This is a genomic window from Vallitalea okinawensis, from assembly GCF_002964605.1.
GTDB lineage: Bacteria > Bacillota > Clostridia > Lachnospirales > PQDH01 > Vallitalea_A > Vallitalea_A okinawensis.
The window spans coordinates 1-57,671 of sequence record NZ_PQDH01000008.1; the positions used below are offsets into that span (position 1 = coordinate 1).

At 33.6% G+C, this 57,671-nt stretch carries 53 protein-coding genes and 1 riboswitch; of the genes, 6 read left to right on the forward strand and 47 right to left on the reverse strand.

Going from position 1 to position 57,671, the window contains the following annotated elements:
* Positions 1-168 precede the first annotated feature (168 nt).
* The 5 genes from C1Y58_RS18915 to C1Y58_RS18935 all read left to right on the forward strand — a co-directional run bounded on the left by C1Y58_RS18915 (position 169) and on the right by C1Y58_RS18935 (position 5,742).
* Entirely contained in the window at positions 169-1,326 is a 1,158-nt protein-coding gene (locus C1Y58_RS18915; protein ID WP_105617861.1) for a tyrosine-type recombinase/integrase, read from the forward strand.
* 272 nt (positions 1,327-1,598) lie between these two features.
* On the forward strand, positions 1,599-2,315 hold the full coding sequence (locus tag C1Y58_RS18920) for a DUF5058 family protein (RefSeq protein WP_105617863.1): 717 nt from the start codon (positions 1,599-1,601) through the stop codon (positions 2,313-2,315).
* Positions 2,316-2,327: 12 nt separating this feature from the next.
* On the forward strand, positions 2,328-3,017 hold the full coding sequence (locus tag C1Y58_RS18925; RefSeq protein ID WP_105617864.1) for a hypothetical protein: 690 nt from the start codon (positions 2,328-2,330) through the stop codon (positions 3,015-3,017).
* Positions 3,018-3,044: 27 nt separating this feature from the next.
* Positions 3,045-4,388: a CapA family protein gene (locus C1Y58_RS18930; RefSeq protein ID WP_105617866.1), complete on the forward strand. Its 1,344-nt coding sequence runs from the start codon at positions 3,045-3,047 to the stop codon at positions 4,386-4,388.
* A 16-nt stretch (positions 4,389-4,404) separates the two neighbouring features.
* Complete coding sequence (locus C1Y58_RS18935; RefSeq protein WP_105617867.1) at positions 4,405-5,742, forward strand: M20/M25/M40 family metallo-hydrolase; 1,338 nt, start codon at positions 4,405-4,407, stop codon at positions 5,740-5,742.
* Between the two features lie 17 nt (positions 5,743-5,759).
* Here C1Y58_RS18935 and C1Y58_RS18940 read toward each other — a convergent pair whose 3' ends face one another.
* The 38 genes from C1Y58_RS18940 to C1Y58_RS19120 form a co-directional block, all read right to left on the reverse strand.
* Positions 5,760-6,683, reverse strand: coding sequence for an ABC transporter permease (locus C1Y58_RS18940; protein ID WP_242985438.1), 924 nt, complete (start codon positions 6,681-6,683; stop codon positions 5,760-5,762).
* Complete coding sequence (locus C1Y58_RS18945) at positions 6,684-7,748, reverse strand: ABC transporter permease (protein WP_105617869.1); 1,065 nt, start codon at positions 7,746-7,748, stop codon at positions 6,684-6,686.
* Complete coding sequence (locus C1Y58_RS18950; protein WP_105617870.1) at positions 7,742-9,268, reverse strand: ABC transporter ATP-binding protein; 1,527 nt, start codon at positions 9,266-9,268, stop codon at positions 7,742-7,744. The genes C1Y58_RS18945 and C1Y58_RS18950 overlap by 7 nt, the downstream gene beginning before the upstream one ends.
* A 16-nt stretch (positions 9,269-9,284) precedes the next feature.
* Entirely contained in the window at positions 9,285-10,355 is a 1,071-nt protein-coding gene (locus C1Y58_RS18955) for a BMP family ABC transporter substrate-binding protein (protein WP_105617872.1), read from the reverse strand.
* 45 nt (positions 10,356-10,400) lie between these two features.
* Positions 10,401-10,970 (reverse strand): xanthine phosphoribosyltransferase, encoded by a 570-nt coding sequence (locus C1Y58_RS18960; protein ID WP_105617873.1) that lies wholly within the window; start codon positions 10,968-10,970, stop codon positions 10,401-10,403.
* Between the two features lie 228 nt (positions 10,971-11,198).
* A riboswitch (purine riboswitch) is annotated at positions 11,199-11,299 on the reverse strand.
* A gap of 107 nt (positions 11,300-11,406) precedes the next feature.
* A complete protein-coding gene (locus C1Y58_RS18965) occupies positions 11,407-11,901 on the reverse strand; it encodes a GNAT family N-acetyltransferase (RefSeq protein WP_105617875.1) in 495 nt (164 codons plus the stop codon).
* A 6-nt stretch (positions 11,902-11,907) separates the two neighbouring features.
* Positions 11,908-12,768 carry a transglutaminase-like domain-containing protein gene (locus C1Y58_RS18970; protein ID WP_105617876.1) on the reverse strand — a complete coding sequence of 287 codons (861 nt, stop codon included), beginning with the start codon at positions 12,766-12,768 and terminating at the stop codon, positions 11,908-11,910.
* Between the two features lie 111 nt (positions 12,769-12,879).
* The gene (locus C1Y58_RS18975; protein ID WP_105617877.1) at positions 12,880-13,110 is read right to left on the reverse strand and encodes a DUF2164 domain-containing protein; all 231 of its coding nucleotides are present in this window, start codon (positions 13,108-13,110) and stop codon (positions 12,880-12,882) included.
* A gap of 35 nt (positions 13,111-13,145) precedes the next feature.
* Positions 13,146-13,922 (reverse strand): YdcF family protein, encoded by a 777-nt coding sequence (locus tag C1Y58_RS18980; RefSeq protein ID WP_170311635.1) that lies wholly within the window; start codon positions 13,920-13,922, stop codon positions 13,146-13,148.
* Positions 13,923-13,999: 77 nt separating this feature from the next.
* Positions 14,000-14,758, reverse strand: coding sequence for a glutamate racemase (gene murI / locus C1Y58_RS18985; RefSeq protein WP_105618171.1), 759 nt, complete (start codon positions 14,756-14,758; stop codon positions 14,000-14,002).
* Between the two features lie 137 nt (positions 14,759-14,895).
* Positions 14,896-15,066, reverse strand: coding sequence for a hypothetical protein (locus C1Y58_RS26550; protein WP_157950204.1), 171 nt, complete (start codon positions 15,064-15,066; stop codon positions 14,896-14,898).
* A gap of 154 nt (positions 15,067-15,220) precedes the next feature.
* A complete protein-coding gene (locus tag C1Y58_RS18990; RefSeq protein ID WP_105617880.1) occupies positions 15,221-16,540 on the reverse strand; it encodes an ABC transporter permease subunit in 1,320 nt (439 codons plus the stop codon).
* Between the two features lies 1 nt (position 16,541).
* Positions 16,542-17,585, reverse strand: coding sequence for an ABC transporter permease subunit (locus C1Y58_RS18995; RefSeq protein ID WP_105617882.1), 1,044 nt, complete (start codon positions 17,583-17,585; stop codon positions 16,542-16,544).
* Between the two features lies 1 nt (position 17,586).
* A complete protein-coding gene (locus C1Y58_RS19000) occupies positions 17,587-19,158 on the reverse strand; it encodes a sugar ABC transporter ATP-binding protein (protein WP_334293842.1) in 1,572 nt (523 codons plus the stop codon).
* Positions 19,159-19,287: 129 nt separating this feature from the next.
* Entirely contained in the window at positions 19,288-20,445 is a 1,158-nt protein-coding gene (locus C1Y58_RS19005; RefSeq protein ID WP_105617885.1) for a DUF3798 domain-containing protein, read from the reverse strand.
* Positions 20,446-20,759: 314 nt separating this feature from the next.
* A complete protein-coding gene (gene alr / locus C1Y58_RS19010; RefSeq protein ID WP_105617887.1) occupies positions 20,760-21,941 on the reverse strand; it encodes an alanine racemase in 1,182 nt (393 codons plus the stop codon).
* Between the two features lie 136 nt (positions 21,942-22,077).
* Entirely contained in the window at positions 22,078-23,142 is a 1,065-nt protein-coding gene (gene orr / locus C1Y58_RS19015) for an ornithine racemase Orr (RefSeq protein WP_105617888.1), read from the reverse strand.
* 37 nt (positions 23,143-23,179) lie between these two features.
* Entirely contained in the window at positions 23,180-24,544 is a 1,365-nt protein-coding gene (locus C1Y58_RS19020; RefSeq protein ID WP_105617890.1) for a GlmL-related ornithine degradation protein, read from the reverse strand.
* Positions 24,534-26,747, reverse strand: coding sequence for a D-ornithine 4,5-aminomutase subunit OraE (oraE, locus tag C1Y58_RS19025; protein WP_105617892.1), 2,214 nt, complete (start codon positions 26,745-26,747; stop codon positions 24,534-24,536). The genes C1Y58_RS19020 and oraE overlap by 11 nt, the downstream gene beginning before the upstream one ends.
* Complete coding sequence (locus tag C1Y58_RS19030) at positions 26,731-27,123, reverse strand: ornithine aminomutase subunit alpha (RefSeq protein WP_105617893.1); 393 nt, start codon at positions 27,121-27,123, stop codon at positions 26,731-26,733. The genes oraE and C1Y58_RS19030 overlap by 17 nt, the downstream gene beginning before the upstream one ends.
* 32 nt (positions 27,124-27,155) lie before the next feature.
* On the reverse strand, positions 27,156-28,571 hold the full coding sequence (gene ortB, locus C1Y58_RS19035) for a 2-amino-4-oxopentanoate thiolase subunit OrtB (RefSeq protein ID WP_105617895.1): 1,416 nt from the start codon (positions 28,569-28,571) through the stop codon (positions 27,156-27,158).
* Positions 28,564-28,878: a 2-amino-4-oxopentanoate thiolase subunit OrtA gene (ortA, locus tag C1Y58_RS19040; RefSeq protein ID WP_105617897.1), complete on the reverse strand. Its 315-nt coding sequence runs from the start codon at positions 28,876-28,878 to the stop codon at positions 28,564-28,566. The genes ortB and ortA overlap by 8 nt, the downstream gene beginning before the upstream one ends.
* A 12-nt stretch (positions 28,879-28,890) precedes the next feature.
* Complete coding sequence (gene ord / locus C1Y58_RS19045; RefSeq protein ID WP_105617898.1) at positions 28,891-29,940, reverse strand: 2,4-diaminopentanoate dehydrogenase; 1,050 nt, start codon at positions 29,938-29,940, stop codon at positions 28,891-28,893.
* An 81-nt stretch (positions 29,941-30,021) separates the two neighbouring features.
* Entirely contained in the window at positions 30,022-30,960 is a 939-nt protein-coding gene (gene arcC, locus C1Y58_RS19050) for a carbamate kinase (protein ID WP_105617900.1), read from the reverse strand.
* A gap of 46 nt (positions 30,961-31,006) precedes the next feature.
* Positions 31,007-31,993, reverse strand: a complete 987-nt coding sequence (gene argF / locus C1Y58_RS19055) for an ornithine carbamoyltransferase (RefSeq protein WP_105617902.1) — start codon at positions 31,991-31,993, stop codon at positions 31,007-31,009.
* Positions 31,994-32,113: 120 nt separating this feature from the next.
* Positions 32,114-33,340, reverse strand: coding sequence for an arginine deiminase (arcA, locus tag C1Y58_RS19060; RefSeq protein ID WP_105617904.1), 1,227 nt, complete (start codon positions 33,338-33,340; stop codon positions 32,114-32,116).
* Between the two features lie 263 nt (positions 33,341-33,603).
* Positions 33,604-34,380, reverse strand: coding sequence for an IclR family transcriptional regulator (locus C1Y58_RS19065; RefSeq protein WP_170311637.1), 777 nt, complete (start codon positions 34,378-34,380; stop codon positions 33,604-33,606).
* A gap of 135 nt (positions 34,381-34,515) precedes the next feature.
* Positions 34,516-34,716, reverse strand: a complete 201-nt coding sequence (locus C1Y58_RS19070) for a hypothetical protein (RefSeq protein WP_105617907.1) — start codon at positions 34,714-34,716, stop codon at positions 34,516-34,518.
* An 84-nt stretch (positions 34,717-34,800) separates the two neighbouring features.
* Complete coding sequence (locus tag C1Y58_RS19075; protein WP_105617909.1) at positions 34,801-35,754, reverse strand: hypothetical protein; 954 nt, start codon at positions 35,752-35,754, stop codon at positions 34,801-34,803.
* Positions 35,741-36,274 carry a hypothetical protein gene (locus C1Y58_RS19080; RefSeq protein WP_105617911.1) on the reverse strand — a complete coding sequence of 178 codons (534 nt, stop codon included), beginning with the start codon at positions 36,272-36,274 and terminating at the stop codon, positions 35,741-35,743. The genes C1Y58_RS19075 and C1Y58_RS19080 overlap by 14 nt, the downstream gene beginning before the upstream one ends.
* A 15-nt stretch (positions 36,275-36,289) precedes the next feature.
* Entirely contained in the window at positions 36,290-36,667 is a 378-nt protein-coding gene (locus C1Y58_RS19085) for a hypothetical protein (protein ID WP_170311638.1), read from the reverse strand.
* Positions 36,668-36,731: 64 nt separating this feature from the next.
* Positions 36,732-37,175: a hypothetical protein gene (locus tag C1Y58_RS19090; RefSeq protein ID WP_105617915.1), complete on the reverse strand. Its 444-nt coding sequence runs from the start codon at positions 37,173-37,175 to the stop codon at positions 36,732-36,734.
* Positions 37,176-37,187: 12 nt separating this feature from the next.
* Positions 37,188-39,203 (reverse strand): hypothetical protein, encoded by a 2,016-nt coding sequence (locus C1Y58_RS19095; RefSeq protein WP_105617917.1) that lies wholly within the window; start codon positions 39,201-39,203, stop codon positions 37,188-37,190.
* Positions 39,187-41,061, reverse strand: a complete 1,875-nt coding sequence (locus C1Y58_RS19100; protein WP_207655786.1) for an ATPase, T2SS/T4P/T4SS family — start codon at positions 41,059-41,061, stop codon at positions 39,187-39,189. Before C1Y58_RS19100 ends, C1Y58_RS19095 begins: the two co-directional genes overlap by 17 nt.
* Positions 41,061-41,873, reverse strand: coding sequence for a ParA family protein (locus tag C1Y58_RS19105; RefSeq protein WP_157950205.1), 813 nt, complete (start codon positions 41,871-41,873; stop codon positions 41,061-41,063). The genes C1Y58_RS19100 and C1Y58_RS19105 overlap by 1 nt, the downstream gene beginning before the upstream one ends.
* Before the next feature lie 2 nt (positions 41,874-41,875).
* On the reverse strand, positions 41,876-42,556 hold the full coding sequence (locus C1Y58_RS19110; RefSeq protein ID WP_105617921.1) for a hypothetical protein: 681 nt from the start codon (positions 42,554-42,556) through the stop codon (positions 41,876-41,878).
* Entirely contained in the window at positions 42,537-43,511 is a 975-nt protein-coding gene (locus C1Y58_RS19115) for a hypothetical protein (RefSeq protein WP_105617922.1), read from the reverse strand. The genes C1Y58_RS19110 and C1Y58_RS19115 overlap by 20 nt, the downstream gene beginning before the upstream one ends.
* A gap of 12 nt (positions 43,512-43,523) precedes the next feature.
* Positions 43,524-44,570, reverse strand: a complete 1,047-nt coding sequence (locus C1Y58_RS19120) for a hypothetical protein (RefSeq protein ID WP_105617924.1) — start codon at positions 44,568-44,570, stop codon at positions 43,524-43,526.
* A 294-nt stretch (positions 44,571-44,864) separates the two neighbouring features.
* Here C1Y58_RS19120 and C1Y58_RS19125 point away from each other — a divergent pair, with 294 nt between their 5' ends.
* The gene (locus C1Y58_RS19125; RefSeq protein WP_105617926.1) at positions 44,865-45,932 is read left to right on the forward strand and encodes a tyrosine-type recombinase/integrase; all 1,068 of its coding nucleotides are present in this window, start codon (positions 44,865-44,867) and stop codon (positions 45,930-45,932) included.
* 100 nt (positions 45,933-46,032) lie between these two features.
* Here the strand turns inward: C1Y58_RS19125 and C1Y58_RS19130 are convergent, their stop codons facing one another.
* From C1Y58_RS19130 to C1Y58_RS19165, 9 genes are all read right to left on the reverse strand, one after another.
* Positions 46,033-46,473: a hypothetical protein gene (locus tag C1Y58_RS19130; RefSeq protein ID WP_105617928.1), complete on the reverse strand. Its 441-nt coding sequence runs from the start codon at positions 46,471-46,473 to the stop codon at positions 46,033-46,035.
* Positions 46,466-52,090 (reverse strand): DNRLRE domain-containing protein, encoded by a 5,625-nt coding sequence (locus tag C1Y58_RS19135; RefSeq protein ID WP_105617929.1) that lies wholly within the window; start codon positions 52,088-52,090, stop codon positions 46,466-46,468. The genes C1Y58_RS19130 and C1Y58_RS19135 overlap by 8 nt, the downstream gene beginning before the upstream one ends.
* Before the next feature lie 107 nt (positions 52,091-52,197).
* Complete coding sequence (locus C1Y58_RS19140; protein WP_105617931.1) at positions 52,198-52,968, reverse strand: hypothetical protein; 771 nt, start codon at positions 52,966-52,968, stop codon at positions 52,198-52,200.
* A gap of 508 nt (positions 52,969-53,476) precedes the next feature.
* The gene (locus tag C1Y58_RS27285; protein ID WP_408646605.1) at positions 53,477-53,593 is read right to left on the reverse strand and encodes an Imm53 family immunity protein; all 117 of its coding nucleotides are present in this window, start codon (positions 53,591-53,593) and stop codon (positions 53,477-53,479) included.
* 10 nt (positions 53,594-53,603) lie between these two features.
* On the reverse strand, positions 53,604-53,786 hold the full coding sequence (locus C1Y58_RS27290; RefSeq protein WP_408646606.1) for an Imm53 family immunity protein: 183 nt from the start codon (positions 53,784-53,786) through the stop codon (positions 53,604-53,606).
* A 27-nt stretch (positions 53,787-53,813) separates the two neighbouring features.
* Positions 53,814-54,452, reverse strand: a complete 639-nt coding sequence (locus C1Y58_RS19150; protein ID WP_105617933.1) for a hypothetical protein — start codon at positions 54,450-54,452, stop codon at positions 53,814-53,816.
* Between the two features lie 26 nt (positions 54,453-54,478).
* Positions 54,479-55,933: a pre-peptidase C-terminal domain-containing protein gene (locus C1Y58_RS19155; RefSeq protein ID WP_105617935.1), complete on the reverse strand. Its 1,455-nt coding sequence runs from the start codon at positions 55,931-55,933 to the stop codon at positions 54,479-54,481.
* Positions 55,934-56,944: 1,011 nt separating this feature from the next.
* Complete coding sequence (locus C1Y58_RS19160) at positions 56,945-57,178, reverse strand: hypothetical protein (protein ID WP_105617936.1); 234 nt, start codon at positions 57,176-57,178, stop codon at positions 56,945-56,947.
* A gap of 11 nt (positions 57,179-57,189) precedes the next feature.
* Positions 57,190-57,444, reverse strand: a complete 255-nt coding sequence (locus C1Y58_RS19165) for a hypothetical protein (protein WP_105617938.1) — start codon at positions 57,442-57,444, stop codon at positions 57,190-57,192.
* Between the last annotated feature and the right edge of the window lie 227 nt (positions 57,445-57,671).

Genomic DNA, 57,671 nt, shown 5'->3' on the forward strand with positions numbered 1-57,671 from the left:
ATTTTTATTATATTATTCCAATTATATTATTTGCGTTATTAATTTTATAATTTTATATAACTAATTGATATATATACACTATTATGCTATAATTAAGTATGAACGTTGGTACAATAAAGTTTAAGTTTTTTGTACCAAGTTATTTTCATCTAAGGAGATTATATAATTATGGATAATATTGAATTATATGATAAATTAAATAATATTAGTAATCTAAAACAAGATAATGATACAAATAATGGTATATATAGTAATTATAATTCACTTCATACTGATAACAGTATTTATGGTTTAAATAATTCAGTCAGTAGTTTTAAGGTATCTTCCACTAATAAATATGATGATAGTGATATTATATATAATAATTCAAATAACAATGATATTATATTAAATAATTCTATTTCTAATGATGATATGCTTATTGAGTTATTTTTACTTGAAAGAGCTGAATCTTCTAGAAAAGTATATTATAGGGTAATTGGTGAATTTAAAAAAAGTGTGAAAGAGACAAATAATGTAAATCACTTGAATGAAGTCACTATTGTTCATGTTTCAGAGTATAAACAACGATTATTGACTTATCGTAAAAAGGATGGTAAACCATTATCATTGGCTACAGTAAGTCAACGCTTGAATATTATAAGCGGTTTATTCACTTTCGCAAAAGATGTTGGTTATCTTCAATATAATCCAGTCAAAGCAATAAAAAAGCCTAAATATGATAATAGAAATGAGCATAAATTTTTAACAGAACAAGATACTACTCTGCTTCTTAAATCCCTTAAGCAAAGTAGCCAAGACTCCACTATTAGTGATAGAAACTTCCTCATTGGAGCCATTCTGTTGTATACCGGATTACGTATATCTGAACTATGTTCTTTGTCTTGGTGCGATTTTTATTTAGATCCTAGAAATAGAATAGGTATAAAAGTTAAGGGTAAAGGAAGCAAGTGGCGTAATATTAAAATTAGAAAAGAATTATGGTTTTATATTAGTATGTATAGAAGAAAATGTGGTAAAAGCGATGAGTTTGATATAGAAGACACCTCTCCCCTCTTCTATAACCGTTATGATGAAAGGTTATCTCAATGGGGTGTTAGAAAAATGTTATCAAAAGCTTGCGAACAAGTAGGACTTTCAAAGAAGGTAACGCCACACTGGTTCAGACATACCTCAGCCAGTATGGCACTCGCTAATGGAGCGGATATCAAGAAAGTAATGACTCAATTTGGGTGGTCATCACTGGTCACCCCTCAACGTTATCTACATGATATCAGTGGTTTTGATGACGCTGCTACTGATTATGTGAATGTTCAACTTGATTAATTCGCATTTAGCCTTTGAAGAATCCAATAGCATGCCAATTGCATAATTGAATATCTTAATTTTACTTCCAATTAATCATCACTAATTTTATTATTTAGTGATGATTTTCATTTTTCACCATAATATTCTAATATGCGTTTACACTAAATTCATATAATGTTAAAATAAATATGTAAATTTTTTATATTAAAAGTTGTAAATAGTAGATTTTCAGAATTTCTATTACTTGTTTCTGTAAATCGCTAGAAATCATTTAGAAGGGGGAATAATAAATGGGGGATTACTTAAATATTGCAAACAGTAATATCTTTTACATATGTGGTGCTATTATCTTATTAATCGTTGTTTTGCAATCCTATTTATTCATTAAGTTAGCCTTTAAAAAAGGCAAAGAACAAGGTTTAAGTAAAGAAAAAATGTTTAAAGCACTCCGAACAGGAGCCATATCAAGCGTTGTACCATCAATAGCGATCATTGTTGCTTTAATGACCATGGTTCCAGTATTAGGGGTTCCTATACCTTGGATGCGCCTTTCCGTTATCGGTTCTGCACCTTATGAATTGATGGCAGCTGGTATAGGTTCTAAATCTATGGGGATTGACCAACTAGGAGGACCTGGTTATACAAAAGAAGTCTTCGCTTCATCAATCTGGGTAATGTGCTTTGGCTCTATTTGGGCTGTTGGATTAATCATCTTATTTCTTAAAAGTATTAAAAAGCAATATTCAAAGACTGTTGATAAAGACCCTCAATGGAAAACCGTTTTGATAAATGCAGCCTTTTTAGGTGTATTTTGCATTTTTATTGCTGACCCCGTTACTACTGGTGGCCTTCCACTCTATACGCTACTATCCGGTGGCGTCATTATGACAATTCTAGCCCTGCTGATAGTAAAATTCAAAGTAACTTGGTTGAGAGAATTTGCACTCACTTTCAGTATGATTGGTGCAATGTTATGTTCCATTCTTTTTTCAAATTTAGGATTATAAGGAGTGAGTTAGATGTCTTTTATCAAAAAACGTACAAGTCACAATTATGATATTTATGAATCCAGAGGACATATAATAGGAAGAATCACATTACTTACAGGATTAATTTTTACTTTCTTACCACCATTATTTTTATGGCTGGTATATGGTATCATGCCACCATCAAAAGAATTAATCAATGGGATTATTAGTATTTCATCTGTTATGTTGCCTGTTTCAATAGTTGAGATATTAGCTTTTTCCCCTATGCTAGGTACGAATGCTATGTATATGTCTTATTTAACGGGTAATATAGCGAATATCAAACTTCCTAGTGCAGCTATTGCTTTGGAAGTTGCTGAAGTAAAACCCTCAACAGAAGAAGGGGATATTATCGCAACCATAGCCATTGGTGGGTCAGTTATAGCCAGTGAAATTGTTATACTTATCGGTATGCTTCTAATCGTTCCACTTTCAACGAAATTAAACAATCCAGTTATCCAACCTGTTTTTCAACAGATTTTACCAGCTTTATTTGGGTCAATTGGTGCCTACTACATCCTTAAAGAATGGAAATTAGCTATTGCTCCTTTAAGTGTGGCTATTTTACTAAATCTTGTAGGGGACTTACCAACAGCCGTAACCATACCTCTTTGTATACTTTCATCCATTTTAACTGCAAGATTGTTATATAAGAAAAAATTAATCAAAGTAACGGATTAGATTGCATCACGGAACAGGAGGATTTGAATGAGAATTAAACTGATACTTATTAAAGCTTTATTACATATCATTGGTTTTTTCAAAGGGAGTCGCTACAAATATTCTCAAGAATATGAAGATAATTTTTTATACATGGATCTGGGTGAAAAATTATGGTGGGCTTATAAAGCTGTCATTAAGCAGATTGAAAATGCTGAAAAGGGCAAAAATATTGAAAGTTATTTTGCTAATCAAAATTTAGATTTTAGTCCTAATGATTCATTCAAGGTAGATCAACAAGTGACTTTAACAGCAGGTGGTGACTTAAATTGCTCAGATATTATATACCCAGAAAGTACCGAACACCTTTGGGATGATATTGAAGACTTCTATTTTTCTGGAGATATCGTCTGCGCTAACTTAGAATCGCCACTTGACCCCTCAAAACCTTTAGGCGTCGTCCCAAGTATGTGCCTAACAGCTCCCAATCTCAACACCAGTCCAGAAATGTTTGAGCGCTATGCCCGGGATGGAAAAGGGATTAATTTCTTCTCGACTGCTAATAATCACAGCTTAGACCAAGGTGAATCAAGCCTTATTGCTACACTGGACTTTCTTGATTCCAAGGGTTATCCCCATGTTGGTACATCAAGAACCCCAGAAGAGCAAAAAGATATTCCCATCATTGAACAAGGTGGCATTCGTATTGCGTTTCTTTCCTACACTTATTGTTTAAACGGATTCGAACCCATTCCTGGTAAAGAATACATGACAAACGTTATTAGGTTGAATAAACCGGATACAGATATCTCTCTCATTAAAGAGCATATTAAAATTGCACATGAGAAAAAGGCTGATATTATTGTAGCCATGCTTCATTGGAGTATTGAGTTTGAAACCTATCCTATTGAAAACATTATAAACATGGGTCACCGCATTATGGAATGTGGTGTAGATATTATTTTAGGTGGACATCCCCATGTATTACAGCCTATGGAGAAATATAGCTTTGTGGACCCCTACTCCAAGCATAAGAAAGAAGGTTTTATCATTTATTCTTTAGGAGAGTTAGTGTCTTACAATGCCTTTAGTAAAAATTCTAGATTAACAGCCATCCTTAAACTTCAAATTTCCAAAGGGATGCAAAATGATGCTAGTATTACTAAAATTACAAATCTAAAGATATTACCAACCTATACATGGGCTCGTCCTTTTATAGCTGGTAAGTCTGATTATCGCTTACTTAACTTTAGATCCATGATGAAACAATTAGAAATGGGTGAAAATCCTCACGGTTTTACTAACAAAGAAATTAAAGAATTGGAACGTTTAGAAGCATTACTGTATAATAAATTCTTACCCCAAAATGCTGATTCAATAATATCTGACTAGAAAGGAGATATTTAGAATGACTAACTATAGCAAAGACGTGTTCATTTACAAAAACCCAGCCAAGCTTTTACAGAATCTTATTCGTTTTAATACCACAAATCCTCCTGGGAATGAAACAGAGAGCATCATGTATATAATGGATCTACTTGAAAAAGCGCATATTGAAGTGAAAACCTTCGGAAGAAAAACTGAACGCCAAAACCTTTATGCAAGAATAAAGGGTAATGGTTCAGCCCCTCCCTTTCTCATGTACGGTCATATTGATGTGGTAACTACCGAAAATCAGAACTGGCAGGTCCCACCTTTTGAAGGGAGAATTAAGGATGGTTGTGTTTGGGGACGTGGTGCTTTAGATATGAAAGGCGCCCTGGCTATGATGATAGCTGCATTTCTTCGTATAAAAGTTGAAGCATTAACACCATCTGGTGATATTATATTATGTATTGTTACAGATGAAGAAGATGAAGGTTATTATGGGGCAAGATACATGGTAGAAGAACACCCTGAACTGTTTGAAGATGTTCAATTTGCTATTGGCGAAATTGGCGGCTTTACACTTCACATGGATCATAAAAGGTTTTATCCTATTATGATTTCAGAGAAGCAAAAATGTGCTTTAAAAACTATTATAAAAGGTCCAGGTGGTCACGGTTCAATGCCCATACGAGATGGTGCTATGGCAAAGCTTGCTTACGTACTTGAACGCCTGAATACCAAACGACTACCTGTACATATTACACCACCTGTTAAACAGATGATTGAAGCCCTCTCATCAAATATGTCATTTCCAGCAAATAAAGTCCTAAGGCAATTATTAAATACTGGAATGAGCAATAAGGTCTTAAATCTTTTAGGTTCAAATGGCTATTTATTTGATCCTCTACTACATAATACGGTTAATGCCACTATCGTCAAGGGTGGTAACAAAATTAATGTAATCCCTAGTGAAATTACTTTAGAATTTGATGGGCGTTTATTACCAGGTTATAAACCCGACGATTTAGTAAGTGAATTAAACGCACTCCTGGGTTCAGAACATGAATTTGAAGTGACTTTTTATTATCCTGGACCTGATTCTGTTAACATGGATCTATTTAATACCCTATCAAGTGTACTTTGTGATTTTGATTCTGAAGCAATTCCCATACCCTTTGTAGGATGCGGTGTTACCGACGCCCGTTATTTTTCGAAACTTGGTATCCAAACTTATGGCTTTACCCCAATGATATTGCCAGAAGAGATTAACTTCTCAAAACTTATACACAGTGCTGATGAGCGTATACCTGTTGAAGCCATGGAATTTGGTTCAGAAACTATTTATGAATTATTAAAAAGGCTGTCTCTATTTGATTAGAGACAGCCTTCCATAATCTATCGCTCTTCTCGAAAATAAGCATTACCAAGATTAGCTGGTGGTGATTGTTTACTGGAATTTCGCATAGAGCTGACTACCAGTATAATGATAGTGGCTAAATAGGGTAAGGCATCTAAAAGGCTTTGTGAGATATTCAAATGTTGAATTCTAAAACCTAGTATATTTAGACCACCAAAAACAAATGCTGCAAGAATTGCTTTATAGGGGTTCCATCCACTAAAAATTACAAGTGCAATGGCAATCCATCCCCTCCCTGCTGTTATACCTTCAGTCCATTGAGGCACGTCTACTATAGATAAGTAGGCACCACCAAGCCCACATAACGCTCCTCCCAATAGGACATGAACATATTTATACAAATCAACATGAATCCCTACAGTATCTGCAACACTAGGATTTTCTCCGATTGATCGAAGATTGAGACCAAATCTCGTTCTATAAAGATAAAATCCTAAGATTAATGTTATCACATAACCCATGTAGATAAATACATCTTGACTAAATAATATGGGACCTACTACAGGAATCTCACTTAATAAAGGAATCTTTATAGGTGTAAAGAAAGTGATAATCCTATCAGGCATTTTCTCCCCAATAAAACTCTGGCCTAAAAAGCTTGACAATCCAGTACCAAAAATCGTTAAAGTTAGACCTGTAACAACTTGATTTGTTTTTAATGTAATGGTTAAAAAACCATAAATCAATGCACCTAAAGCTCCTACTAAAGCTGCTGCTAATAAAGCTATTAAAGGATTACTCGTATAAAAACCAGCTCCAAATCCAGCAACAGCCCCCATAAGCATCATACCTTCAACACCAAGGTTGAGATGACCTGAACGTTCCGTCATAATCTCACCTAAGGTAGCAAAGAGTAATGGCATTCCAGCTACAACAGCAGCTGTAAAAAAGGATATATCCACTTAATACACCTCCTTTTTAGCTTTTCTTCTCTCAATACGATAACGAATGAATAGTTCACTACCTAAAACAAAGAAGAGAATCATACTCTGAAGTATTTCAGCGGCTGATTGAGGAATCATAAAAGAGATCTGTATAAAAGAACTTCCTTTAGTAAGAGCTGCAAAAAGAACGCAAACTGGAATGATCACAGCTGAGTTTAAACCTGATAACCATGTTGTTATGATAGCCGTATAACCGTATCCAGAAGTGATATCAACAGAAAGTGTTCCATCTACTCCTGATGCCTGAATCATGCCAACAATACCGCATAATCCTCCACTGATAAACAATGCTTTAAGTATGATTTGTTTGACATTGATGCCACCATATCTTGCAGTGTCTTGACTTTCACCTACTACCGATACCTCGTAACCCATCTTCGTATGATGTATAAATAAATAAACGATAATAACAAGAGCGATAGCAATAATCCATCCTATGTGTATACCAAAGACTTCTGGTAGTAAAGCATTATCAGTGAAATCGGCTATCTTTGGAAATCCCATTGAATCTGGATCTTTCCAAGGACCATATTGAAGATAAGTAACCCATTTTATAGCAATATAATTAAGCATCAACGTTATAATAGTCTCATTCGTACCAAATCGAACTTTTAAGTAAGCCGGAATAAGTGCCCATAATCCTCCACCAATAATCCCTCCAAAGAACATGATTAATAGCAATAATGGTTTTGGAAGATGATTGAAGGAAAGAGCAAAGTAACTGGCCAAAAAAGCTCCCATGCAAATCTGTCCTTCAGCACCAATATTCCAAAACTTCATCTTAAAAGCAATCAATATTCCTAGGGAGGTAATAATCAAAGGTATAGCTATGGTAATAGTATCCTGAATTCTATACCAACTGCCAAAAGCTCCATCAATAAGAGCAATATAAACCTCTAATGGGTTATGACCCAGCAAGAGTATAAAACATGCGGATATAATGAGTGCAAGAAAAACTGCAGAGGCTCTGATGATAAAAGCCCTTTTAGTATTCATATCACTTCTTTTGACTAGCTTTAACATGGTGAATCCTCTCTTTCTGTCTTCTTACCTGCCATCATTAAACCTATTTCTTCTTTCGTCGCTTCATCTGCTGAAACGATACCAGTTATTTCTCCATCACATAAGACCATGATGCGATCACATAATTCTAAAAGAACATCAATATCTTCACCAATGTACAACACACCTACACCTTTAGATTTTTGATGGTTGAGCAAGTCATATATTAAATGAGAAGATCCAACATCTAAACCTCTTGTAGCATAAGCAGTTACTAAAAAATGTGGATTGGATTTAATTTCTCTTCCAAGAAGCACTTTTTGTATGTTCCCTCCTGATAACTGACGTATAGGAGTGTGTATATTAGGGGTTTTGATAGCTAATTCTTCAACCATCTTTTCGCACTGGTGAGCAGATGGTTTTCTCGTTATAAAGAGTCCTTGTTGTTTATAATAATTCTTCAGAAGATAGTTATCCACCATATCCATAGATGCTACTAGACCCATTCCCAGTCTATCCTCAGGGATAAAACTCATACTAATCCCCTTATCATTAATTTGACGAGGTGATAAGCCTACAATATTAACACCATTATAAAGAATTTGACCTGTTGATACAGGATATAGCCCAGCTATTGTTTCGCATAGCTCTTTTTGTCCACTACCAGCAACACCAGCCACACCTAATATTTCTCCACCACATAGATCAAAGGTAATTTCTTTTAGTACACTTACTCCATCTACATCTTTAGCTGAAAGATTCATGATTTCTAGTTTCTCGCTAGTAGGAGATTTTTCTCCTCTGAGAATTTCTAAATCCACAGATTCTCCCACCATCAAATCTGTTAATGCTTTTGGTGTCGTCTCAGATGTTTTAACTGTACCTACATTTTTACCTTTTCTAAGTACAGTTACTCGATCACTTATAGCCATTACTTCGTTTAGCTTATGCGTGATTATGATAACGGCACAACCTTTTTCTTTCATTTTATGAATGATATGAAAAAGCATCTCTGTTTCTTGTGGCGTTAATACTGCTGTCGGTTCATCAAGAATCAGAATATCTGCCCCTCCATATAACACTTTGATAATTTCAACTGTTTGCTTTTCACTTATGGACATGTCTTTAATACGTTTATTAGGATCAATTTGCAAACCATATTTCTTTGAAATATCAGCTATTTCTTTTTCTATTTTTCTTTGATTAACAAATAGTTGCCGACCTTTACCCAAGGAAATATTCTCTGCAGCACTCATCACTTCGATTAATTTATAGTGCTGATGAATCATACCTATTTTGTTTCTAATGGCATCTTTTGGTGAATTGAGATAAACCTCTTTTTCGTGTATAAAAATAGAACCGCTATCAGGAGCATAAAGCCCTGATAGCATGTTCATCAATGTGCTTTTTCCAGCACCATTTTCACCAAGTAATGCATGTACTTCTCCTACTTTAATGTCCAGATCTACGTCTGTATTAGCTACTACAGAACCAAATGACTTAGAGATTTTTTTCATTTCTACTGCAATCGTTGGCATCATCTATTTAACCTCTCAATTATTCAACTTTCCCAATTACACCTTCAACAAACCAATTCATACCTAGTAATTCTTCGTCAGTTAAAGTTACTCCTTCTTCAACTCTTAATTCGCCGCTATTGTCTTTCAATGGTCCTTCAAAAATCGTAAGAGAACCATCTTTAATACTCTCTGTTGCTTCTGTTATTATATCTTTTGCTTCAGTTGGAGCTAATTCTGTAAGTTCAGCTAGTTCTACTACGCCTTCATTCATACCACCCCAATAAGCATGTGATTCAAAAGTTCCTTCTTGTACTGCTTTTACTTGTTCCACATAATATGGGCCCCAGTTCCAAACAGGCGCTGTCATGTAAGCTTCTGGTGCCATAGCACTCATGTCAGTGTTATAACCAATTGAAAAAGCACCTCTTTCTTCTGCAGCTTGTTGAGGACCAGCAGTATCTTGATGCTGCGCAATAACATCTGAACCATTGTCTAATAAGGCTACTGCGGCTTCTTTTTCACTAGCTGGATCATACCAAGTTGACGTCCAGACAACTTCTACTTCTGCTTCAGGATTAACTGACTGTACACCTAAAGTAAAAGCATTTATACCACGAATAACTTCAGGAATTGGAAAAGCTGCTACATAACCAATTTTATTTGTCTCAGTTTTTAAACCAGCTACCTTACCAGATAAATATCTAGGTTCATACATTCTTCCAAAATAGTTTGCCATATTTTCTGCTGACTCATAACCTGAACAATGGAAGAACGTTACCTCTGGATATTCTGTAGCCATATCCTTGACATAATTCATATAACCGAAACTAGTAGCAAAAATAATACTTGCACCTTGATCAACCATATCTTTAATAACTTGTTCAACCTCTTGATTCTCAGGAACAGATTCTACGTAAATGGTTTTGACACCTAACTCTTGCTCTAAATACTGGCGACCTTGATCATGAGCGTATGACCAGCCACCATCACCAATTGGACCAACATATATAAAACCTACAGTCGTTTCTTCCGCTTGCCCTGTTGTATTACAACCTACAAGACTTACGAGTAATGTTAATGTTAGAATAATGCAAATAAATTTCTTCATTCTTAATGTACCCTCCTAGATTTTCTATAAAAAATATTATTAATATTACTTAAATCTTATTTGCTTTTCTTCAAATGATTGAAGTATTGCTAGAGATTCCAGTTGAATGTTCTTAGCACGTATAAGATTACCACCTTGCTGAAATCCTTTTTCAATGACTATACCAATTCCCTCTACAACTGCTTTAGATTGATTTACAAGATCGATTAAGCCTAAAGCAGCTTGTCCATTAGCTAAGAAATCATCAAGTATCAGAACATGATCTTCTTCATTTAAATAACGTTTGGATATTTTAATACTGTATGTAATACCTTTCGTGAATGAATGAACTTGACTTTCATAAGTGTCATTATCTAAATTTCTTGATTCTGTTTTCTTAGCAAATACAACAGGAACATTAAAATATTGAGCTGCTAAGGTAGCGATGGCAATGCCAGAAGCCTCAATTGTAATAATTTTCGTAATTTTCTTATTATTAAACCTGTTTTTAAATTCTTTTCCTATCTCTTTTAGCAACTCTACATCAATTTGATGATTAAGGAAGGAATCTACCTTTAAAATATCTTCCCCAACTACCCGACCCTCTTCAAGGATCTTATCCTTTAATAATTTCACCGCTGATCCCTCTCCCTATCTCTTCATGAAAGAACCCGATTTAATATGTAATCCTACACACAAAACAAAAGCAGTTACGTTACAACCTTTCTTTTGGTTGTTAAAATAAAAAAATCCTGCCACCGGCAGGATTCTATCGCAAATTAGATGAAAGTGAGAACATCACACTTCTATTTAAATCAGTAAAGCAAAATACATCTCTTAGCGTACTTCACTATGCCAATCTCCATTCAACGAAATATCCCCCGTAGCCTGTAACTGTTTATGGCAGTTTGTAGAAACATCGGACCCTATTACCGATTTATACGAGAATATCATTATTTTATTAACTTTTAGTTAATTCTTGTTCATTTATAGATTGTATTGTAATATATCTCTTTATAAAAAGCAAGCACTTTTTCAATTTATATGCAATAATTTTGTTGGAAATCCATGACTAAGAAGATTTTTTCTCAAAAAAACCAAGTTGCTTATAAAGATTTACAGCTCCCCAATTTTTGTCATAAACATCTATAGTAACTTCTCGATATGTGGTTTCTATTAAGTCATTCAAGCAACAACCTAATAGATCCCTCCCAATACCATTACGACGATATTCTTTAAATACGACTAACGAATATATATGAAATAAGCGATTATCTTCATGATCATTTAACCCAACTAACACTCCTACGGATTGATCAATATCCAAAGCCTCATAAATTCGAATACTCTTCTTATCTCCCAGATGTCCTGATAGAATACGGGAAATAAATTTATCAGGCGAATTGTTCATCATTACTGGGTCATCACTATCAACTCTTCCTCGATCTAGTCGATCAAATAGAAATTGATAAAGATTATCTGGTTGTTTATCATGATTGATTATTATGTAACTACTGTTAACTGCAATTTTCTCATCACTTATGGTTCTAAATAGTTTCAATCTCATGGTAGCTCACACATTCCAGAAACAAAGTTCGTTATTAGTGTAATTCACCCTTTTCATTCTTTTCTTATGCACCTTAAATAAGTCCTTCAATCTATCATTATTCATTTCATTCACGATTATTTGTCGATGTTTTATATTTTGCCTAGTAAATCGGTTACCATCAAAATCTTTTGCTATTAAACGAATGAGATGATTATTAGTGATATTTTCACACCCATACCCTGTTGTTTGATAGGTTTCAAATTGAAAGAGGTTTTTTGCCATATAGGTCTTGTATTCATCATGATCAAGAGGTGCACCATTTTCATTTAAATCTGCATTAACAATGATCAGATCATCATTCATAACCGCTTTTCGAAACTCCATTAAAGACATTGGTATTTTATTCTGATTCAATACATAACCATTAAAAGATGGATCCACCATCACCCATTTATTTAGATCATCAATGTACACATGAACAACAACATGACAATCACCATCTTTATAATTAAAAGGTAAACATCTTACAAACCTGGCTTTAAAGCCTATTGCTAAAAGAAATTCTGCCATCATTACTGATAGCAACCAACAGTTCGTACCATTTTTGACTCCCAATTCAGCTATCGTTCTTGCATTTTTTCTATTAGGAATATCCATAGTACTTCCATCCCAGATAAAGGTATCACTGACCCACTTAAGCATATTCTTAACTTGCTCCCATTGATTGCCTTCAGCAATTACTGAAAGTAAATTAAACTCGTCAATTAACGTTCGTAAATTACCATCGTAAACGTATTCAAACTCCAAGTCACAATCATCATGGTCAAATTTACTATAGCACTTCAATAAGTGTCTATATTTATCTTTAGCATTCAAATAAGACAACACTCGCTCCCCCTAACAATGGTTTGTAGTTGTTCAATCATTAACAACATTTTACACCATATATTAACAATTGTCTACCGAACAGGGGGTTAAGACTTTCTAATAACATAATTATTTATATAAACTATAAAAATCTGATTCCATGTTCTCCATTTGATGGCTAAACCATGTCTTAGCATCATCTAACCCTTTATTATAGATTTTATCACCTAATTCTTCTAAAAAGAAATCAAGAACAGTACTAGCTGCTATTATGCCTATTTCTTCGTCTCTTTCTTCATCAAAAAATTGAATAATATCTTCCATTAATTTATCCTTTTGCTCTTTTGTTAACTGTAACATAACTTTCTCCTCCTGAGTTAAATATTATCTACGTTTCATGCTATTAAACTTAATTTCAGCCAATCTTTAATGACTACAAAATACTCTCTTAGCATATAGTTAACCCTAATCATGGCTGGACTATGGCTTGGTGCTGTAACCACATCTAAACCAATTTTCTTAGAGATATAAGATGCTCTATAGGTATGATAATCACTAGTTACTATAATAATTGATTTATCAATCAGTTTAGCATCTAAAATTTCTTTTGAGAATAAAAGATTCTCATAAGTTGATGTTGATAATTCCTCAACTAAGATATGCGTTGGATCTACACCTTCATTGATAAGATAACTTTTCATTGCATGAGCTTCTGTTACCTTTTCATCAGGACCTTGTCCACCTGAAACAAGAACTTCTAATTCTGGATTGTTGTCAATGAGTTCAAGGGCTTTATCCAATCTAGATTTTAATCGATTAGTAACCTGATCTCCATTCAAACCGGCTCCTAGAACTACAATGATATCATGCTCAGTTGCGTCTACTTGGGAATGCATATTACTAATGATAAGACTTTCTACTATTATAAAACTTAACGCAAATATTATAATTAAGCTTAGATATACACTTCTTATCAATCTTAAAACCTTAGAATCACATCTCTTAATCCAGTAATCTAGAACGTATTTCATTATGTAAAGAAGGTTTAAAAATGTAAAAAAGATAACACCAAATGTTGGTCCTAAAATAACAAACATGAAAAGGTTAAGGACACTTAATAGACTAATTAAACCCCTAGATAAAGAGTCTTTACTCTTTCTTATTTTTAACAAAAATCCTTTCCTCACCTTCATCTATATTCTAATCTCTTTTATGTAGGTGAATACATCCACCTTCAATCATAGTACTTTTAATCTTCTAATATTTGAAGATAACGCCTTAATACATCACCTTTTTCATCCAATATACCATCGTAAAAAAACTTCACACTACCTTTATTCTCAATGTCTGTATACTTATCCTTCACTAAGTTAAATAAATGTTTGGTGGTTCCCTGATTACCATCAATAATCTTCATATGCTCAGGCACTATCTTTCGTATAGCCTGCTTAAAGTAAATGAAATGAGTGCAACCAAGAACCATGTACTCATACTCATTGAAGTTAATATTTTTAAAGATCTCTTCTAAATAACCCAACACTTCAGAAGTATGAATTTGCCCCTTCTCAGCAAATTCAACCAATCTTGGAGCTGGTATCCCTGTGATTCTCTCATTAGCTCCCATTGATGAGACCAATTCTTTAAACTTAGCCTGCTTTAACGTCAATTCAGTTGCTAGTACAAGAACTTTCTTGGTATTGCCCTCTCTTATGGCAGGCTTAATAGCAGGTTCCATTCCAATAATCGGAATATTATATTTATTCCTTAAATCCCTAACTGCAATACTTGTTGCAGTATTACAAGCTATTACAAGAGCTTCAATGTCCCTCGCCATAAGAAAACTTACCACATCATCAACATAACCTTTAACTTGCTCTGATGATTTTGTACCATAGGGTACATTTAATGTGTCTGCATAATATATAAAGTCCGCCATGGGTAATTTTTCAATAGCTTGTTTTAATACCGTTATACCGCCAATTCCTGAATCAAAAATTCCAATCTTCATCTTTACCACCATTCATTTTACCACCATAGCATTAACGAGCTATGGTTATCATATTGCTAAAAAAAACTAAAATAATTCCATACTTAACTATAGATTATATCATATAATTGGCAGTAAAATCAAAAATGTATCTAAAATTATTCCTCTAAGAACTTTCTGAATGTAGCTTGTTTCTCATCCTCAAAATTTTCTAGACACTCATATCCTTTTTGTTGCATGTCTGTCATATGCAGATTTTTTTCATTAATCGTATCATAGGTAAATGATGTATAGTGAACCCGCTCTATTTTATCCATAATATTTTTCATACAGCACCTCTTTCTATAAATTCTAATCATTTATAATATGTGCAAAAAAATAACTAAATACACCTTAGAATAGATATAGAATAGAAAAAGCATTACGTGAAAGACGGGTGTCTAATAACGAAATGCTTTTCTTCTGAGATAAGAGAGCTCTATATTAAATATTCTGTAACTTTCTCTTCTTCCATGCATGTAATCCTAATGAAAGCCCAATAACAAAGTAAACGACAAACGCTCTAAAGAACTCACCAATTTGAGCATCACCAAATAAAGTTTTGCCAGCAGTTGGTGATACAATAAATACAGATTGGAACAAGATAACACCAAGGATAGCATGCTTAATATTAGCTTTACTTACAGACGCTCCTCCAATTAATATTGCTGCTACAGAAAACATACCTACCTGCCTATGGCTACCATAAGTATTCATGGTACCTATGTTTTGAAGGAGAATTATTTGCCCCCAGGCAGCTAGTACCGTTGATATAATAACAGCAATAATACGTGTTCGATTGACATTGATTCCTGCCACTTTACCAATGTGTTGACTTTGTCCAATGGTCCTAAAATCTTGCCCAAGCTTAGTCTTCAAAATCCATACCGTAAAGAGACATAATAAAGCGATAATTAACCATGTTACTACTGGTATTTTTAAACCACCAATTTGACTTACGCTTCCAAGATTTAAAAACATCATAGCTAGTGAACCAATAATAACAACTATAGCAATAACAATATTAAAAGCGAATCTTGTATTATTAGCCTCACGACCGTACCCTTTTTTTCTCACCATTCTATAGATATTTAATAGGATTAAAGCTACTGCAAATATAATTAGTATAAGTGACAAATCAAATCTAATAATGCCATCAATAGCATACTTAATACCGTCATTTGCACCATCCATCACACCATCGCCATTTAAGGCAATTGTATTACGAAGTCCAATACCGTCAGGTTTAATCATAACCGAATCCTTCATCGGGATGACATTTCCGGCTAAGAATAGGAAGATGAACTGATAGATTCCATTTGCAAAGTAACCTAAGATAAGACCAGCAATCATCTCTTGCCCTTTTGTATTATTGTAGAGCTTACCTGTTAGATAACCAAACAAGATTGCAATTGGAGTTGCTACAACAACACAAAGAGCAAAACCTGGTATACCTGAAATTCCCCAGTACGTTACAGCAATTAACGCCATTTGCCCTGCCATTGCTCCAACAACAATACCGAAATTCAAACCAATACCTGCTATAATTGGTATAATAAGAGACAATACAAGGAAGAGATTTCTTGTTATACGAGTTATTAATTCATTTGCGATAAATGTAACAGATAACTCAGACAGCATTATACCCGCTATGGCTAACATCACAAATATAATGGTTACAATATTTTGAATCACTATTTTTTGAAGCTTTCCCCATCTTGAATTATTAATATCTTTGTTAATTTCAAATTTCACCTCTGCCATATCAATTACCTCCATCCACTTTGGTTAGCGCGTATAGAATAATACCATTTTGAACGACCATCCGAATAATTTCAGATAAGTTCCCTTCTGGAAAAATTACATTGGCAACAGGTAACGCAGATGTTAATAATCCTTGGAATAGAAGCACACCGATAATAGCATGGGATATCTTTGCCCGCTTTGCTGTGGCACCTCCAATTAAAACAGCAGCAACGGCTGGAAAAGCCATCATGAGTGGTGCTGTATATAATTGAACAAATCCATAACTCTGAGAAAATACGATAATCCCTATTGCCCCAAGTACTGTAGAAACAATACTCGCCACTATTCTACCACGATCAATATTAATACCAGAGGATTCCGCATATTTTGGGTTTTTCCCTGCCGCAAGTATTAATGTACCCATCTTACTTTTAGTAAATAGAAAAACAACAAAACACGTTACCAAAAAGAAAAGTATTAATCCTGTTGGTATTTCAACACCTCCTATAGAAAATGCTAAGAAATTATCAAGAATTTGACCAAAAGTGTTCTCGAGGGTAAATGTCAATCTCAACCCCTTACCAGCAATAGGCCACAGCATTGTTCCCTCTGTAAAAGGCAACACAACCCAACCAATGCACATGAGCGAAACAACTGAGAATCCGATATAGGTTGCAATGGTCATCTCTGCACCTTTTACCGCATTAAGCAACTTACCATATAAAACACCTGATATAATAGCAATGGGTAAAGATATCAGAATGGCCATAACAAAACACAAAAGCCCTATAAAACCTAATTCGATACTAATAATAATTCCTAATAGACCACATATAATACCTATAGCCAAAGCAAAGTTGGGACCTGTCCCGGCCTGAATGGATGGTACCATTGCCAACACTAAAATACCAAACATACCAAATCGTTGTAATATATCACCGAACAAAAGACCCATGGGTAATTGAATTACAAACCCCATAATAAGTACGAATATGAATAAACTCGTAATGATTAACCGAGGTATACCTATTTTTTTGATTGCTGTTTTTGCGTATGCACTCATGTTATGCCCCCTCCTTTTCAGCTTGATTTATACGTCCTGCCATCAATAAACCAAACTCCTTATCTGAAGCATCAGGTTCAAGAACACCAGCTATTTTCCCTTCACTAATAATGGCTATTCTATCTGCAACGCTTCTTAACTCTGCTAACTCAGAGGAAGTCATAATAATGGTCATATTACGCTTTTTATTCAAATCAACTAGTAAATCTAAAACTAGTTTTTTTGCTCCTATATCGATCCCTCTAGTTGGTTCCGATATGAGAAGAATATCCGGTTCTAGTGTCAAAGCCCTCGCTATACATACCTTTTGCTGGTTACCACCACTTAAACTACCAGCGTACTGTCTAGGCCCCGTACATCTAATATCTAAATCCTCAATCATTTCAAGTGCATGTCTTCTTATCGCACCGCTTTTTTGAAGTTTAAATAAGCCAAAATTATATAGAAATTTGTCTTGAATATTTAGAGCAGTTATTACCATATTCATTTCAATGGAATCATCCAAAATTAACCCTACACCCTTTCTATCTTCTGACACAAATGATATTCCACTGTTTAACATGCTCTTTGTATCTCTAGCTGTAATTAATTTCTCGTTAAGGACAACTTCACCAGTAGATGGATACATCCCCATAAGCCCATTGGCAATACCAAGTTTACCTTGACCAGCTAATCCACCTATCCCTAAAATTTCTCCTTTTCTTACTTGGAGATCTATTCCTTTTACTTTTTCACCAGGCATGTCTACTGTATAGCCTTTAATGTCTAATATAATTTCATCCTTATCACTAAGGCTGGTTTCCTTTTTCGATAATGCTATCTTTCTACCTACCATCCATTCAGCAAGTTCTTCTACAGATGTCTCTTTAGAGGTTTTACAAGTAACCAATTCACCGTCTCTCAAAACAGTAATATAATCGGATATTTCGATGACTTCATCAAGGCGATGACTAATGAATAAAATAGCAATTCCTTTAGAAGCTAATCTTTTAATAGCTTCTAGTAAATTCTCTGCCTCTGATTCAGTTAATACAGCCGTTGGCTCATCAAAAACCAATAAGCGGATATTCTCTTTATCGATCTCCCTAGCGATTTCTATAAACTGCATATGCCCTACAGGTAGTCCTTCTACCCTTACCCATTCATCGATGTCCATTGCTAATGTATCTAAAGCATTTCTAGCATCATGACCCATGTTTTCAAAATCAACAGTATTAAGTTTTTTACCAAATACAGCACTAGCAGGGTTAGCTTTTGTAATTTCGCGGTTGAGTTTAATATTTTCTGTTACAGAAAAATCGGGTATGAGCATGAATTCTTGATGAACCATACCGATCCCTAATTCCATTGCTTCTTTTGGTGATTTTATAGAAATATTCTTACCTCCAAATTTAACCGTACCATCAAATCCACCAGTGGAATGTATGACGTCCATTCCAAATAGTATATTCATCAATGTCGACTTCCCTGCTCCGTTTTCCCCAACTAAACTATGGATTTCTCCTGGTCCTAAGATGAGTTCAACATCTTTAAGCACTGCATTTCCATAGTACTCTTTTGTAATGCCTCTCATCTCAAGTAAATAGTCATTGTACACGTTTTTTCCCCCTCCAATTAGATGAAGTATTTTCATTCTAACTTAGCCAATAAGAATAGAAGAGGTTGCTAAGCAAAACCTAGCAACCTACTTAGCATTCACATCTTAGAAATCATAGAAATCACATAATACCATGAGGTAATTATCGAATTCTTTATCGTTTTCAACCAATGGGACAACATTTAATTTAATTTCATCTGTTTTAGTAACACTTTCAACATATACATTGAAAGATTTTATTACTTCTTCAACATTAAGTTTTTCTTCAAATTCACCATTAATCCATTTCACTGCATAATCAGCACCAGCTTCAACGTACATCATATTAACGGGAACTGGCCATGTAGAAGCTCTGCCTGAAATACCAGCTTCAGCATATATATTACTGATTTCATTTAAGATGTAAGGAATATCCCCCTCATGACCTTCTACTGTAATTTCCAATGCATTTGGGAATCCATGATATGGAGATGGACAACAGGGTTGAGGATAAATTGCACCTTCATCAAAAGAAGCTTTTATTAATGGTGTTTGCATTGCACAGTTTGTTGAGAAGAAGGCAGTATTTTTCCCATATTGCTCTATCATCTTAGGTACATCTTCCAAAATAAATTGTTGTGCACCAGCTGTACCTGCATCACCCGTTGGGTCTGGAGCAGTTGCGTCAACAAATTCAATACCTAATTCATCGCATTTTTCTTTCATTAAATCTCTACGGGCTGCTAATAACGCATAAGACATATGTCTTGGGAATGAATAGTGTACAAACACTTCTGCTCCAAGCTTTTTAGCTTGTTCTGGGACTGCAGTTCCCATACCGATTTCATCCATTTGGAAGCAGATATCTGCTCTTTCAGAGATCATGTTTGGATCTTCACCAGAAGTACCAACAATGATTAATAAATCATCACCACGAAGCTCTTTTACTTTATCAATTGCTGCTGATGTACCTGGTATACCTTGACAAATAACAAGTGCTTTAACATCTGGATCAGAAGCTACACCAGTGATGTTGGAGATAACAGTTTCTTGCTCATCCATAAAGTTATCTGGATAAGTTTGTAAGATAACATGCTCTTCACCATACTTAGCTAAAACAGCTTCAGCAGCCCTGTATTCTTCTTCGTTTTGAGTAACAGTACCTGTGATAACACCAATTTTCCAATTGTCTTCACCACTTGAAGTCTCTGTAGAATTACAAGCCATAAGCATTGTAGTCAGCATGATCAACACGATCATTAATGATAGCCCTTTTTTTAACATACGAACCCTCCTATTTTTATATGTTTGCAAAGCAATTTTCTATTTCTTTATTAACCCCTTTAGTCAAACTCTTAATTGATTAAGAATCTCACTTTGCCTTTATAGTAACCTCATAGTCTATGAGATTATTATCAACTTGTTATTTTATGTAATTTTTAATACATTATACCATATCATCTTTATTATTACAACTTTTATCTCTATATACTAAATTATTCCAGTATACCTTCTTCGCTTAGTACTTTTCAGAATTATAAGCAAAAAAAGAAACGTACTATTTTCAGTACATTTCTTAAATAAATGATATTAATGAGTTATCTATTCTTTATTTTTAAATAGTCCTTTATACCAATGATTTCTGTTTGTCTTACATAGACTCTAGGCACTCTTCTCCCCACCATACAAACGATCTCATAATTAATTGTCCCTATAATATTTGCAACTTCATCTATGTGAGGCTCTCCATGACTACCATTCCCAAAGATATGAACTTCTTCTCCAATCTCCAACCAATCATCCTTTAATAAAACCATGCATTGATCCATGCATATCCGCCCTACTAAAGGATAAGATACTCCCCTGATACCTACAAAACTTTTTCCTGAAAGTAATCTGGTAAATCCATCAGCATACCCTAAAGGTAAAGTCCCGATAACAACCTTTTTTTCTGCATGATAAATATGTCCATAACTTATACCTTGACCTTTCTCAACAAACTTAACATTTGAGAGCTTAGTCTTCAGGCTCATTGCTGGTTTTAAGTTGGCATTCTCTTTTTTTACTTGATCTGAAGGATAAAGACCATATAGCATAATACCTGCTCTAACCATATCTAAATGATATTCAGGTAAGTCAATTATTGTTGCACTGTTAGCAACGTGCTTAATAGGTATTCTAAGCCCCTTAACTTCTAGTTCTTGAACTATTTTTTGATATTCTTCAAACTGTTGGTGAGTATATCCTTTATCTGCTTCATCAGCTCTAGCAAAATGGGTAAATATCCCTTCAATCTCTATGGAAGGTAACTTAGAAATTGCTAAGATTGTTTCCATGTTCTTTTCATTAACTTGAAAACCTAATCGACTCATTCCAGTATCCACTTTAATATGAACTTTTACGCTTTTATTAAGCAATTGTGCATAAGAAGATAGGACTTCTCCCATTTCTTTATTATAAATTGTTTGGGTAATATGATGGTCAACAACTTCAATTAATTGACTATTCGGTGTATACCCTAAAATCAAAATTGGCATCTCTAAGAAATGATGTCTTAATTCAAGAGCCTCTGATAATGTAGCAACAGCTAGATAATCTGCACCATTCTCCATAAAAACCTTAGCTGCCTCAACAACTCCATGACCATAAGCATCAGCTTTGACTACAGCGCAACATTTTTTAGCTTTACCAATTAGTCTTCTGACTTCTTTTATATTATGTGCCAATGCTTCAAGCCCTATCTCAGCCCAAGTTGGACGAAATGCATCATTAGTAAGCATCAATATCCCCCCAAAATGATATCAGCAATTTTATATCTGTAAATAGTCACATTTAAGTCTTACTATTGCATATTAGTATCTAAAACTTCCTAGGACAATTCATTTTATTAATCACTTTTTAACGAGTAAGTTTAAGTTATATATATTGAACATCAACATATGCTGAGGTCATCAGGCTAAGTATACTACCGTAAGTTAGTTTAAAAGTCATGATGTCTCCAACTTTATAGTCTCTTTTACTATCCGTTACATCAACGATTAAATGATCACTACTTCCACCTAAAATATCAACCCACTTATCTATAGGTATAATATCTGCTAAGTCAACATCCTGTTTCCCAACGGCGCATATAGCTCTTTTTCGAATCCCTTTATCAACAAATTCTGGTACCTTTCCAAAGGCATCCATACCAATCTCACCAATTGGCACTGACGGTTTTTCCTTCAATTCAATGATCTCAGCTTTTAGCAACATACAATCATCAAAAGTATTTGAAATCGGATTCCCAAAGGCTGTTTCTCTTCCTAAAATAATTGATTCCCCTAAACGAAGATGGTTTATAGCCTTCGGCATTTCTCCTTTTTTTAATAATTCTATACTACTTGAATTACCTCCTGATATAATATTTAATTGGAGATTGAAAGTATTTTCAACTTTCTCTTTTATTGTTACCAATTTTCCTAAAACCTCAGGAGTTGGAATGACACCACCATAACAAGTTATATTTGTACCTAAACCAACGAGTTTAATATTTTCCATCTGTAAAACTGAGCGAATTGTATTGATTAGCTCAGTTTTATCAAAGATACCTTCCCTTAGATCACCAATATCACACATTAGTATGATTTCATGCATACATTTCGCTAACTTAGCGGCACTGTTAAGTGCTTCTATGGTTACTACTTCAGAATTTAAAGAAATATCGGAATATCGTACGACTTCATCAACTTCAGAAATCATAGGCAGTCTTAATAAAATTTTTGGTACTTTGAAATCTTTTATTTTTCTCAGATTATCTATTCTAGAATCTGCTATATAATCAATCCCATTATCCATCATCACTTTAACCATTTTTGGGTCAGCACAAAAAACTTTTGATACACCAGCTACTTGAATACTTTTTTGATGACAGAGATCTACTAAATAACTGGTATTGTGCCTCAATTTATTCAGATCAATGACTACTTGTGGATAAGACAATTTACCCCCTCCAAACTAGTGTGATAATTAAACTTTTTTAGAATTCTAAACTTTGCCTCAAGAGCTCTAATGCTGCTTCAGGATATTTTTTAGAGAGTACACCTAGAGATGCCATAATGTAATGCTTATCAATAAGAACTTTAACATCCTCATGAGGTAACAATTCAGTTTCTTTTTTACTCTTTATAACACGATCAATAATAGCTTTATTGTCAGGTAATCGGGTTAATGCTCCTCCTGTACCAATAATATATTTTGTGTTAGTTAAGTCTTTTCCTTCCGCAACGGCTCGTTTTCCTGTTCCTCCATATAAGTACCTAACTTGACCTGCATGTCTTCTAATAGCAAGGCTTAAAGCCTTTTCTGTTAATTGATTAACAAATTTTAATTCATTCTCAGTATGAGGAACTGCTTTATAGCCCTCTATTAATTGGTTCAATTCTTCACTATTCATATTCAGGTATGAAGCTAGTTCTTCTTTCCCTATTAAATCAATGACATTGTTCATATTGACATAGACACCCAAATCACCTTCAACTGTTCTTTTTGCTTTAGGTTCAGGACTAATTAATATGCGATTGATTTCTTCACTACCACAAGTAACAGAATGAACATCCGTTGTTGCTCCTCCTACATCAAAGGTAAGGACATCACCAAATGAATCGTAAATAAGCTTGGTTGCTAACATAACAGCTCCTGGAGTAGGAATGATGTTTGAAGTGACAAAACTTCTGACTTTCTCCATTCCTGGTGCTGTTGTAATATGTTTTTCAAAAACATTCTGAATAATACTTCTTGTGGGTTCTATATTGAGATCGTCAATTTTAGGATATACATTATCGGTTACATGCAGCTCATAATTTGATTCTTCAAAAATTTCTATGATTTCTTCTTGATTTTCAATATTCCCAGCATAGATTAATGGAAGATTTAAATTCAGTCCAAGGAGACGCTCAGCATTTTCTATGGCTGTATCCCTCTCACCGTAATCTACACCACCTGATAACAAAATGATATTAGGATGTATCGCAGAAATTTTTTTTAAATCAGAGCGTCGTAACTTTCCAGCTGTTATAAAATGAATATTGGCTCCTGCTCCTAAAGCAGCCTCCTTTGCAGCTCTTACTGTCATATCATATACCAGCCCATGTACAGTCATTCTTAACCCACCAGCAGCACTACTAGTTGCAAAAAATGCATCTGAATCAATGGTAGAGACACCTAGACTCTTCTTTAAATCCTTTAATGCATTTTCAAGACCGATATTCACATCTCCTTCTAATACGGAAGTAGGCGCTTGCCCCTGTCCTATAAATTTAGGACAAGGGCAAGTTAAATCATGAAATGCATTAATTACAGTTGTGGTACTCCCAATTTCAGCCACTAATGCATCAATCTTCATCCATCATGCTCCTTCTTTTTTTCACTAAGAATGTGGCTACATGAACACCTTTTGATCCTCTACCAAACCCAGCATCAACCCCCTGCTTGACAGCTAACTCTGGTGTTACTTGTGTTCCACCACAAGCAATCATTATACGGTCACGAATACCTTTTTCGATACAATATTCATGGATCCTCTTCATGTTTTTATAATGAATATCATCATGACTAATAATAGTCGAAGCTAAAATAGCATCAGCTCCTAATTCAATAGCCGCGTCTACTAATTTTTCTACAGGCACAGATGTACCTAAGTAATGACATTCAATGCCATACTTTTCTATACCACCATGTTTAATATCTAATATCTCTCTTAGACCAACTGAATGTTCATCTTCTCCAACAGTACCAGCAACAATTTTAAGAGGACGTTCCTTTATATCTGCACGAATTTCATCGTCACTCATAATTGCAGGTTTAGGAGGTATAATCAATTGATCTGTATCAATAGTGAATGGTACTTTCCCTTTAATCTCTACACGAGTACCTTCTGCCATTTGTAAAACTTCTTTGTGGATAACTTCAACTTCTTCCAGCCCCATCTTCTTACCTACTTCAACGGCTGCAAACTCGGCAGTTCTTTCATCTGTGGGTAACATCATTGTAATTTGAACAATACCGTCACCTTGCCATTCCATCTCTGGCTTAATCTGACTTGTTTCTCTTAGTTCTTTTGTTTTTTCTAAACGCTTATTAACATTATCTTCTTCATCTAATTCATCAATATAGACAATTTTCTCTGCTTCTTCAAATGTAGAACCATCAATGAGTGTAGATGGTTGATCAACAGCATCAGCATCATATTGTGCCACATTGTTATAACCAAAGAATGCTGTAACTGGTGCCATATAGTCCTCGTCTCTCTCATAAACAGAACCTGCACCGATTCCTCCATTAATTTGTCTGGATATACCATCTCCATTTCTTTCGGGATAATAACCAGAATCTACAAAGAAGCCATCTTCAACAGCTTGGAAATACCCTCCAGCTTCAATGATTTCTTCTACAAATAGGACTGCTCTTTCTTTAAGTTCTCTAACTTTATCGGCTAAGAAACCACTATCACGCTTCAGCTCAATCATTTCCATTAACCCATCCATACCAATAAGCGCTTGCTTAGCAGTATTTGTTCCTTCAATGTTATAAATATGCCATGGAACATTTCTACCTTCGTCAGGTGTGATGGTTGATTGAATTTCAGCACGTGTTAACTTTGAAATCATTAGATTTAAAGTATGTGTTACTGTAGCTTCTCGAGTTGAGGACCCCATATATTTTGTATTCTGTTGTGCACGAATTTTATACTCTTTAAAAATTTCTCTAAGTGCGACTGCATATGGTAAGTCCAATTTCATACATGGCGCAGGAGGCGCTGTTGGTGGTACAGATGATAGACATATATTTTCTTTCTCAATACCTGATTTTACTGAGAACAATGAATTGATGGCATGTTGAACCATTAGCTCCGGCATAACTTTCCAAGCTTTCATAGCTGTTGCGTTAGCATTATGCGCACCGTCGATTTGAGCCATATCAGCCCAGCCCATTACACATTTTGCATTTGCTGCATCAACAAATGAGCGAATCATATTGATATTACGATACAAAACATTGTACTGTGGATCTTGATGAGCTCCATTAACACCTTCTTCTGCAAACATAACAGCAACTTCTGGTCCAGCTACACCACTGACATAAGAGTGATAGTTAATTGGACGACCTACTTCATCTTCTATTAAATCCAGAGCCTTCCTCTGTGCTCTTAATTGTTTACGAGTTATAGGAATACCACCAATACCTTGAGGTGTTCCTTCTATTAAGCCATCAAAATGACTCTGACCTGCTGTACGTATAACCATAAGATGATCTGCACCATGCCAAGCAGCCATACGCATACGACGAATGTCATCTTCAAAACGGCCAGAAGCTATTTCAGTCGTAATAACATTACATGGTTGTGGATCAATGCTATTAAAAGAATGAGCAGCTGGCAAGGGTTCACTTTGCTTTAAAGGTTCGCTAACTTCTGAGAATTCAAAATCTCCAATAGTTTTTGATCCACAGTTTTCACGCCAATGCCAACCACGGCGACGAGGATGATAATGTTCTAAGTCCTCTAAAATCTCCTCTATATTTAACTTTTCATTAGGCTTTAGTTCCATTTTCTCCGCCTCCTTTAAAGACATTAGCTATGCTATCCCAAAGTTCTGTATCCCCTTCAGCTAACTTTAAGCCCGCTTCTCTAACAGTCAAATTATTATCCTTAGCAACGCGATAAACAACATGACCTGCACCTTTTCCCATTAAACCTCTGTCTAAAACGCCATCAACAATAGCTTTTGATTCTATACTTGAAAAACCCATTCTTAATAACACAGAACGTTCAATACTAGGTGTGGTATTTTTTTTAGCTAAATCAATCATCGGATCAACTATTTGTTCAACTAAACTCCAAAATTTATTTTCTAATTCTTCTTCACTTAACCCTGCTAAATGTTGTCTTCTTGATTCGAAATCGTCTTGACGTGTTTTACCCACTGTTCTACCTCCTCGATTATCATGACTTAGATTTACTCGCTTCTCAATTCATTAATTACAAGACTAATAAAGTCACTATCTGCCCTAGTCTCCTCTTCGATGTAATTCATCTCATTTGCAGAAAGTGTATCATCCAACCTTCCATGTAGTGCATTTTTGATATAGGATTTACGGATTCGGTTTAAATCCAAATTTTTTATAGAAATCAATCCTGGATTTTCTGGTAGTATAATATTCTGTCCAGGTATATTATCTTTTGGGTCACCAACTAAAACTGCAATTCCATTCTCTTTTGCAAAGGATAATTGTGGTGCTATATGCTTACCAGCACCTGTGTATTCTGTTTCTTGAACAACTATGATTTGATCTTCATCCATCTCTTTTGCAATTGCAAATGCGGCAGCTAGTGAAGTATTTCCTGCAGGACCTCTTTCCATACCTTCTACTTGAGCTAAGCTTTCCGTCATATAAAAAACTTCACCTTGAGAAATGGTTACATAGCGATCAATATATCTTAAAGGTCTAGCTGCAGATCTTGGTACATCTGATCGATCTGGCCATGTTGTAAAAGGTATACCGAAACCCGTATGCCCAGTAGTAAATGATTTCTTATTGAACTGCTCATCACTAGCCATGTGTAATCCCGATAAATCAACGCTGGCTCCTATTATTTCTGTCTCATTAGCTCCGGCCTTTTTAAGCCCTCTAGCTGTGCCGGTTAAATTACCTCCACCAGCGTTAGTTACCACTACTGCATCTGGATACTTTCCTTCTAGAGCTTTCATTTGTTCTGCCAATTCATAGCCAAGACTTTCAACACCAGCGATACCAAAGGGGGTATAGAGTGATGCATTAAAGTAGCCTGTTTCCTCTAAAAGTCTTAAAAATGTATAGAAAAGCTCAGGTCCTACAGATAATTGTACAACTTCCGCTCCAAAAGCCTCGCATTTTCTAGCTTTCTCAATAATCTCAGGTTGACCTTTACCTTTTGAATCATAACATTCTTGAAGGATGATACAATCCAGTCCGTGCATGGCTGCCTGTGAAGCAACTGCAGCTCCGTAATTCCCACTGGTAGCTGCTATAACTCCTTTATAGCCTAGTTTTTTAGCATGATGAACACTAATCGCTGCACGGCGTACTTTAAAACTTCCAGAAGGATTGGCTGCTTCATCCTTTATAAAGATACGTGCGCCTTTTCCTTCAGCAGCGTACATTCTTGCAAGCTTCGTTAAGTTTTTCATTTCATAAAGAGGTGTTTGGCTCACACAAGATGCCCTCTGAATATCTATAACATCTTCTAGAGAATATCCTGTACCTGTCATCATTGCTTCATAGTCAAATACAATACCATCTCTTTCAAATTGCTCATAATCTAATCCAACTGCTTTCTTCATGATTTCACCCTTACGTGCCATCACAGCAGCATAGCTCATATCCTTACTCACGGTGTTCACCACCTTTTAATAATTCTCTAAGTCCAGGACCAATATAAGCTAGTTCCTTAACATAACTACCAAAATCATGATTAAATGAAGGTTCTATTTCAATTAGACTACCGCTGACACGTCTTCCTGTAACAGTCTTGACAACAACTGTATCACCAATTTCGGCTTTCTCGTCGATCAAATACCCCTTAACCCATAATTCCAATGGTACTTTCTTTGTATCCTCAGGAACCTGAGGAGCTCTCTCCTCAGGTCCTAATATGATATTATGAATTTTAACCCAATCATTCTTCTTGGCTTTATTCATCATACACCATCCCTATTCTTCAATAAGATCACGCATATCACCCATAATAGCTCTTGGAACCGGTAAATCTAACATGGTTTTAAGACCACTTCTTGCATTAATAACATGAGGTATCATGTTGACACACATAGCTATTGTACCAATTCCACCTGGTACTTCTGGCGTAATGGACATATCTATATTAGGAATACCCTTTATGCGAATATAATCACCAGTATGAACGCCTTCAAGTTGTGGTTCAACTTGTTGAGGATGAATCATGTTTAACTTGCGTTGACCATCGACCATACCTTGCCCCAGCATTCTAACACCTGCAACATTACCAGCCTCTACTTCCGCAAAAGGTGCTTTTCGATAAACACTTGAAACAATAGCTTCTTGACTTTGGGTAATAGGTCCGTCTAATTTCCAACCAATACCATCAGCAATCATTTCTATGGATTCAGCAAATCCAACATGACCAGCAAGAGTACCTTCTTCAGTTTTTCTATCAAACTCCTCAACAGTTATACCAACACCTTGTTCTTCCATTACAACTGGTCCAAAGGGTGATAGATTATTAACACGTTCGCATTCTATTTCTTCAACTTCTTCACAAGCACCAGTTAAGACAATAGCTAAGAAATCCATCATTAAACCAGGATTAATTCCTGTTCCCAAAACAGTTACATTGTTTGCTTTAGCTAATCGATTTATTTCTTCTGCCAACTCTGGTGAGCCTGCTTTAGGATAAGACATTTCTTCTGCTGTTGAAACAACGTTTAATCCATGCTCTACTAAAAGTTTAATTTTTGGGAATGCACCTTTTGTAAAGGAGTCTGTACATAATAATGCAACATCAGCCTTTGTATCTTGAATAATACTTTCAATTTCGTTTGTCAAGATTACTTCAGGATGATTATTTCTTTCAGCATTTAAAACTTCAAACATACTCTTACCAACTTTATTTGGGTCTATATCACAAACACCTACGATTTCAACGCCTTTTTTCTTGAGTAACATATTGGCCATTCCACTACCCATTGCGCCAAAACCCCAGATAATAACTTTTACATTATCCACTATTATTCCTCCTTAGGATTTAATTTAAATCACTCTGCTCACTTAAGGTGAGGAGTTTTTCCTCACCTTCAACTGACTAGATTAATTGGCGATGCAAGTACCTACTTTTCCTTCTAATGCTTGTTTAGCTTCTTCTAAAGAAGCAATAATAGCTTTTCTGCCTTTCTTTGAAGCAGCAAATCGTACTGCTGCTTTTACTTTTGGTAACATGCTTCCTTTTGCAAAATGCCCTTCTTCAATATAAGCATTGGCTTCATCTACTGTAATCTGATCTAAATCTCTTTGATCAGGTTTACCAAAATTGAGTGATACTTTTGGTACACTCGTTAAAATGAGTAACACTTCAGCATCTAAATCCTCAGCTAATCTTTCAGAAGCTAAATCCTTATCAATAACTGCTGCTACGCCTTGCATATGACGATTCTCGTCCATGATGACTGGTATACCACCACCACCAACCGTTATAACGATATGTCCTACCTCAACTAAGGCTCTAATAGATTTAAGTTCAATGATCTTTTTAGGATCTGGTGAAGGTACAACTCTTCGATAGCCCCTACCAGAATCCTCTACCATATGATAACCTTTTTCTTCAAGTAACATGGATTCTTCTTTACTATAAAATGGTCCTATAGGCTTCGTTGGTTGTTCAAATGCCGGATCATTTTGATCAACAACGACTTGAGTAACAAGACAAGCTACTGGTATATCCATTTCTCTAGCATTCAATTCATCATCTAATGCTTGCTCAATATGATAGCCAATCATGCCTTGACTCATACCATCACAAACATCTAAAGGCATTGATGGAGTCATATCTTTAGCTGTTTCATTTTGAATAACGATACGACCAACTTGTGGTCCATTTCCATGTGCTAAAACAACTTCATTTCCATCTTGAATAATATCAACTAGATGTTTAGCTGTGTCTCTAATGACGTCCAATTGTGCCTGGGCGGTAGCAGGTGCTCCACTCTTTTGTAAAGCATTGCCTCCTAAAGCAACTACAACTCGGCTCATTAAAATTCCCCCTAATATAAAACTCGACTTTTATTATAATTTTATTTTATAATGTCGCAACCATAACTGCCTTAATAGTATGCATTCTATTCTCCGCTTCATCAAAGACAACAGAATACTTACTCTCGAAGACTTCGTCAGTAACTTCCATTTCAGCAATACCATATTTTTCGTAAATCTCTTGACCAACAGTTGTCTCTTTATTATGGAAGGCTGGTAAACAATGCATGAAGATGACTTCTTCATCCGCCATTTTAATCATGTCCATGTTAACTTGATAAGGCTTAAGTAATTTAATTCTTTCCTCAAATTGATCCTCTTCACCCATGGATACCCATACATCTGTATAGATGACATCTACATCCTTTACACCTTCTTCAACTTTAGCAGTCAAAGTAATCTTAGCCCCTGTTTCTTCAGCTATAGCATTCGCTCTCATAACTAAATCTTCTTCAGGGAATAATGAATCTGGTGCAACAATTCTAAAATCCATACCCATTTTAGCGGCACCAATCATCAATGAGTTAGCCATGTTATTTCTACCGTCACCAACATATGCAAATTTGATACCTTTTAAATAGCCTCTCTTTTCTTTTACAGTAAGGAAGTCTGCAAGAATTTGAGTTGGATGGAATTTATCCGTTAAACCATTCCATACAGGAACACCTGCATGTTTCGCTAATCCTTCAACGGTTTCATGTTTAAACCCTCTGAACTGAATGCCATCAAACATTCTTCCAAGAACACGAGCAGTATCAGCAACTGTTTCCTTTTTACCTAACTGAATATCACCTTTGCCAAGGTATTCTGGATGAGCTCCTTCATCTACTGCTGCTGTTACGAAAGCACATCGAGTTCTAGTAGATGGTTTTTCAAAAATCAATGCAATATTTTTACCTTCTAAATTTTTTGGTCTAAAACCTGCATACTTCATTTTCTTCAATTCTAAAGATAAATCGATTAGATATTCAATTTCTCCTGGAGTGAAATCCTCTAAAGATAATAAGTGTCTTCCTTTTAAATTAAAAGCCATTGTTACTTCCTCCTCTTTTATAAATTGTAGGAATCTCATACTATCTATGAAATTCTCTTATAAACTAAATGTAAAAACGACTGATTAAATTGTATTTTCAATCTTTTCAATGGAATCTGACTAAATAGGTTCCCGTAGTAATGGCATACTCATACATCTAGGACCACCACGACCTCTTGATAACTCCGATGATGGTATGGTATGAGTGATTATCCCATTTTCCTCCAAAATCCTATTCGTTACATAATTCCTTGAATAAACAACAACTTCTCCTGGTGCGATAGCTAATGTGTTGGAGCCATCATTCCATTGTTCACGTCTTGCATCAATCTTATCGCCACCAGCGCATTTAATAAGTGTCACATGTTCTAATCCCAAATATTTTTTTAGTGTATCCTCTAGTGAAGCTTGTTCTTCAACGATTTTGAGTTCATTGTTTCCATCAAGTGTTATGGAATACACTGTTAAAGGACCTTCTATCTCATGATGTATGGTAAATTTGTCGTGATCAATCATCGTAAACACTGTATCAAGATGCATGAATGCTCTGCTTTTCGGAATATCAAATGCTAGAATTGTGTCAAAACTCTGGTTACTATTAAGTATTTTTTTTGCAACTTTCTCTATGGATGTCGCTTGAGTTCTTTGTGATATACCTATAGCTATAACATTTTTACTTAAAACCAGCTCATCGCCACCCTCAATTGAGGAATTTTCATCCCTTGTATACCATAAAGGAATATCAAAGTCTTTAAAGCGCTTATGGTACTTGAATATATATTTTGCAAAGATGGTTTCTCGATTACGTGTTTCAGTTCTCATACGATTGAGAGTTATTCCAGAACCAATAGTTGCAAATGGATCTCTAGTAAAATACAGATTGGGCATAGGATCTAGAATAAAAGGATAATCAAAACTTACTAGATTGGCTAAAGTCTTTCCAGGTAAATGTTCAAGTTCTTTCTTACGAACTCCTTCCATCATCTTTAATACCAGTTCTTTTTTATTGTAGTCATCAAAAAATGAGAACATGGCTTCTTTTAATCTTGGATCGTATATTTTCCCCTCATGAAGAAATTCTTGTAGAAGCTCATGTCTTATTTCATCTGACGTAATTGCCTCAGCCACAAGATCTTCTAAATAAAGTACTTCTACCCCATTATTACCTAATAACTTTGCAAATTCATCATGTTCTTCGACTGCTACTTTCAGATAAGGGATATCATCAAAAAGTAATCGATCCAATGTTTCTGGCGTTAAATTTTCTAGTTCTTTACCCGGTCGATGCAAAAGAACTGTCTTTAGTTTTCCTATTTCCGATGTTACATTAAGTACATCTGCGGACATAATCCTCCTCCTTCAAAATAACTGGGAATGGATAAGTTTGAAACCCTGTTTCATGTTGTGGCTTTAAAAAAAGTATTTGAAAAATTCAAATGATTAACCTTCAAAAAATAGAAAATAGTTAATTATGTTAATAGTATATAATGATTCAAATAAAAAGACAACTATTTTGGTCAATATTCAAAAAAATCTAAAGAAAAAAATAAATCCAAGGTTAATTTTATCACCGCTAACCTTGGATACACATTATTTATTCGCAAATTTTTCTATTTAAGTTGTGCTTCTGCAATTTTTTTGTTGATGAGCTGACCTGTTAACTTAAGTTTTTCTACTAGACTTGCAATGTTCTTATATTCTAAACGGCTGGTAGGACCAGATATACTCAAAGCAGCTACTATTTCATCCTTAGCATCATAAACAGGATAAGCTATACAAGATAGACCGTATTCATATTCTTCACGATCATAAGCTACTTCCTCTTGACGTATCTCTTCCCTTTCTTTTATATATTCCTCATAAGTAGTAATCGTATTTCTTGTTCGCTTTTCAATGTTACCAGTCTCAAAATATTTTATTAACTCTTCCTCTTCCATATTGGCTAAAATGATTTTTCCTGTTGACGAACAATTTAGGGGGGCTACTGGTATCAGCTTAGAAACAAGTATTGATGACTCCCCCTTAACACTATAGATTGTAACCATATTCCCGTTAAAATAAATACCAAGATTAACAGTCTCCCCTATATCTTCAGCAAGCTTCTCCATATACTCAGCAGCAATCCGATCAAGTGATAATTTACCTTTTACCTTCTCAGCATACTGTATAAATATTAAACCTAAATCATATTGATCGTTGTAATTTTTATTAACAAATCCACCATCCTGTAGTGTGCTCAAAATACGATAGACTGTTGCTTTAGGTAAATCTAAATCTTGAGATAATCGTGTTACACCCAAAGGCTCATCAGCTATAAAAATTTGGTTAAGGATTTGAAGTGCTCTATCCACCATTGTAACACTGTTATACCCACCTTTACCACTCATATACACCTCTCCTAACATAGGCTCATTAACAACTATAATAATTCAATCATTTATTATGTACCACTTGAATATTTATGAGGATAACTTTATAAATATAAAATAATTATAGCATGGGGTTTTAGAAAAATCTACCCCTTATTCTTTATCGACATCACCAATATATAAGGCAATAAGACATAAAACGATATCCAAAACTATAATGAGCTGTATACAAGATTTTATTATAGCATGTAAACTTGAAACATATATTAAGTAGAAAAGTAATAGGTCAAGTGGCAAAACAACAAGTCCTAAAGTTCGATATTTTAAAGCTGGCAGTTTATTTCTTAAGTTCATCGCATCGCCTCTTCTGAAGTTCTTATGACTATTGTAATGGTTAGCGCTATAATTGTAAATACAAAAAGCTAATCTCTATAAATGTTATGGTTGACAAAGACGACAAGGATAATACCCCTTTAGAGCACAATTCTTTTGGCTATCAAGCATGAGTTTTCGATCAATAAGCTCTATACAATTGGATCGATGGTAGTAACCGATACAGTTATCTCCTATTTGAAGAAAATACTTTTCATCTTTTACTATTCTGGCCCCACCTATCGCATAACCATTATAAAACTCACCATGATCACCAATTGGTAATCCTTGTATAAATACTAACATACTAATGTCATCAATAGTATTATTCCAATCATCTTTTTCAATAACTGGAAGCATAAATTCATACTCAATCCCAAATAATGATGCATATAGGTTATGTTCATTAATATGAAATCCAACAGATTCTTCTATCGTCTGGATGATTGCTCTTCTTCTAATGTCATCAAATCGTTGATCATCAGCAATAATTCCGTCATTGAATTTTGCCTCTAAATCCTTACGCCTTCCCTCTATCAGCGTTTGATTTTCCATATCGAATACTTTCACATAATCATCCAAAGTAAAATAATATGTTCTGGCATTATCATTGTAGGTATAGTAGATTTTTGGATACCAAATTGGTTCAATCCGTTTTTCATTGCTGTTATTCGTATAACTCGTATAAGAATATAAGAGTAAGCCATCATAGTCAATAATTGCAACAACAGGAATATAGCTCATAATTCTCTGCTTAGATAAATTATCATTTATAAGCCCAAAATTCAAATAAAGTGTTTGAAGAAAAGTATCTAAAGCTCTCTCTTGATTAATAGATATACCTTGCTGATCTACATCTAGCATTAAGGCTACTCCATCTTCAACAGCAGTGTCAATAATATGATCTATTTCTATATTTCTATAACTAATATAAGCTAGACGATCCAATTGAATTTCATTCACTATGAGAAAAGGAAGACAAATCATAATAAAAACAAGAGCGAGATCAGTAATTTTCATTTTTGATCATCCCTCCGTATGTAATGACCACTTTCTCTGTTGGTAATTCTGCTCCTATCATTAGTTCTTGAATCCTAGTTCCTGTTGTTTTATTAATATTTTTAACTTTAATCACAAAATAATCGCCTTCCCTAAAAGTATATTTATACCCACTTGAATGGTCATAAAGTTCATCTAAAATCTCTTTTGTAAAATACGCATCATAATTCACCTGAAAAGTATTTTTAAAACTTGATTTAATACTGGGCTCCTCATAGACTGGGTTGATTTTTTTATGATAATGTTGAAGTTCTACTGTATATAGATTATTTGTTGCGCTTATTGCATTCACATAATTTTCATACATTGTTCGAGTAATATAACCTAAGTTTCTTGTGGAGTCAGCAAATTCTGTTGTTTTACTTAGAATATAAATACGAGCAATCTCATCCTGTGACTCAAACATGTTCATAAGTGGGAAGATAAACATAAGAAAACAAGCAATAATCCATGCAATAATCTTACTCAATGATGTTCCCATTAATCTACTTCCTTCCTAATCTTCATGATAAACTACTTCAACGATCTCTCCCAATTGGTTAACTACTAGAACTCGTTTATAAGTCTCTTTCATATCAACTTTTATATCTTGCATATTCATCTTGTCAATCTTGGATAAATCTATTTTTTCCCCATCAATGGTAACCTTATATGGTGGTTGACTTAGAAGCTCAGCAATAATATCGTAACCATAAAAGATTATTTCATAATGGTCAAAGTTTTCTTCACCTACAATTCTCTGACTATTAATATTATTCCTCATAGATTGAAGCATCTTTTGCTCTTGATTATTTATCATAAAAAATAGTGTTATAGCAATTATAAATACAATAGTCGCTATAGCTTTATTCAATAGCTGCATTGCATCTTCCATAAAATATCCAATCCAATCCATTTCATTTCATTTCATTTCATTGATAGTATATTTTCAAACTCAGTTATTGCTGAGTAAACTCTATACCAATAATAACTCCATTAGAGTCTCTTTTAATATTACCTAAAAAATTACCTGAAGGATTAACATAATCATCATCTGTTTCATCAATAAGATCGTTCATATCCCAGGTTATATTCGTCAAACTATCACCGCTAGCATCATAAATATACCATTTACCAGCGCTTTTGTTGGTATCAATATAGACTCCTATGTATTCATCTTTGAAATCTCTAACTACGTTCACAACAGTACTACCACTTATAATTGAACCATCATAGATAGTGAATTTACTTTCTAATAAATCATTACTCATTTCACTTATTTCATTACTTGAATGCTTAACTAAGTCTTGTCCCTGTCTTAGTATCAAGAATCCAAATGTAATAATGACCAAAGTAATAATAACACTTGAACCTATGATTAAAGCTTTAATTGCGTTCTCCATATAAATACCTCCCTATAAGAATTCTTTCACTTGATTTTGAAAGTTGAACAATTGAGTAATAGTAAAAAATAGAAATGGCATTAACAAATAAGTTAAGATTAAAGAACTTAAAGGTATAAAGGCAATAAGTTTGCCTAAAGTTTCTTTCTTGATAAGCAGTAACTCATTATCTTGCTTCCGTTTATCTAAGTAATAATTACGTTCAACCCGTAGTTCATCAAAAGCTTGTCGAATAGGTATTTTGTCTGACGCTAGAATGAGATTATCAATTATTCGAACAAAGGGTACATAGGTCTCCTCCGTTTTTAGCAATTCTAATGCTTCGATATCGCCATATTCCATATCGTTTAAACATTTCCCTAAAGCGCTCTTAAACATGAATGAAAACTGCTCCATCCATCGTACTAAGTCTTCTACAGTAATCTGCTCAATGTACATAAGCATCAGTATAATCGTATGAAATTGCATAACTTCATCTTCTAATTCCATTGCCATCAATCTTTTTTTATAATGAATCACCATATTAGGAAATTGATAAAATAAAATACCAATTCCAAAGCTAATGATGATTTCCCACCAAGTAAAGCCTATCTCATTTAATTGTATTATTCTCTTTTGTAGTTGACTTTGGAGATACTGCACAACGTCATCTGACACCGTAGGAAATGTATCCATTATCATCTCGCTCAACTCAACTTCGTTTTTTTTATAACCCCAATGATTTCTTAGGATCATTTGATCCAGTTCATAAAGCCTCCCTATGTCTACTTTATTCATAATCGTTTCATGTTGGACGTAGTTCTTATTGACTATTAACTCTTCCTTTTTGATGACATGAATATTATGAAAAATGAGGAGCGAGATACAACTACCAACCAGAAAAAGTAGAACTTTTCGACTAAAAAATACACGTAAGTTCATACCTACTTCTGCACGTTGAATAACTTCAGATAGTTTTTTTGCCTTTGTATAATTCCTCATGGTAATCTTATCAACTATTTCCGGTATCTTAGGGATTTTCAAAAACAAATTTTCTACCCAAAAGCTTCTTAATACCCCTTCTTTTTTTCGGCGCATTTGCTCAATCATAATAAAAGAAACTAACACAAGAACGAACATCACCAACTCTACAATAAAACCATAGATGCCATTATAATAAATCTTCATTTCTGGAATATTGGTTATAGCCCATAAGTTTATAGGCTTTAGCAAAAATATCGGTAAAATGGTAATCATAGATAGACTTTTAAAAATATGATTCATCCGGCTTTGTTTCAATATTTCAAAGTTAATTTCTTGCTTCAAATAATTAAGGTTTAACAAGAAGACTGAATTATTTTCAATGACCTGATCTCCAAATTGCATGGCAAGATAGCATAGTGCTAAAAAAGTTTTAAAATATCGATTAGGAACAACCTCATAATATTCTTCAATCTCAGATTCAATATCTGTAGCTGTTAATATTTCATACATCTTATTAGCATGCAATGATATTTCATAACTACTCTCTTCCACAGCATCATATATAGCTTCGTCAATCATATGATGCTCATGGTAATGATGCCGTACATCTGTTAAAAATTTTTCAAATTGAACTAATAAATGATTATTTAATTTATCAAAGAGTATATTCTGTACCTGCTCGTGAATGAGGAAGACAGTTAATAGTGTGATTATGAGGAAATAAAAATCATCAATTAAAGTTATAAAAATTAAGAAAGCTAATGACGCAGCCATCATACTAAGGTATGCTAACTTCATAGCTTTACGGCTATTACTCCGATCATCACCTACTTCAATAATATCAATTCTTTTCTTTACATTTCTTAGGTAGGCTTTCGTGAAAACGAATTGGCTAAAAACCTTGTAACTTTTATAAAGAAAATCACCTTTTGTAACTCGCCTAACATGTATATTGTCTTTATTGTTTATTTTAAGTAAATAGATTGTACCGAATATGATGATACTAGCTGCTAAGAACAAAATAACAAGTAAAAGAACTAATAATTCTTTATATTGATTGAACATTTTCTGCATCTCCCCAGTTATTCGCTACATATTGATTAAATTGATCAGCATCTTTTATTGATAAGTGCGCTTGAATAGCTTGAATGGCTATCTCCGAAAGACCGTTTGCATACTCGTATTGCCCATTTCTAAAAATGATGATGTCTTTTGTCTTAAATATTTTTCGATCCGTCACCCTTATAAAATATTCAGCCATAGTTTCCATAAAGCAAGTCAATTTCTCTTCCCATCTACTAACATCTTTAAAGGTTGTCGGATAGGGTATTTCTTGATTCAAAGGTATAATCTCTGTTATTCGAGAAATATAACGATGCCCTCTGATATCTTTTTCTAAATGGATATCAAAATTCACAACATCTGCCACCTGTTTTTCAGCAATCTTTTCATTACTAAAGACTCCTGTCTGCAGCAATGCATTTCGTAACGAGGTGACTAGGGTAGCTGTCGTTTTAGCATGGTGAGTAAAAATGGTAAATAAAGACGCGACTGTAGACATTTGAACCATCCAGCTACTTACTGGAGCTGTTGCAACCTCACCAAGAATATTTACCGTACCATCAGTTTTCTTTTGAAGATCCAACCCCTCCTGCCCAGTTATGGAATTAGTCTCTCTAAAGGTTACTATGTTTCGGTACGGATATAACTTTCTTAAATGTAGTTCAAATGCCATCTCTTGAATTCTTAGGGTATACGCAGGATTTATGTATTGTACTGCTGACATTAGTAATGTTGTTTTACCAGTTCCTTGTTGGCCTGTTATGGCAATTATTCTGCAACCTTTAATTAACCATTTTATCAATTCTATTGGGATTTCATTTTGACGATCCGTTATCAGTTCCTCCATACGTTTCCCTAGAACAGTATCAAATTTCCTGACAAAAAACACCCAGGATTCGCAGAATGGAGGTCTTGCGACCACAACTCTTGAGCCATCTTTCATCTCATTAACTTTATATCCATTACTCTCAGAAAGTTGTCCAGGATTATTAAAACGGTAGATATTTTTGCAAATTCTAATCAGTTCTCGTTCTGATCCAAAACTTAAGAACGATAAGTGGATAGTTTTTCCCTTAAAGAATATCCAAACACTATCATAAGATGTTGGTAATCCTGCTAACGTCTTATTTTCATAATCAACTTCTTGAAAAAAAGATGTTGGTATACCAGATACCCCACCAGAGACACCATCAATTTTCATATCTCTAATTTCATCTATTACACCATAGCCTTTATATCTTTGATATACCCTTTGAACAATTATATTGACCTTATCTTGAAAGTTATGAACTTTCTTTATCTCCCTCATGTATATTTCTTGAACATCCGCCTCATCTATTCGATAACAAGATTGATTATCTAGTGCTTTTGCTTCATCTAAATGATTGAGTAAAATAAGCTGTTCTAAGGCATGATTTCCATAATGTATCTTATAGGTATATAGTAAAATATCAAACTGATCTTGGATACTCAATTGCTTAGGATTATTAAAGGGTATAATTTGGTCCACATTGAACTCATTAATCTGAAATTTTTTTAATAAGATGTCTTTAATAAAGTCTTTAATGTAATTTTTAGCATTTATATCGCCATAAGTACAAGTTTTTAATGCTTTTCTCAATTGATTCTTATTACGTAAACGCTTATCAAACTCCTCTTTTCTTAAATTCATCTCATAAAGATTAGTTTTTAGAATATCATTAAAAGCTTCTTTAACCTGCTCAAGAATAACCTCCATATTATAGCAATCATTACTAGGATTAAAAGTATATGATTTTACTAGTTGATGACTATTTAAATATCTCTTAATCACATAAACAATAGCCACAATACTAACTATTAGAAAAAAATAGCTAATCATTATATCACCGACTTCTTATATTGTAAATCTAATCCAAGTTCTACCAAAATATCATTTGCAATCATCAAGACACTTTGCATAAACATATAGTTGCTATCTTCTTTTTTACAATCTAAATTCTTCAAAAAGAAATCAATAGCTTTACCTTCGGAACAGGCATCAGCAAATTCAATATTGTAGTAAATACTATTCAGATGACTCTTTAGATTATAACGTCTTTTGATGCTCCTTTTATTGAAGCGTGATTTTGGATTATAACGTCCAAGTAGATAAATTTGATTGTCTAGTTTAAGTGGATTATTAAAATAAGAATCTAAAACAACAAGGTTTTGATTAAGATTTATGATTATTAAATCTGAGCTACTTAAGATTACTTCATTTATAGGACTTTTTCCCACGGGTAAATCGATCAATATTAAATCATAATAGTTCTTAGCTGAAGCTAAAATGAGTTTCATAACTTTAGCAAATTCATCATCATATATTTTCTTATTAGTCGCTTTTGTACCAACCAGTAAATCTAAACGGTTACGTAATAGACTTGTTGTATAGTTTTCAAAATCCTCTTCCTGTACCTTGTTGAATCTAATGAAACGACTTAATGCGTCTATCCCATGATCTGATAAATCCATCAAATCGCTTTGCAAATAGTTTTTAGGTAGTAGTGAATATTCTAATGTATTCTTTTTAAAATTAGCATGTGTCAAGAGTACTTTATAACGATATTTTAAGGCTAACATAATAGCAATAGCTAATATATTAGATGTAGTGCCAGCTTGTCCTTGCTCATTGCTCCAAAATGCAACTTGCAAAATCACTTCCCCCTTCCAGCTATTTTATAAGCTTTCATAATACTCTTTTCATTGGTACCTGTCAGATAATATAAAACTTCTAATAATGCTTTCTTCATATTATGGTCAATAAAACGAAAATTGAATTGATCATTATATTGACATTCAATATGGTATTTATGAATATCTTCTGATAGATAAAGCAAATATTCTTCCACTATCTCTATTTGTGCAGTATCTAATTCTCTCTGAAAATAATATCTATTTATCTTAGTGTTAACATAGTCTCTAAAGATTCTTACAGCTCTTAATGGTGGATTTGCCTCAATTCTTTTAGTGAATGAAGATAACTTATGAAAGTTTTCTATAAAAATGGATGTTATCATGAGTATGTTATCAAAATTATTTAAAACACCTAAGAATTTTTCATTGACTCCTACGATATAAAAACAGTAATCATAGGAAGACAAATCTAACTCTCTAACTAAAAGTAAGTTCCTTTTATCTAGAATAAAATCTATACCTCTATAGGTGAAGAAAGACTCTTTATCACTACAAGGTAGTGTATATTCCAGTAATTGCTCATCACTGCAATCTATAACCGAGATTCGTAAATTCATATGGAAAAGTACCCTAGTTAGATAATGTATAAAATCATCGTAATTACTCCCCAGTACGGCTATTTTAGTAGTCAAAGTACCCATTGTCCACCTCACTTTCATCTACAGTCTGTTCTTCCTTTTTCTCCTCTGGTTCAGTTGGCTCTTCTTGTTCTATTACATGTTCTTCTTCGGACTCTTGAACAACTTGCTGTCTTGTACTCGATTCTCGATTTCGACTATTTGCTATACTGCTTGCCTCAACCTCACTAATTTGATCTAGTCGCTCTTCGAGAGCTAACCTACGATCTTCTGCCAACTCAACTTTTGCTAGATCAATGATGTTTGGGTTATTCTTCATTACTTCAATAACTGCAATATTTGATGGATATGTAATCTGAGCAGCTTTTTGTATAGAAGCTTGTACATATGTGACGGTATATAACTTCGTCCCTTCATGTAAATAAGCATCGACAATTCCAGAACTGATACGATTTATCTCCTCCTCATTCAACCATAGCCAGATTGTATTATTATCGAGATTAATTCGCCGTACTTTCTTCTTCGCTAATATGATGTAATCCTCACCATTGGAAAAATTAATTCTTACATCAATATAATGTTCTTCTTTGAGATTAGTTGATAACATAAACATATTAAACTCTTCTTCTCTCATGTCATCACTAACAATCATATCAGTAATAGAATTCTTCATAACTGGAAACTGTGACTTAAGTTCAATGAGATTTATTTTCCCGAAATCTTCTTGGGTCATAAAAAGTTCTGGATTAATATCTGCTTTAATTTTTTTTTGATAGAATAAATCTTCTTGCAAGACAGTACCCGCCGCTATAGTTTCTTTTGGAATAAAAACTAGTCTACTATTCATATAGTGTTGAACTCTTAATTCTTCTATGACTTCTTGATAAGACTCTTCAATCTGATTAATTCTTTTTATGTAGCCATAATAACCTCCTAAAACTACAATCCCAATACTCAAGGGTATCACAAGTAGTATTAGGAACATCTTTACTCGCTTTCTTCTACGATTAAATCCCACTATAAAACCTCCCTATCTCAAAATATCTTTTAATACTTCGCAAACATCTTTTGATGGCTTAAATGGGTCCATTTGAAAAGGAATAGTGAAGATTTTATTGTTTATAATGTGATCTATATCTTTAATGTATTTTCTCTCTAGGAAAGGTATGCAGTAAATCCATTGATTTTTGGGATCATACTTTAAAGATAAAGGGTAGAACTGATAAAGTTCTTTGAGTTTCCAGTCTACTCCATGGGTTAAGATGATTTTTTTATCTGACCGTAAAAATACATCCAGGTCATACAAATCTTCATAGACACCAGTATCAATTATGACGTAATCATAATCGTGTCGAAAATGAGTCCAAAACTGAACAAGATCAATATTCCAGAAATAATGGACATTATTATAGACATCTTTTTGAAACTCATTTCTTTTCATCTTATGATGAAATATCTCCATAAAGTGCTTATGGTCATTTGATTCAATTACAGCAACTTTCTTTTTTTCTTTAAGATAGTTGGCTAATATGATGCATGTATGTGTAACCCCTACACCATGACTTACACCAATTACTGATATAACCCCACTATCCCAATTCATATATCTTCTTTTCTTTGATTTGCTTTTTTTTGTTAAGAGATTTTTTTTAGATTGGGTATCTGCAGAAATTTGAGTACTTTCGATATGAGGTATTATTTCATGTATTAACTTATTCATTAATTTTGGTTGAGAAAGTTTTAAAGAAGTGATGTATTTAAGATTATTGGTAGTTAGATTAGCACCTTCTAATTTTGAACTAGACTCAAGTAGAATAACTATAAAAGTTTTCGTTTTGAATAGTATTGAAAGTTTTAAGATTAATTCATGTTCTTCTTTCGTTAATTCAGGTTTAATGACTAAGACAATATTTGAGTTGAACTTATCTTTTGCTTCAATTAACTTAGTAAGTGCAAAAAGATTATCACTTACCCCCATAGTTTTAAATAGTCGTTCATTGTCACTATTTCTAAATTCATCGAATATTTGCGACAGCAAAAATGAGTAATTAGGCGCTATAATATACAAATTATACATGATCATCTCCTAACAGCTATTATTTTACATTTTCAACTGCATTTCTTTTATAATAGCACAAATTATATCTCATATCAACCATTTATTTGTATTTAATCCTTCTTATTCAATATTTGTCTCGGTTATGGATATTTTATGTCATATTACTTTCATGAGATTCTTGATGGCTAAAGATCTTATTTTATGTTACTATTAATTAAATAAGTGCGTTAATTAAATAATTTAACTGTATTAATTTTTTACCTAACGCGAACTTATTATAAAATCGCATTTTTATTTAGCCGAGGTGATGAAATGAGCAGTTATCATCAAGAACAAAAGCAAAAAAAAGCAATACGACTTAGAGAATTATCATCCACTATACCATTCTTTTGTTTTGAATTCTTTCGAGGGATTGAGCCAACTACCTCTATTCAAACACGTATCGCATATGCATACGACTTAAATATCTTTTTTCATTTTTTGCAAAAAAATGTCCCCACTTTCAAAACGAAGACTATTCAAGAATTTGCTATTGAGGATTTGGACTTGGTCTCCCCTGATCATTTGGAAATGTATTTAGAGTATTTGAGTTATTATAAAAGGTTGGATCCTTTGAATCCCACACGAACAATTGAATATCAAAACAACGAAAAAGGAAAAGCTAGAAAACTTGCAACGTTAAGAACTTTTTACTCATACTTCTATAAGAAACAAAAAATAAAGACCACACCAACATCTTTGGTGGATCTTCCAAAAATACATGAAAAAGCGATAGTTAGATTAGAAGTTGATGAAGTCGCTAAACTCTTGGATGAAGTAGAATTTGGTGATGGTCTATCGACCACACAGAAGAAATACCATAATCATACAAAATATCGAGATTTAGCAATTATAACTCTCTTATTAGGTACAGGCATTCGTGTATCTGAATGTGTCGGACTTAATATAAGCGATATAGATTTTGATGTTAATGGACTGAAAATTACTCGGAAAGGTGGAAATGAGGTCATTATCTATTTTGGTGAAGAAGTGGATGAGTCTCTTAAGAATTACCTTCAAGTCCGTAATCAAAACGAAAAAATACAGTTTGGACATGAAGACGCTCTTTTCCTCTCATTACAAAATAGAAGAATAAGCGTTCGCTCCGTTCAGAACATAGTCAAAAAATATTCAAAGCTTGTAACTAAACTAAAAAGCATATCACCACATAAATTAAGAAGTACATATGGTACAACTCTTTACCAAGAAACTAGCGATATTTATTTAGTCGCAGATGTATTAGGGCATAAAGATGTCAATACAACAAAAAAGCATTATGCACAGATTGAAGATCAGCGCCGCCGTCAAGCTGCGAAAGTAGTTAGGTTACGAAAAGACTAAGTACTTTAATTTAAAACAACCCATAGCATCCTGATGAATTGGTTGCTATGAGTTGTTAATGGATTACATCTGTAAAGACATATCAGTAAAACTAAATTAGTTACCTATTCATGCTAATTATTCTCATAAAGATAATAAGGATTAAGATCATAGATATAATGAAGGTTATAATTACTGTTTTAACAACAGTTTTTTGATAATCATTGTATTTTTTATAGCCTGAAAGCATATACACTATTAATGCAATTAACGCAGCAAATATTCCTGAATATAATAAAAAAACCATATATATTTTATTAATCAAAGGATTATTTTGAAAAGTAATAGTGAGAATCAGAGTTGTAGCACAATAAAAGCCTGAAAAGTAAACATATCTTGGATACTTTTCTTTTTTTCTCTGTCTAAAATATTGAATAACACTTATTATTGTAACAACTATCACCCCTACCAATTGCATACTATAAGATAACATTGGAAAAGTAAAAGCTAACACAATAAATAGAGGTATAATCCAAAACTTATTTCCTTGTTTATTAGTCATCATAATAGCTCCTTTTTTTCAGATAAAAAAATTCATTTTTTATCATTGTGGCTCCAAATCCTACACCCATTGTAATTAATCCTACTATCAATATTGGTGCGCCAACAGTTGCAGCAACTGCTCCAATGCCAATTGATAGTGCAACAGCTATAAGATCAATTGTTGACCTCTCGGCAGCATATTCGTAATGCATAAAATTATCATAAATAGAGTATCCAGCTATTGCAAAAGATACAACTCCACCTGTAATAGTCATCGCTTTTTGAGAACCAAGTACCCAACGATTATTTGTTGTTTCTTGCGTTATATTTTGTAATGGAATACCACTATTATTCCAATTAGGAATATATGAAGGTTTTGATACGTGTTTTAGGTATACTTTTCCTAATTCATATCCAATAACCGTATCTGCTGTACTCCCACCAGCTACTAAAGCAGCATCTGTTGCTGTTATTAGTTTTTTAGGATGCCAAGAACCTACTACTTGTCCATTACTATCATCAAGTATATTTCCATTTTCATTTAGCTCTTTTGTCCCATTAATATCACCAAGCGCTCCATATCCATTAGGATCAACATAATTAACTGGATTATTAACTGCATAAGCATATAGATTAAGGGCTAGAATTGCATCTCTTGTAATAAATCTGCCCATAAAAGGTGAATAATACCTACTCTTAAGATAATACAGACCTGATTCATCATCATATTGATAACCACTGTATCTAAATGGGTTTGCTTGCATTAGTGCGATACCATCACCTGTATTAACAGTACTACTAGAATTTAGTATATTGCCCCATGCATCATATTCGTAGGTAACTACTCTATCTCCATTTTTATCAGCAAGTCCTACTACATTTCCATGTGCATCATATAAATACCAATAAGTCTGTGGTGTCGTATCAGTATAGTCAATCATATTAATAGGTCTTCCCGTTACATCACGCAGAAAGAAGTATTTTAACTGATTATTACCATCAGTAATATACGCTAGTTTAGTATCATTATAGAAATATAACTCAATCTTCCCTTCATTGACTATTTCTTTTTTTGTTCTTAAACCATTTGAATTATATTCATATTTAACATTTGTTGTTCCATCAGTCGCTTGTATGAGTTGGTTAACATCGTTATAGGTGTACTGCCAATCATCTGATTGTATCAAGTTACCATTTGCATCATGTGCATATAGTGATTGTCCGTTTAATTTAATTATCTCATTGGTAATTTTACTATATTCAAAGCTATTTGTTATACCGCCTTGCTCAGAGCTTAACGTTCTATTACCAAGTATATCATAATCATAAGTAATAGATTTTGTTAAGACATCTGGCTCTTGTGTAGTATCGTAATGTCTTTCTTCTATTATTTGGTCTAGCTCAACATCGTACTCATACTCTCTAAGTGTACCAGAAACTAAATCAATTTCTTTAGTTCTGTTCCCCATTACATCATATTCATATTGATAGTCAAGAACAATATCACCATCTGCATTTTCTACACGATAACCAATGATCTGCCCAACTTCATTATACGTACGATAGTTCAGATAATGAGTTCCACTGCCTTCTACATATGATTTTTTAATTTTTCCTTCTTCATCATACATAAATGCTGCATTGATTCCATTTGGACCGTCAATCGCTGCAGGTAATCCAGCCTGGTCAAAATCAAATTTAATCTCATAATCACTATCTTTAGTGGACACAATTGAATTCTCGATTTTATTTACTTGACTAGATGGATTATAACCAAAAGCAACATAGGTCCCAGCTTGTGAGAAGTCTATCTGTATAGGTCGATCTAATTCGTCATATTGAATACCAGATGTTTGAACTGAATCTTTAAACACACTAGTTATATTACCGTTGGCATCATGCTGAAAATTAAAATGTGTTCCACTTGTGCTATAATTGATATCTGTTAACCTATTAGCAGAATCATAGGTATAATCAATTCCTTTACCATTTGGATAATTAACGTCTGTAAGGTTTAAATTTTTATCGTATTCAAAATAGGTTGAATTTACCCAACTTCCATCGGTTATAGACTTCACTAATCCAGCTTCATTATATTCTTTATATATAGCAGTATTATAGTAGTTTGGACCAGTCTCAGATATAATTTCATTATCAATTTGTTTTATACCACCATTATCATCGTAGATATATCTTGTTAAAAGCCCTTCTGCATTAGTAGATGTTTCAACTCTATCTAATTCATCGTATGTGAAGCTATTAATTCTGTTTTTAGGATCAGTAATTGTTTTAACATTTCCTCTATTATCGTTAACAATATTAATAGTATTGCCTAATTGATTTGTAACGCTATTAATATAATTTTGACCATTTTCATAACTATATTGAACTTCTTTACTTCCTTCGTTAAAACGTACATAATCTACATAAATCGAACCACTTGTCGCACCTAATGTACCTACAGATACAGAAAGCTTAACCGCATCTTGGTGTAATGTTTTTGCTTCTGTTTCAGATATAGATAAAACTTCTCTTGTCCAACCCGTTGTGCCTGTTATAGGTTCCTCACTTACTTTTGTTGCAAGTACATTATCTGCTGAATCTAAAATATTAAATTGAAGTATTGCACCACTTCCAGTAACATTTTCTGCTTTAAATACAGCACTTGCAGTATACGTTTTACCACTCTTTATGGGTTCTGGAGTTATATTGGACACTACAGCACTATTAGTTACATCTGAGATTTTTATCATATAATTTCCATTGAATCCATACTCATACTCACTCGTAGGGTGCCATGTTATTTTACTCTCATTCCCAGGAGCATTTATAGGCCAACCATCAGGCCAATTTGATGAGTCTCTATCATATTCGAAACTACTATTTTCGGCAAGATTAAATGAACTCATCAACGCATTTGCAGAACCATAAAACTTTACATTAAAATCATCGAACCATACCTTTGCACCTTGCTGATTTTGAAGTTTTCCATACATTATAACTCTACTAAAATCGTATTTAGCAACTGCAACTCTATCTGTATATTCCCAATCATGGTCATTCTTATTAAAATCTGCGCCAATCCAATCTACTTCACCGTTTGTATATTCAATCTTAAATAGTGCTTGATAGTAACCGCCGCTTGATGAAACCCCACTTGCTTTTGACCACCCTGAAAAGTGAAATGCCGTACCAGCTTTTCCATCAAAATTTATAGCCTGAGCAAAATGTCTATTTTGGGGATCACCATTAATTAATATTGATTTTTCACCAGTTCTCGCTTCATCTGTGTTAACACCATCAATACCTGTAAGTGTAGCTGGGTCCCAATTATCTGGTGTTACAACTGTTGGATCATTATCTAATTCAAAACTTTCATTGACTAAGAAGTTATGATTATTGATAACTTCACCCTTTTCAAATTGGATATTATCAAACCATGCTGTACCCACATTATCTAGAACAAGATAGATCTTTGCATAAGCTGCATCATTAAGAGGTGCATCTATTCTCGCACCTTTTCTCACCCAATCTTGAGTACCTTTTGTTGGAGCTATATTATAAGTAGATTGACCCGATAATAAATTCTTTGAACTATCGTACCAGTGAACTTCAACAGTAGCATTGGTAGTTGATATACTACTATTTTTAACATACCAACTTACATTGTATTTAGTTGATGCATTCACCTCAATGTAGTCACTTACTAATATAGCTTGTTGGTTATAAGCGCTACCTGTTGACTCAAGTTTTACTGAATAATTACCATTTACTTTAGTTGATGAATCTGCACTTATGGCTATAGCCCCTCTACTACCTTGTGCAGTTGCCCATCTATTGGGTAAACCAGTAACCCATGTTTCTAAGGTACCATTTGCAACAGGATTTTCTCCAATCCCAATTGGATTCGTTCGCATGGTAACATTACCTACATCATCATAATCCATTACTGTTGTAGAGAATTGAGAATTAATCGCTGATATTGTGTTTCTTGTAGTAGGATCATAACTAGCTGTAGTAGGTCGTCCTGATTCATCTACAATCTCAATAACATCTCCATTATCATCATAATCATATGACACTCTTTCATTTTTAGAGTTATCTATGCTTCCTATTTCATCTTTATCTGTATAACCAAATATGGTATCGTACCCTTTGGGGTTAATAACTTGTTGCAACTTATTTTTCTCATCCCAATTGTATACAGTTGTAATGTCCTTACCATTCTTATCTTCTATAATATTAACCACATTACCGGATTTATTGGTTGTATATTCTGTAGCATCACCTTTAGGTCTAGTTACTGTTGTAATAATTCCGTCACCATTTGCTGCTTCAACATAGTTGTATGTTGTCCCTAATGTCTCTAATATACCATTTATGGTTAGTTTCTTCTCAATTCTTTGAACCCTTAGACCTAGTTCCGGTGTGTCGTAAGAATAAAGAATACTTGTTATATTATTCGCATTATCTGTTATTGTTGCAATATTATTATGAACATCATATCCATAAGTAAATTGCTCCAATACAGTTGTACCATCTTTTTTTGTTACAGTTTCTAAATAATCTCCATTATACCCATATTCTATAGTCGAAATTTCATTTCCTGTTATAGTTTTCAACTTCCCATTTTCATATGTGAAGGTAACCTGACGTAAACTTGGGTCAATAATATTAATAAGCTCACCTGTTGTTTCACTATAAACATAATCAGTGGTATTATTATTTGTATCTTCTATATAATCTAATCTCCCTTGTGAATCAAAATAATACTTAATCCCTGATTTCTCTTCTAAATAAAAAGCATTTTGAGCATCTTTAGATAGTGTAAGTTTTGTTCCTATTGGAGATATATAGTCACCATTTTCATCTTTTACAAAATACTTTTTAGTTCCATCTCCATCAATAAACATTACTGAGCTTTCATCTGATGCATAACTAAGATTCATACCTACATTCAATAACCATCTTGAACCCACTATTCCGGTATCAGAAGATCTTGAATTATAAGTTCGTGATACGGTAATAGGTATTCCTCTACCTGGAAGAGTAACATCTGTTGCCCCTAATACAAGATTTCCATTATGAACGTTAACATTTCCATCAAAACCATAGTAAGATTCTATTCCTAGTGGATCAACTTCATACTCTATAACAATTTTTGGATTAGTTTGTCCAGCTGCATCAGTTGAATAAAAACTAATTTTACTACTCTGCTCATCTGAAGCTAAAAGAGCGACACCATTATTTGCACTTTGCCCTTTATACCACTTATTAACTACAGAAGTAATATCAAATTCCCATACTGTATTAGGAGTTGATGTATAATTTGATAATACAGGAGTAGAATCAAATTGAGGTGGGTTATCCCAAGTTATCTCATTAGAATTCCATGAACTGGTTACTTCATGAACATCAATTGTTGTATTATTAGTACTTCCAAGATACATATGTGAAGCTAAATATGCTCTAGTAATTTTAGCTCCTGGAGCTAATGTTGGAAGATACTTAAATCTAATAAATGATCTTAAAGTTCCATATCCTGAAAGGTTACCCGCATGAAGGTAACTACTCAAATAATAGTTACTAGTTGGGTTATCACTGGATATATAGGAATCAACACCATTTTTATTCATTTCTGTTTCTATCGTTGGATCAATAATGACCGGATATTCTGCATTTTGAAGCCATTCGTTATTTATAGTTAATATTAATTTCTCTTTTCCTTGATCTTCAATGATACTTAAACCGCATCAAATGTAATATCACCATTAGCATCTTCTGCGAATGATTTCTGGAAGAAGAATTCAATTTCTCCAGTAGTAGCAGACTTTGCCCAGATGATACCTTCTTCATCTTTCTCGAAAGTAAAACCTTCATACTCAAGATCAAATTCAAAGATGTTAGTCTTTGGAATCTTACTTAATATAATTTCTTCTTTTAATTTATCGCTATCAAGAATATATCTCAAGTCCATACCTGGTTGAAAGTTTTTATATTCTATCGTAGAGTCAGTTACAACTCCTTTAGTATTAAACTTACCAACTGGTGAAAATGAGATCCAGTGATCTTCATCGAGACTGAAATCAACTAAATGATTTAATTCATTATTATCGGCAAATCTAACTTTAAATGCATTTTCTTTATTTTCATATTTGTAACCATTTTTCTGAGATTCAATTAAAGTATTATCGATTTCTTGCCAATGTCCTCTATTATCCTTATAGTGAACTGGTTTTTGTGATACTTCTAATGTAAATGTTCCATCTGGATTCACATACTCTTTCACATTAGATTTTCTTTTTGTTTTTAATTCCACAGGCTCATCTTTTGCCTTAGGAAATTTATTCTTTGGCTCGTTTCTTTTATTCTTATCAATGTTCATCATCCCATTTCCGAATTCTGGATTGGATTGATCTTTGCGGGCTTGTGAATCTAAAGCCACTAGATTAAATAAAAGAACAAAGATAAGTGTAAAAGAAATAATTGATCTGAATTTTATTAATTTTCTCATTTTCCCCTCTTACTCATAATACATCCTTTCTTAAAGCTCATAGTATAAGATTTATAAAAAAATACAATATTATATATGTTGACCAAATAACTTATAATATCTTATTTTTTTACATATTTATTATATTATATGAATTAACCTAATCCTACATGTAAAATATAGTAATAGGAGTGGTATTGTATTAAATGGTAAGGTAGAATAGTCTAAACCATAATGAAACCCTCTATTCAAGGTGATTCAATGGATTCGCTTATTCTGTTATACCCAATATTTAACGATTTTATCACCTTCTCTCTGGATATAGAGAGGGGGTCTACCATACCATTAACTTATTAGTTTCCAGGTATCATATTCATCTCCTACACAAAAAAATAGAAATCCTCACTTTAAAATGAAAAAAGTAATGAACGCTATATTATTAATCGTTCATTACTTTCTTAAATTTTCTCATTTAGCCAGTACTCCTTTGATTTGGCCTACTGTGTCTAGATAGAGACAGTATAGTATCTTACCTATTCATTATTTTTGTACTTATAACCCACTCTCTAAAGGTTTGTAGTATTTCTTCCAAGTTATGAGGACCACCTGCTCCAACAAAAAAATCTTCTTCAAGATAGCAGATTATCCAATCTAAATCATCTCTCTAGCTTAACTTTATCAAAAGGTATATCCTCCATTTGTGTATCAATCAGATTTATTCTAACCAACCACCCAGGATTATCTAGAGTTTGAATTCTAACATTCTTATATACATGTTCCCATTCACCATCGCAATTATCAGCAAACCACTCTTCTAACCATTTAATAATAGAAATAATATCACCTCAATATTGACAACACTTAATTTACTCATTTCCCCTATTATTTGCTGATTTCATATTTTCTATGTCCTCTACTTGCCATGTTAAGGGATGAGGATAATAATCTGTAGAAGCGTCGCTCTCTATGGAAATAATACAATCATTAGAATAACTTGCTCCACTGGTATCGACAAGGTAGATTAGCTCATCTTTCATTAAATTATCTAATTGATCATAGTCAACTAAAGCATATACATCTGTATATCCTTTAAATATACCCTCTTCTACTCCAACAGCTTGTTGCTCAACAATATCGTTAGTGACATCTAGCCCCATAGATGTTAATGAACTAATTGTCCACCTTTCTTCTCCACTTACTACTCGTGCATTAACTTGTCTAAATTCAATCTTATAGATACTTTCATAAGTTTTTAATTCTTCTAGTGTTAATGGTCTAATAAACGTAATAGTTGCTTTAACATCAGTTAATTTTGCTTTTTTAATTTCTATATTCTTTTTATTTACCATACTTCTATATTTGTTAAGATCACTATGATTTTGTTCAAAAGTATTATTTGCTTCTAAAGCATAAGAATTATTATAATTACTTCTAGAAAGAGTAACAAAAACTACTGTGATAATCAAACAGATGATTATTACAATCCCAATAACTGTTTTCACCATATTAAAGCCCCCTAGAGGTCAGTTGCTTATTTTTCACCACCATCTTGTCCATAAGATAGAATTATTTGATCCAATTCCGATTGATAGTAATTATTATAGTCTGTGCTTATATCCGGAAAAAGACCTGGTATATAACCATAGGCACTCATAGAAAATTGCCCTTTCCATCCCCCTGAATGATCCAACTGACCAGTTCGATAGTCTTTCCAATAAATCACAACGTCATAATATTTTGCTTCAACCTGTCCTAATGCAACGACTTCAGCTTCCTCATTTCTGAGATCAGAGTTATCGGATTCTAAATCATACTTAGGATTTGGTAGATTTGATATGATTGAATAAGCACTCATTTGGTCTTGATTACCGTCAGTAGTACTTTTAACATCCAGAGTGAAATATGCCTTTCTATAATCACCCCAATTATCTTCAATCTCTCCCTTATTAAAAGACTTAATTCTTGCAACATTATCTGAATCAAGTGTAAAGCCTATATAGGTTTTAACCCAGTTAGCCTCATCTACATCATAAAATCTTGCAGTCATAAAGCCATCTGGTGGTGTATAAGATCCTGGCTTCCTTGATTTCATTTCTCCAGAAAGCTTAATACCGCGACTATAATCACTCTTTAAATAATTCCACTCAGTTACAGCCAATTTCCCAATAGGAACATTGACACTTAAATGATAATTGGTCCAGCTAAAACTATTCTGTCCTTTATTTTTAGGATAGACCTTAATATAATATGTTCCTTCTGATAAGCCTTTATCACTTTCATCTCCAATAGTTATGTTTTCTGAATCACTACCACTATTAAGGGATGATTCTAATAGACTACCACTTACATCATAAATATCTAGATCATAATCAGTATTTTGTGGCATCCATAAATGAACATTTAAGCTATCGTTTTCTGCTACACTAACCTTATAATAATCTACATCATATGGTGTATTAACATTTCCCGTTATAGTGCCACCATTGTACCGAATGCTTGTTGCACTTTCCATTGAGTCATTTTCTTCATATATATCCTGCTCTGGATAGACAACCGTTCTTAACAGATAATCACTTATGGTTGAATAATGAGTATCACTAAATATTCGAATGTAGTATATCTCTCCCCCTGTCACAGGGAACTTAGTAATCAATTCATTAGTACCTAATTCATTAGTATATAATCCTATTAGTTTGCTTCCTTTTGGATCTAATATTTCAATATCGTAGTTCACATCCACTGGTACATCCAGCCAAAAATTAGCTATGCCAGAATGTTGTGGTTTATAAGCATAATAGTCTACATCACCAAAATAAGATAACTTGCCGTACTGATTACCAACTTGATCTAATTCTATAGCTTCACTAATAGTATTATCTTTACTTAATTCCTCATGATAAGATGAACCTTCTACTGGAATTATAACTGCCACAAATATAAGCGTAATACTCAAAATCATTTTAAGAGTTTTTTTAAGTATATACATTTTTAATCTATTTCCCCTCTTTTATATACATTTTATAATTACTAGAAAATTATACTGTCTTTATGTATTTTCTTCAATTGTAATTTGTGGGATAAATTATCATCCTAGGGTGAGATAAATCTATAAAAACTTCTGACACTGACTGCCAGCAGTTTTAACCTTACAACCTTATATCTTAGAATCCTCAGCATCTACCATAATAAAAAAGTTGTAAACTAATTAGTATAATAATAAATGTATCCGTCAAAAAAACTCCTTTGCGTACTACTTTGGTTTACTCCGAAGAAATTTTTTTGCAGATTCGATTATGTACGAAAAAAATAATGTACATCTATTTTAAGGATGTACATTACGCTTAAAGCTAGTGTTCATAATAGTTTATAGGATTTTAAATAGCAGTTATTATTTTGCACCGCAAAGAATAGTTTACGAGAATTGTGGACCAAAACTTACCCCGCTCATTTTGTAGAAAAGATAAATAAATGTACATAATGCAAAGTAAACTAACGACACTACTTTTGATATAAAAATAAAAAATGTACATAATACATATTTTGGAACTGGATTCATAGATAATAAAAAAGGTATCGTATTAATAATTTCTAAGATACGATACCTTCTCTTCAGTTTAATAACTATTATACTTCTGCCTAAGCCCTTTACAAAAATTACAAGATTCCCTTATTTCTTTGTAAATCTTGAATTCTTGATTTTGGCGATGCCTTGTATGTTGAGCCACATTTTTTACACTCTCAAAGACCGAAGATGAATCTGCTGCTAACAGTAAGGATAATATTGCATATACATCCCACAATGACAGCCGATACTATACTCCCTTCTATATCGCCAAGTGAACCATAACCATATAAAAATGAATTCAACTTTTAAATCATCTGTGTTATTTATTTGATTTGGTACTCAATTATATCTAATCTTAATAGACCTCTCTTCTTCAAACTTTAATAATTATTACATAGCAGATATATTTCATAATAACTGCTATGTAAAAACCTAAATTAAATTAGTAAATAAGCCTATTAGTATAAACATTATAGCCATAATAAAGAATATAATTCCAATCTTAAATATTTTTTTTCTAAAAGATACAATAGCTAAAGTAAGAAAAAAGAATACTACCATAAATAAAATGATTTTATTAACCCAAACTGGTGAATAACTTGCTACAAGTAATCCTCCGATCATTGCTCCCACACTAATTGTACTCAATCTATCATTTTTATCCATATTATCACCAACTAATTAAATAGTTTATTTTTTGCACCATTATCAAGCAATCCCATACCCCAACCAACAGCAGAGTTAATTACTACACCTGCAACAGCAGTTGCTGTAACTCCTAATGAAGCTGTTAATGCAAATCCTGCGATATAAGGTGCAAGAAATATTCCAATACCAACAGTTATCCCTAACGCTGCAGCATCAATCACATTTCTAATCATTGCTTCTTCTATATCATATTTAATGAAATTCCCAATTGAAGTCACTGTCATATAACCTATAGACACCCATTGAAGCTGCTGTATTTGCAGCTCTAGCACTCAGGGGTCTTTTAGAAATGACGATGTAGCAAAAGGACCAGGTACAGAATTATATTTCGCATGATTTATCAGATGTCGTGTTAAATCATTTATTTTTGATTTTACTATATTATCTCCTGAGCTAGTTAATAATGAAATACCACCGCTGCTAAAGCATTTTTTATAGCATCAGCTGTACT

What these genes read in the sequence shown, in the direction of transcription:
- C1Y58_RS19130 (WP_105617928.1), bottom strand. Translation starts at nt 46,473, where the DNA reads ATGACTAATAAACAAGGAAATAAGTTTTGGATTATACCTCTATTTATT.
- C1Y58_RS18945 (WP_105617869.1), bottom strand. Translation starts at nt 7,748, where the DNA reads ATGTTAAAGCTAGTCAAAAGAAGTGATATGAATACTAAAAGGGCTTTT.
- C1Y58_RS18990 (WP_105617880.1), bottom strand. Translation starts at nt 16,540, where the DNA reads ATGGCAGAGGTGAAATTTGAAATTAACAAAGATATTAATAATTCAAGA.
- murI (WP_105618171.1), bottom strand. Translation starts at nt 14,758, where the DNA reads ATGAAGATTGGAATTTTTGATTCAGGAATTGGCGGTATAACGGTATTA.
- C1Y58_RS19070 (WP_105617907.1), bottom strand. Translation starts at nt 34,716, where the DNA reads ATGAACTTAAGAAATAAACTGCCAGCTTTAAAATATCGAACTTTAGGA.
- C1Y58_RS18935 (WP_105617867.1), top strand. Translation starts at nt 4,405, where the DNA reads ATGACTAACTATAGCAAAGACGTGTTCATTTACAAAAACCCAGCCAAG.
- C1Y58_RS18955 (WP_105617872.1), bottom strand. Translation starts at nt 10,355, where the DNA reads ATGAAGAAATTTATTTGCATTATTCTAACATTAACATTACTCGTAAGT.
- C1Y58_RS19095 (WP_105617917.1), bottom strand. Translation starts at nt 39,203, where the DNA reads ATGTTCAATCAATATAAAGAATTATTAGTTCTTTTACTTGTTATTTTG.
- C1Y58_RS18925 (WP_105617864.1), top strand. Translation starts at nt 2,328, where the DNA reads ATGTCTTTTATCAAAAAACGTACAAGTCACAATTATGATATTTATGAA.
- C1Y58_RS19080 (WP_105617911.1), bottom strand. Translation starts at nt 36,274, where the DNA reads ATGGGAACATCATTGAGTAAGATTATTGCATGGATTATTGCTTGTTTT.
- arcC (WP_105617900.1), bottom strand. Translation starts at nt 30,960, where the DNA reads ATGAGCCGAGTTGTAGTTGCTTTAGGAGGCAATGCTTTACAAAAGAGT.
- ortA (WP_105617897.1), bottom strand. Translation starts at nt 28,878, where the DNA reads ATGAATAAAGCCAAGAAGAATGATTGGGTTAAAATTCATAATATCATA.
- alr (WP_105617887.1), bottom strand. Translation starts at nt 21,941, where the DNA reads ATGCTTACTAATGATGCATTTCGTCCAACTTGGGCTGAGATAGGGCTT.
- C1Y58_RS19125 (WP_105617926.1), top strand. Translation starts at nt 44,865, where the DNA reads ATGAGCAGTTATCATCAAGAACAAAAGCAAAAAAAAGCAATACGACTT.
- C1Y58_RS19000 (WP_334293842.1), bottom strand. Translation starts at nt 19,158, where the DNA reads ATGAGAGGCATTACAAAAGAGTACTATGGAAATGCAGTGCTTAAAGAT.
- argF (WP_105617902.1), bottom strand. Translation starts at nt 31,993, where the DNA reads ATGGCTTTTAATTTAAAAGGAAGACACTTATTATCTTTAGAGGATTTC.
- C1Y58_RS18915 (WP_105617861.1), top strand. Translation starts at nt 169, where the DNA reads ATGGATAATATTGAATTATATGATAAATTAAATAATATTAGTAATCTA.
- C1Y58_RS19065 (WP_170311637.1), bottom strand. Translation starts at nt 34,380, where the DNA reads ATGAGTGGTAAAGGTGGGTATAACAGTGTTACAATGGTGGATAGAGCA.
- C1Y58_RS19110 (WP_105617921.1), bottom strand. Translation starts at nt 42,556, where the DNA reads ATGGGTACTTTGACTACTAAAATAGCCGTACTGGGGAGTAATTACGAT.
- C1Y58_RS19140 (WP_105617931.1), bottom strand. Translation starts at nt 52,968, where the DNA reads ATGAGAAAATTAATAAAATTCAGATCAATTATTTCTTTTACACTTATC.
- C1Y58_RS18920 (WP_105617863.1), top strand. Translation starts at nt 1,599, where the DNA reads ATGGGGGATTACTTAAATATTGCAAACAGTAATATCTTTTACATATGT.
- C1Y58_RS18950 (WP_105617870.1), bottom strand. Translation starts at nt 9,268, where the DNA reads ATGATGCCAACGATTGCAGTAGAAATGAAAAAAATCTCTAAGTCATTT.
- C1Y58_RS19135 (WP_105617929.1), bottom strand. Translation starts at nt 52,090, where the DNA reads ATGAATAAAAATGGTGTTGATTCCTATATATCCAGTGATAACCCAACT.
- oraE (WP_105617892.1), bottom strand. Translation starts at nt 26,747, where the DNA reads ATGGAACTAAAGCCTAATGAAAAGTTAAATATAGAGGAGATTTTAGAG.
- C1Y58_RS18975 (WP_105617877.1), bottom strand. Translation starts at nt 13,110, where the DNA reads ATGTTACAGTTAACAAAAGAGCAAAAGGATAAATTAATGGAAGATATT.
- C1Y58_RS19005 (WP_105617885.1), bottom strand. Translation starts at nt 20,445, where the DNA reads ATGTTAAAAAAAGGGCTATCATTAATGATCGTGTTGATCATGCTGACT.
- C1Y58_RS19165 (WP_105617938.1), bottom strand. Translation starts at nt 57,444, where the DNA reads ATGACAGTGACTTCAATTGGGAATTTCATTAAATATGATATAGAAGAA.
- C1Y58_RS19120 (WP_105617924.1), bottom strand. Translation starts at nt 44,570, where the DNA reads ATGTATAATTTGTATATTATAGCGCCTAATTACTCATTTTTGCTGTCG.
- arcA (WP_105617904.1), bottom strand. Translation starts at nt 33,340, where the DNA reads ATGTCCGCAGATGTACTTAATGTAACATCGGAAATAGGAAAACTAAAG.
- C1Y58_RS18995 (WP_105617882.1), bottom strand. Translation starts at nt 17,585, where the DNA reads ATGAGTGCATACGCAAAAACAGCAATCAAAAAAATAGGTATACCTCGG.
- C1Y58_RS19075 (WP_105617909.1), bottom strand. Translation starts at nt 35,754, where the DNA reads ATGAAAATTACTGATCTCGCTCTTGTTTTTATTATGATTTGTCTTCCT.
- C1Y58_RS19160 (WP_105617936.1), bottom strand. Translation starts at nt 57,178, where the DNA reads ATGGATAAAAATGATAGATTGAGTACAATTAGTGTGGGAGCAATGATC.
- C1Y58_RS19020 (WP_105617890.1), bottom strand. Translation starts at nt 24,544, where the DNA reads ATGAAGATTGATGCATTAGTGGCTGAAATTGGGAGTACCACAACTGTA.
- C1Y58_RS19085 (WP_170311638.1), bottom strand. Translation starts at nt 36,667, where the DNA reads ATGGAAGATGCAATGCAGCTATTGAATAAAGCTATAGCGACTATTGTA.
- C1Y58_RS26550 (WP_157950204.1), bottom strand. Translation starts at nt 15,066, where the DNA reads ATGAAAAATATTATGGATAAAATAGAGCGGGTTCACTATACATCATTT.
- C1Y58_RS18930 (WP_105617866.1), top strand. Translation starts at nt 3,045, where the DNA reads ATGAGAATTAAACTGATACTTATTAAAGCTTTATTACATATCATTGGT.
- C1Y58_RS19100 (WP_207655786.1), bottom strand. Translation starts at nt 41,061, where the DNA reads ATGATTAGCTATTTTTTTCTAATAGTTAGTATTGTGGCTATTGTTTAT.
- C1Y58_RS19090 (WP_105617915.1), bottom strand. Translation starts at nt 37,175, where the DNA reads ATGGAGAACGCAATTAAAGCTTTAATCATAGGTTCAAGTGTTATTATT.
- C1Y58_RS19150 (WP_105617933.1), bottom strand. Translation starts at nt 54,452, where the DNA reads ATGGTGAAAACAGTTATTGGGATTGTAATAATCATCTGTTTGATTATC.
- C1Y58_RS18965 (WP_105617875.1), bottom strand. Translation starts at nt 11,901, where the DNA reads ATGAGATTGAAACTATTTAGAACCATAAGTGATGAGAAAATTGCAGTT.
- C1Y58_RS19155 (WP_105617935.1), bottom strand. Translation starts at nt 55,933, where the DNA reads ATGTATATACTTAAAAAAACTCTTAAAATGATTTTGAGTATTACGCTT.